General features: G+C 61.2%; 54 protein-coding genes, 1 tRNA gene and 1 riboswitch (1 of these 56 cut by a window edge). Of the genes, 20 read left to right on the top strand and 35 right to left on the bottom strand.

Translation table 11 applies throughout. The annotated features are described in order from the left end of the window. The 5 genes from nadA to DTF_RS0110895 all read left to right on the top strand — a co-directional run. On the top strand, positions 1–85 hold the final stretch of the coding sequence (gene nadA / locus DTF_RS0110880) for a quinolinate synthase NadA (protein WP_027715346.1). 836 nt of this gene lie to the left of the window's left edge; 85 of the gene's 921 nt are visible here — the last part of the coding sequence; the start codon falls outside the window, past its left edge; the stop codon is at positions 83–85. After that, the gene (locus tag DTF_RS26545; protein WP_155890788.1) at positions 85–330 is read left to right on the top strand and encodes a hypothetical protein; all 246 of its coding nucleotides are present in this window, start codon (positions 85–87) and stop codon (positions 328–330) included. Before nadA ends, DTF_RS26545 begins: the two co-directional genes overlap by 1 nt. Before the next feature lie 3 nt (positions 331–333). Beyond that, on the top strand, positions 334–3,837 hold the full coding sequence (gene mfd / locus DTF_RS0110885) for a transcription-repair coupling factor (protein WP_027715347.1): 3,504 nt from the start codon (positions 334–336) through the stop codon (positions 3,835–3,837). A gap of 164 nt (positions 3,838–4,001) precedes the next feature. Further along, positions 4,002–4,844, top strand: coding sequence for a peptidylprolyl isomerase (locus DTF_RS23110; RefSeq protein WP_162148630.1), 843 nt, complete (start codon positions 4,002–4,004; stop codon positions 4,842–4,844). A gap of 30 nt (positions 4,845–4,874) precedes the next feature. Continuing rightward, entirely contained in the window at positions 4,875–5,816 is a 942-nt protein-coding gene (locus DTF_RS0110895; RefSeq protein ID WP_027715348.1) for a SurA N-terminal domain-containing protein, read from the top strand. An 81-nt stretch (positions 5,817–5,897) separates the two neighbouring features. On the opposite strand, the gene DTF_RS0110900 is transcribed toward DTF_RS0110895, so the two are convergent. From DTF_RS0110900 to rpsA, 3 genes are all read right to left on the bottom strand, one after another. Next, positions 5,898–6,962: a cell wall metabolism sensor histidine kinase WalK gene (locus tag DTF_RS0110900; RefSeq protein WP_051361234.1), complete on the bottom strand. Its 1,065-nt coding sequence runs from the start codon at positions 6,960–6,962 to the stop codon at positions 5,898–5,900. A 9-nt stretch (positions 6,963–6,971) separates the two neighbouring features. After that, a complete protein-coding gene (locus tag DTF_RS0110905; RefSeq protein ID WP_155890789.1) occupies positions 6,972–7,670 on the bottom strand; it encodes a response regulator transcription factor in 699 nt (232 codons plus the stop codon). 68 nt (positions 7,671–7,738) lie between these two features. Then, positions 7,739–8,959: a 30S ribosomal protein S1 gene (gene rpsA, locus DTF_RS0110910; RefSeq protein WP_027715351.1), complete on the bottom strand. Its 1,221-nt coding sequence runs from the start codon at positions 8,957–8,959 to the stop codon at positions 7,739–7,741. A gap of 196 nt (positions 8,960–9,155) precedes the next feature. On the opposite strand from rpsA, the gene DTF_RS0110915 reads away from it, so the two are divergent. The 3 genes from DTF_RS0110915 (at position 9,156) to DTF_RS0110925 (ending at position 11,427) form a co-directional block, all read left to right on the top strand. Then, on the top strand, positions 9,156–9,395 hold the full coding sequence (locus DTF_RS0110915; RefSeq protein ID WP_027715352.1) for a hypothetical protein: 240 nt from the start codon (positions 9,156–9,158) through the stop codon (positions 9,393–9,395). 167 nt (positions 9,396–9,562) lie between these two features. Next, positions 9,563–9,639: transfer RNA gene (locus DTF_RS0110920), tRNA-Pro, on the top strand. A gap of 852 nt (positions 9,640–10,491) precedes the next feature. Continuing rightward, positions 10,492–11,427, top strand: a complete 936-nt coding sequence (locus DTF_RS0110925) for an STM4504/CBY_0614 family protein (RefSeq protein WP_027715353.1) — start codon at positions 10,492–10,494, stop codon at positions 11,425–11,427. A 164-nt stretch (positions 11,428–11,591) separates the two neighbouring features. On the opposite strand, the gene DTF_RS27775 is transcribed toward DTF_RS0110925, so the two are convergent. Together DTF_RS27775 and DTF_RS0110935 are read right to left on the bottom strand one after the other, a co-directional pair. Continuing rightward, the gene (locus DTF_RS27775; RefSeq protein WP_027715354.1) at positions 11,592–11,807 is read right to left on the bottom strand and encodes an AlpA family phage regulatory protein; all 216 of its coding nucleotides are present in this window, start codon (positions 11,805–11,807) and stop codon (positions 11,592–11,594) included. A 189-nt stretch (positions 11,808–11,996) separates the two neighbouring features. Further along, on the bottom strand, positions 11,997–13,337 hold the full coding sequence (locus DTF_RS0110935; RefSeq protein WP_027715355.1) for a site-specific integrase: 1,341 nt from the start codon (positions 13,335–13,337) through the stop codon (positions 11,997–11,999). 459 nt (positions 13,338–13,796) lie between these two features. Between DTF_RS0110935 and DTF_RS0110945 the strand changes: the two genes are divergently transcribed. Beyond that, on the top strand, positions 13,797–14,396 hold the full coding sequence (locus DTF_RS0110945; RefSeq protein WP_027715356.1) for a response regulator transcription factor: 600 nt from the start codon (positions 13,797–13,799) through the stop codon (positions 14,394–14,396). Between the two features lie 261 nt (positions 14,397–14,657). Further along, complete coding sequence (locus tag DTF_RS0110950) at positions 14,658–15,464, top strand: hypothetical protein (RefSeq protein ID WP_027715357.1); 807 nt, start codon at positions 14,658–14,660, stop codon at positions 15,462–15,464. 118 nt (positions 15,465–15,582) lie between these two features. On the opposite strand, the gene DTF_RS0110955 is transcribed toward DTF_RS0110950, so the two are convergent. The 6 genes from DTF_RS0110955 to nifV form a co-directional block, all read right to left on the bottom strand. After that, entirely contained in the window at positions 15,583–15,867 is a 285-nt protein-coding gene (locus DTF_RS0110955; protein WP_027715358.1) for a hypothetical protein, read from the bottom strand. Positions 15,868–16,286: 419 nt separating this feature from the next. Beyond that, positions 16,287–16,556: a hypothetical protein gene (locus DTF_RS0110960; RefSeq protein WP_027715359.1), complete on the bottom strand. Its 270-nt coding sequence runs from the start codon at positions 16,554–16,556 to the stop codon at positions 16,287–16,289. 506 nt (positions 16,557–17,062) lie between these two features. After that, a complete protein-coding gene (locus DTF_RS0110965) occupies positions 17,063–17,260 on the bottom strand; it encodes an ArsR family transcriptional regulator (protein WP_027715360.1) in 198 nt (65 codons plus the stop codon). Positions 17,261–17,373: 113 nt separating this feature from the next. Further along, entirely contained in the window at positions 17,374–18,018 is a 645-nt protein-coding gene (locus DTF_RS0110970; protein WP_027715361.1) for a lactate utilization protein, read from the bottom strand. Positions 18,019–18,262: 244 nt separating this feature from the next. Next, a riboswitch (cyclic di-GMP riboswitch) is annotated at positions 18,263–18,337 on the top strand. A 291-nt stretch (positions 18,338–18,628) separates the two neighbouring features. Then, entirely contained in the window at positions 18,629–19,438 is an 810-nt protein-coding gene (locus DTF_RS23115) for a GNAT family N-acetyltransferase (protein ID WP_051361235.1), read from the bottom strand. A gap of 73 nt (positions 19,439–19,511) precedes the next feature. Continuing rightward, the gene (gene nifV, locus DTF_RS0110985) at positions 19,512–20,654 is read right to left on the bottom strand and encodes a homocitrate synthase (RefSeq protein ID WP_027715362.1); all 1,143 of its coding nucleotides are present in this window, start codon (positions 20,652–20,654) and stop codon (positions 19,512–19,514) included. Positions 20,655–21,092: 438 nt separating this feature from the next. Between nifV and nifE the strand changes: the two genes are divergently transcribed. The 3 genes from nifE to DTF_RS0111000 are packed head-to-tail and all read left to right on the top strand — an operon-like array spanning position 21,093 to position 24,750. Then, a complete protein-coding gene (gene nifE, locus DTF_RS0110990; RefSeq protein ID WP_027715363.1) occupies positions 21,093–22,445 on the top strand; it encodes a nitrogenase iron-molybdenum cofactor biosynthesis protein NifE in 1,353 nt (450 codons plus the stop codon). After that, positions 22,433–23,728, top strand: coding sequence for a nitrogenase iron-molybdenum cofactor biosynthesis protein NifN (gene nifN / locus DTF_RS0110995; protein WP_027715364.1), 1,296 nt, complete (start codon positions 22,433–22,435; stop codon positions 23,726–23,728). Before nifE ends, nifN begins: the two co-directional genes overlap by 13 nt. A gap of 11 nt (positions 23,729–23,739) precedes the next feature. After that, positions 23,740–24,750: a nitrogen fixation protein NifQ gene (locus tag DTF_RS0111000; protein WP_027715365.1), complete on the top strand. Its 1,011-nt coding sequence runs from the start codon at positions 23,740–23,742 to the stop codon at positions 24,748–24,750. Positions 24,751–24,817: 67 nt separating this feature from the next. On the opposite strand, the gene DTF_RS0111005 is transcribed toward DTF_RS0111000, so the two are convergent. The 14 genes from DTF_RS0111005 to DTF_RS0111080 form a co-directional block, all read right to left on the bottom strand. Then, positions 24,818–25,687, bottom strand: a complete 870-nt coding sequence (locus DTF_RS0111005) for a radical SAM protein (protein WP_027715366.1) — start codon at positions 25,685–25,687, stop codon at positions 24,818–24,820. 99 nt (positions 25,688–25,786) lie between these two features. After that, the gene (locus DTF_RS0111010) at positions 25,787–26,158 is read right to left on the bottom strand and encodes a NifB/NifX family molybdenum-iron cluster-binding protein (RefSeq protein WP_027715367.1); all 372 of its coding nucleotides are present in this window, start codon (positions 26,156–26,158) and stop codon (positions 25,787–25,789) included. A gap of 43 nt (positions 26,159–26,201) precedes the next feature. After that, complete coding sequence (fdxB, locus tag DTF_RS0111015) at positions 26,202–26,471, bottom strand: ferredoxin III, nif-specific (protein ID WP_027715368.1); 270 nt, start codon at positions 26,469–26,471, stop codon at positions 26,202–26,204. Positions 26,472–26,564: 93 nt separating this feature from the next. Then, positions 26,565–26,939 (bottom strand): nitrogen fixation protein NifX, encoded by a 375-nt coding sequence (nifX, locus tag DTF_RS0111020; RefSeq protein ID WP_027715369.1) that lies wholly within the window; start codon positions 26,937–26,939, stop codon positions 26,565–26,567. 216 nt (positions 26,940–27,155) lie between these two features. Further along, entirely contained in the window at positions 27,156–28,616 is a 1,461-nt protein-coding gene (gene nifK, locus DTF_RS0111030) for a nitrogenase molybdenum-iron protein subunit beta (RefSeq protein WP_027715370.1), read from the bottom strand. Positions 28,617–28,797: 181 nt separating this feature from the next. After that, positions 28,798–30,240, bottom strand: a complete 1,443-nt coding sequence (nifD, locus tag DTF_RS0111035; protein ID WP_027715371.1) for a nitrogenase molybdenum-iron protein alpha chain — start codon at positions 30,238–30,240, stop codon at positions 28,798–28,800. Positions 30,241–30,404: 164 nt separating this feature from the next. Continuing rightward, entirely contained in the window at positions 30,405–31,268 is an 864-nt protein-coding gene (gene nifH / locus DTF_RS0111045) for a nitrogenase iron protein (RefSeq protein ID WP_027715372.1), read from the bottom strand. Positions 31,269–31,746: 478 nt separating this feature from the next. Next, entirely contained in the window at positions 31,747–32,142 is a 396-nt protein-coding gene (locus DTF_RS23120; protein ID WP_304412871.1) for a hypothetical protein, read from the bottom strand. After that, on the bottom strand, positions 32,106–32,333 hold the full coding sequence (locus DTF_RS23125; RefSeq protein WP_155890790.1) for a hypothetical protein: 228 nt from the start codon (positions 32,331–32,333) through the stop codon (positions 32,106–32,108). The genes DTF_RS23120 and DTF_RS23125 overlap by 37 nt, the downstream gene beginning before the upstream one ends. Before the next feature lie 26 nt (positions 32,334–32,359). After that, entirely contained in the window at positions 32,360–33,265 is a 906-nt protein-coding gene (gene draG, locus DTF_RS0111060; protein WP_027715373.1) for an ADP-ribosyl-[dinitrogen reductase] hydrolase, read from the bottom strand. Beyond that, positions 33,262–34,056, bottom strand: coding sequence for an NAD(+)--dinitrogen-reductase ADP-D-ribosyltransferase (locus DTF_RS0111065; RefSeq protein WP_027715374.1), 795 nt, complete (start codon positions 34,054–34,056; stop codon positions 33,262–33,264). The genes draG and DTF_RS0111065 overlap by 4 nt, the downstream gene beginning before the upstream one ends. After that, entirely contained in the window at positions 33,992–34,264 is a 273-nt protein-coding gene (locus tag DTF_RS26550; RefSeq protein ID WP_155890791.1) for a hypothetical protein, read from the bottom strand. Before DTF_RS26550 ends, DTF_RS0111065 begins: the two co-directional genes overlap by 65 nt. 190 nt (positions 34,265–34,454) lie before the next feature. After that, positions 34,455–35,201, bottom strand: a complete 747-nt coding sequence (locus tag DTF_RS0111075) for an SDR family NAD(P)-dependent oxidoreductase (RefSeq protein WP_027715376.1) — start codon at positions 35,199–35,201, stop codon at positions 34,455–34,457. A 123-nt stretch (positions 35,202–35,324) separates the two neighbouring features. After that, positions 35,325–35,948, bottom strand: a complete 624-nt coding sequence (locus DTF_RS0111080) for a peptidoglycan-binding protein (protein WP_081702924.1) — start codon at positions 35,946–35,948, stop codon at positions 35,325–35,327. A 270-nt stretch (positions 35,949–36,218) separates the two neighbouring features. Here DTF_RS0111080 and DTF_RS23130 point away from each other — a divergent pair, with 270 nt between their 5' ends. Further along, positions 36,219–37,403, top strand: a complete 1,185-nt coding sequence (locus tag DTF_RS23130) for a saccharopine dehydrogenase family protein (RefSeq protein ID WP_051361237.1) — start codon at positions 36,219–36,221, stop codon at positions 37,401–37,403. Between the two features lie 185 nt (positions 37,404–37,588). Here DTF_RS23130 and DTF_RS0111090 read toward each other — a convergent pair whose 3' ends face one another. Both DTF_RS0111090 and DTF_RS0111095 read right to left on the bottom strand, forming a co-directional pair. Next, positions 37,589–38,752, bottom strand: coding sequence for an acyl-CoA dehydrogenase family protein (locus DTF_RS0111090; protein ID WP_027715378.1), 1,164 nt, complete (start codon positions 38,750–38,752; stop codon positions 37,589–37,591). A gap of 35 nt (positions 38,753–38,787) precedes the next feature. Then, positions 38,788–39,402 (bottom strand): Spy/CpxP family protein refolding chaperone, encoded by a 615-nt coding sequence (locus tag DTF_RS0111095; RefSeq protein WP_027715379.1) that lies wholly within the window; start codon positions 39,400–39,402, stop codon positions 38,788–38,790. 218 nt (positions 39,403–39,620) lie between these two features. On the opposite strand from DTF_RS0111095, the gene ric reads away from it, so the two are divergent. Both ric and DTF_RS25485 read left to right on the top strand, forming a co-directional pair. Continuing rightward, positions 39,621–40,352, top strand: coding sequence for an iron-sulfur cluster repair di-iron protein (gene ric, locus DTF_RS0111100; protein WP_027715380.1), 732 nt, complete (start codon positions 39,621–39,623; stop codon positions 40,350–40,352). Between the two features lie 276 nt (positions 40,353–40,628). Beyond that, positions 40,629–42,098, top strand: coding sequence for a DUF3300 domain-containing protein (locus tag DTF_RS25485; protein WP_051361238.1), 1,470 nt, complete (start codon positions 40,629–40,631; stop codon positions 42,096–42,098). Positions 42,099–42,134: 36 nt separating this feature from the next. Here DTF_RS25485 and larA read toward each other — a convergent pair whose 3' ends face one another. The 3 genes from larA to DTF_RS0111120 all read right to left on the bottom strand — a co-directional run bounded on the left by larA (position 42,135) and on the right by DTF_RS0111120 (position 44,306). Continuing rightward, positions 42,135–43,409, bottom strand: coding sequence for a nickel-dependent lactate racemase (larA, locus tag DTF_RS0111110; protein WP_027715381.1), 1,275 nt, complete (start codon positions 43,407–43,409; stop codon positions 42,135–42,137). Between the two features lie 173 nt (positions 43,410–43,582). Beyond that, entirely contained in the window at positions 43,583–43,987 is a 405-nt protein-coding gene (locus tag DTF_RS0111115) for a GFA family protein (protein WP_027715382.1), read from the bottom strand. 31 nt (positions 43,988–44,018) lie between these two features. Further along, positions 44,019–44,306 (bottom strand): hypothetical protein, encoded by a 288-nt coding sequence (locus DTF_RS0111120; RefSeq protein WP_027715383.1) that lies wholly within the window; start codon positions 44,304–44,306, stop codon positions 44,019–44,021. A 289-nt stretch (positions 44,307–44,595) separates the two neighbouring features. Between DTF_RS0111120 and DTF_RS25490 the strand changes: the two genes are divergently transcribed. From DTF_RS25490 to DTF_RS0111135, 3 genes are read left to right on the top strand one after another with little or no spacing between them, the layout of a single operon-like run. Next, the gene (locus tag DTF_RS25490; RefSeq protein WP_051361239.1) at positions 44,596–45,897 is read left to right on the top strand and encodes an ATP-binding protein; all 1,302 of its coding nucleotides are present in this window, start codon (positions 44,596–44,598) and stop codon (positions 45,895–45,897) included. 3 nt (positions 45,898–45,900) lie between these two features. Then, positions 45,901–46,347, top strand: a complete 447-nt coding sequence (locus tag DTF_RS0111130; protein ID WP_027715384.1) for a response regulator — start codon at positions 45,901–45,903, stop codon at positions 46,345–46,347. Between the two features lie 57 nt (positions 46,348–46,404). Beyond that, positions 46,405–47,544, top strand: a complete 1,140-nt coding sequence (locus DTF_RS0111135; protein WP_027715385.1) for a PP2C family protein-serine/threonine phosphatase — start codon at positions 46,405–46,407, stop codon at positions 47,542–47,544. A gap of 58 nt (positions 47,545–47,602) precedes the next feature. On the opposite strand, the gene DTF_RS26555 is transcribed toward DTF_RS0111135, so the two are convergent. The 5 genes from DTF_RS26555 to DTF_RS23150 form a co-directional block, all read right to left on the bottom strand. Beyond that, positions 47,603–47,767 (bottom strand): hypothetical protein, encoded by a 165-nt coding sequence (locus DTF_RS26555; RefSeq protein WP_155890792.1) that lies wholly within the window; start codon positions 47,765–47,767, stop codon positions 47,603–47,605. Positions 47,768–47,991: 224 nt separating this feature from the next. Continuing rightward, entirely contained in the window at positions 47,992–48,444 is a 453-nt protein-coding gene (locus DTF_RS0111145) for a hypothetical protein (protein WP_027715386.1), read from the bottom strand. A 76-nt stretch (positions 48,445–48,520) separates the two neighbouring features. Beyond that, on the bottom strand, positions 48,521–50,140 hold the full coding sequence (locus DTF_RS23145; RefSeq protein ID WP_081702925.1) for a TolC family protein: 1,620 nt from the start codon (positions 50,138–50,140) through the stop codon (positions 48,521–48,523). Next, positions 50,137–53,229 (bottom strand): efflux RND transporter permease subunit, encoded by a 3,093-nt coding sequence (locus DTF_RS0111155; RefSeq protein WP_027715387.1) that lies wholly within the window; start codon positions 53,227–53,229, stop codon positions 50,137–50,139. The genes DTF_RS23145 and DTF_RS0111155 overlap by 4 nt, the downstream gene beginning before the upstream one ends. Beyond that, positions 53,226–54,437 carry an efflux RND transporter periplasmic adaptor subunit gene (locus tag DTF_RS23150; RefSeq protein WP_226989289.1) on the bottom strand — a complete coding sequence of 404 codons (1,212 nt, stop codon included), beginning with the start codon at positions 54,435–54,437 and terminating at the stop codon, positions 53,226–53,228. The genes DTF_RS0111155 and DTF_RS23150 overlap by 4 nt, the downstream gene beginning before the upstream one ends. A 339-nt stretch (positions 54,438–54,776) precedes the next feature. Between DTF_RS23150 and DTF_RS23155 the strand changes: the two genes are divergently transcribed. Then, positions 54,777–56,717: inorganic phosphate transporter (locus DTF_RS23155; RefSeq protein WP_155890794.1), on the top strand; the 1,941-nt coding region annotated here is incomplete at its 3' end.

The following is a 56,717-nucleotide window of genomic DNA, read 5'->3' on the forward strand; positions in this document are numbered from 1 at the left end:
GGAGATCACCGTCCCGGCGGATATCCGTGAAAAAGCCAAGGTGACCCTAGACCGGATGCTGGCGGTGCCGCGGGATGCAGGCTGATGAAAAACGCCCATCTGCGGCGTTGCCCTCATCCTTCGTCAACGACGTACCTTCCAGGTACGCCTTATTCCTCAGGACTTCAGGCGCCTTGCATCTGGACATTTTTGATCAGCCTGAAAACCAGGGTTTTTCAACATCCCGCCAGGGGAAATGGAACTCAACGTATTGAAATCAGGAGGCTTAAGAAAAAAAATCAAGATCCTGAACTCTCTATTCTGACTCCTGAATTCCCTGGTTTGAGCTGATCAATGTCCCTTCCAAACGACACCGCCCATCCTGAAATCACCCATGCCACCGTCCGTTCCTTCGTCGAAGGAGTGCACTCCGGGCTCCGGCACGGCGAGGTGCTCGGACTGATCGGCTCCAGCGGCGCCTATTTCCTGGCAAAGCTTCTGGCCGCAAGCGACCGGACCATCCTGGTCCTCGCCGCCGGCCAGAAGGAGGCGGCGCGGTTCGCCGACGATCTTGCCTTCTATCACGGCCGCCCCGGCGAAGTCTTTCTCTTTCCTCATTGGGAGGTGCGCCCCTACGAGGCCCTGAGCCCCCATCCCGAAGTCGAGGCGAGCCGCCTGGCGGCCCTCGCCGCCCTGCATGAAGGCAGAGCCCGGGCCGTGGTCCTGACGGTGCGCGCCCTGATGCAGCGGGTTCTTCCCCGGGAGGCGCTGGCCGGCCTCTGCGAGCGCCTGATCACCGAGGAGGAATATCCCCGCCGGGCCCTGCTCGGCCGCCTGCTCGAACTGGGCTACGCCTCGGTGCCGCTGGTGGAGGACCGGGGAACCTTTTCGGCCCGCGGAGACATCCTGGACATTTTCCCCCCCACCCGCTCCCAGCCGGTGCGCATCGAGTTCTTCGGCGATTACGTGGAACGGATGCGCCCTTTCAACGCGGCCACCCAGCGCTCCCTCGACGATGAGCTGGAAGAGCTGGTGCTGCTCCCCGCCCGGGAGATGGTCCTGGCGGGCGAACACCTGGAGACCTTCGCACGCCGCCTGAAGGAGCGCTGCGATTCGCTGGAGATTTCCCGCCCTCAGCGTGAGGCGATCCTGGAAGAAGCCCGGGAAGGAATCCTGGCTCCCGGACGTTCTTTTCTTCTCCCCCTCAATTACGCCAAACTGGACACCTTCTTCGATTACGCCTCCGGCGGCGACTGGGTGGTTCTCGACCCTCCCGCCGTGGAGGGGGAGGCGGACATCTTTGCCGCCGAGGTTCGCGAGGGGGAAAAGCGCATCGCTTCCCGCGGCGAGGCCTTCGCTCCGGCGGCCGATTTCTTTCTACCTCCCGCGCTTCTGGAGAGCGGGCTTTCCGCCGTCCGCCGCATCGACTTTTCATCCCTGCAGGTGTTCCGCCTGGAGGAAGACCGACAGCTCTACCGGATCAACGCCGAAGGCAACGGCGACATCCGGGCCGAACTGCACCGGGAGGGGGGCGGCATGGCGGAGCTGGCCGACCGCCTGCGGCAGTGGCAGCAGGGCGGATGGAGACTTCTTCTCGTCTGCCATACGCGCGGCCAGGCCGAGCGCCTCCTCGACCTGCTGCAGCCCTACGGCTTGAGCGTCGCCTTCGATCCGTCCGGATCGCCTGACCGTTTCCGCCCCGGAGAGCCCCGGCTCGTCCTGGGGAACCTCACTGCAGGATTCCGCCTCCCCGACGAGAAGCTGGCGGTGGTCACCGAGGAAGAGATTTTCGGCCAGAGGGTGCGCCGCCGCGGAGCCGCCGAGGCCCGGGCCAAGGCCCTGCTCTCCACCCTGGCCGAGCTCAGGGAGGGGGACTACGTCGTCCATGCCGACCACGGCATCGCCCGCTACCGCGGCCTGCTGCACCTGCAGCTCGGAGAGGTGGAGGGGGACTTCCTGCACCTGGAGTATGCCGGCGAGGACAAGCTCTACCTGCCGGTGGACCGCATCGAAAAGGTGCAGAAGTATCTCGGCGGCGAAGGCCACGTCCCGCGCCTCGACAAAATGGGCGGGGCCGGCTGGGAGAAGGCCAAGGTTCGGGCCCGGGCCGCGGTTGAGGAGCTGGCCCGGGAGCTGCTCAAGATCTACGCCCGGCGTGAGATGAACCAGGGATTTCGCTACTCCCCGCCCGACCGGATGTTCCGGGAGTTCGAGGCCGCCTTCCCTTACGAGGAGACCGCCGACCAGCTCGCCGCCATCGGCGACGTTCTTACCGACATGCAGTCGGAGCGGCCGGTGGACCGGCTGATCTGCGGCGACGTCGGCTACGGCAAGACCGAGGTGGCCATCCGCGCCGCCTTCAAGGCCGCCCTCGACGGGAAACAGGTGGCGGTGCTGGTGCCGACCACTGTCCTGGCCCGGCAGCATTTCGAAACCTTCCGCGAGCGTTTCGAGGGTTATCCTGTGGAAGTGGAGATGATCTCTCGCTTCCGGACCGCCGCCGAGCAGAAACGCATTCTCGAGCACGCCGCCGCCGGCCGGATCGACATCCTCATCGGTACTCACAGGCTCCTGCAGCGGGACGTGCGGTTCAAGGATCTCGGGCTGATCATCATCGACGAGGAGCAGCGCTTCGGCGTCACCCATAAGGAACGGCTGAAGAAACTGCGGGCCGAGGTCGACATCCTCACCCTGACCGCCACCCCCATCCCCCGCACCCTGCATATGAGCATGATGGGGCTGCGGGACCTCTCTGTGATCGACACCCCGCCCGTCGACCGGCTGGCGGTGCGCACCTACGTCACCCGCTTCGACGACGACCTCATCCGCGAGGCGATTCTGCGCGAGCTGCGCCGGGGCGGCCAGGTCTTCTTCGTCCACAACCGGGTCCAGTCCATCGAGGCCCAGGCCGATTTCCTCCGCACCCTCGTCCCCGAGGCGAAGATCGTCGTCGGGCACGGGCAGATGGGGGAGCATGCCCTCGAAGAGGTCATGGTGGACTTCGTCGAGGGGCAGAGCAACGTTCTGGTCTGCAGCACCATCATCGAGAGCGGCCTCGACATCCCCCGGGCCAACACCATCATCATCAACCGGGCCGACTGCTTCGGCCTCGCCCAGCTCTACCAGCTGCGCGGCCGGGTGGGACGCTCCCGGCACCGCGCCTATGCCTACCTTCTCATCCCCGGAGAAGGGACCCTCACCCGGGAGGCCCGGGAACGTCTTCGCGTGCTGCAGGAACTCACCGAGCTGGGGGCGGGCTTCCGGGTGGCCAGCCACGACCTGGAGCTGCGCGGCGCCGGGGACCTCCTGGGGGGCCGACAGGCCGGGCAGATCGCCGCCATCGGCTTCGAGATGTATGCCGAACTCCTCGAGGAGACGATTCAGGAGCTCAAGGGACTGGAAAAGGAAGAGCAGATCGACCCCGAGATCCGCCTGGGGCTCTCCGCCTTTCTCCCCGAAAAATACGTCCCCGATCCGAATCAGCGGCTGGTCTTCTACAAGAAGATGGCCGGCGCCGCCGACGAGCTGGACCTCTACGGCACGGCCGACGAGCTGCGGGACCGCTACGGCGAAGTTCCCGGACCGGCCGTTCTCCTCCTGGAGATGATGAAGCTGCGCCTGCTGATGAAGCGCCTCAAGGTGGAAGCCGCCGAATACGACGGCCGCCAACTGGTCTTCGCCTTCCATCCCGCCACCGTGGTTCCGCCGGAGAAAATCCTTGCCCTCCTCGAGGAGCCGACGGGAAAGTACCGCTTTTCCCCCGACTTCCGGCTCTCGATCCGGTTTGGACGCCTTCCTGGGGAAGAGGTTCTGGCGGAGGCTAAAAAAGAATTGCACGGTCTCCTTCAGGCATGCTAGTTTCAATCTTTCAGAGGATCCCGCTTCTCTGCGCAAAAATCGACTTTATCCCATTGAAAGAAAGCCGAAAATAGATGTTCCGTCCGTCCCGTCCTGTTCGTCTGTTTCTTTTCCTCTTTCTCCTCCTGCCGTTTTCAGCCTGTCAGCCGAAGGAGGAGGCCGTCGTGCCGGTACTGATCCATGTCGACGGCCGCTCGGTAACCCTGGAGCAGTTTCAGAAAGATTTCTCCGCCACCCTCCCTCCCGGCCAGAACCTTTCATCCGAGGAGAAGGAAGAACTCAAACGCGCCTTTCTGGTTCAGGTCATCGATCGGGAGCTGGCATTGGCCGAAGCCGAGAATCTCGGCATTACGGTGACTCCGACGGAAGTGGAGGAGGCCTTGCAGGAATACCGCCGGGATTATCCTGCCGGAGCCTTCGAGGAGATGCTCCGGGAGCGGGGGATCACCCTCGATTCCTGGCAGAGGGAACTGACGCAGAACCTGCTGATGGAAAAGGTGGTCCGACAGGCCGCCTACACCGGGGTGACGGTCGAGGAAGAGGAAGTCGCCGCCCACTACCAGGAGCACCGGGAGGATTTCGACCGCCCCGAGCAGGTGCGGGCGCGCCAGATCGTCCTCAGCACTGAGGCCGAGGGGCAGCGTATACTGGGTCTTCTGCGCCAGGGCGAGCCCTTCGCCGAGATGGCCCGCCAGCACTCCCTCTCTCCCGACGGCGAGCAGGGGGGGGATCTCGGTTTCTTCGCACGGGGAGAGATGCCGCCGGAGTTCGATGCCGTCGTCTTTTCCCTCCCCGTCGGCCGCCTGAGCGATCTGGTCAAGAGCGAGTACGGTTATCACATCTTTCTTGTCGAAGAGAGGCGCAAAGCGATGCGCCTGGGGCTGGATTCCGTACAGGACGAGATCCGTGCCGAACTCAGGGCGGAAAAGGAAGATCAGGCCTATCAGGAATGGCTTCGGAAGCTGCGCGTGCAGGCCGCCATCGAAGTCAACTGGTCCCTTATCTAACATCAACTTCTTGCGCGAGGATCGGGAATCATGAAGCGCCATTTTCATACGATTGCGATTTTGCTTCTGCTGCCGGGGCTGGCCATGGCGACGACGGCCGTCAGCCGGATCGCCGCCGTGGTCAACTCTGAAATCATCACTACCCGCCAACTGGACCAGGAAGTGAGCGAACGCGTCAAAGGCGGCAACATTCCGGCTTCACAGGCGTCCGCCCTGCGCCAGCAGGTCCTTTCGGATCTTATCGAAAAGACCCTGCTCATGCAGAAGGCCGATGAGCTGAGAATCAAGGTGGCTGAGGACGAAATCGAGGAGGCCATCAACGAGGTGCAGAAGCAGAACAAACTGACCCGCGAGCAGCTGATCGAGGCCCTGCAGTCCGAGGGAATGGGCTATGAGAAATACCGGGAGAATCTGCGTCAGCAGATCCTGCGTTACAAGCTGGTGGGTAGGGAGGTTCAGGCCAGGGTCGAGGTGACCAACAGGGAAATACGCGACTATTTCCGGGAGAACATCGGAAAGTACCGGGATGAGCCTTTCCTGCGCCTGAGCCGTATAACTTTCCCCATCCCGGCCAAGGCCACGACGGTCCAGATCGAGGCGATTCGCGGCAAAGCGGAGGCTGCGCTGAACCGCCTGAGGCAGGGAGAGGAATTTTATCCGGTGCTGCTGAGTTTAACAGCGGACCAGAGCGCCGAAGGCGGGGATATGGGAACGTTCGCGGAGGGTGAATTGACCTCCGCCTTCGAAAAAGCCGTGCGCAATCTCAAGGAGGGCGAAATCAGCAGCATGGTGGAGACGCCGGCCGGCTTTCACATCCTTCAGGTCAACGAGATCAGTGCCGGCAAGGTCCGCCAGTTCGACTCGGTCAAAGAGGAAATCCGCCGGATTCTCAGGGAGCAGAAAACCGAGGAACGGTTCAAGGAGTGGTCGCAGGGCCTGCGCAAGGAGGCTTATATCGATATCCGCCTGTAGGCGGATGCACCCCTGAATGTGACGAAGCCCCGTCGGCAACTGCCGACGGGGCTTCGTTGTTTGGGCGAGTTAAAGGGCCCTCTACTCCGGCAGGACGAACCAGACCCGCGTCTCCCCTTCCGCGCTTTCGGCGCCGACGCTGCCCCCGTGGGCCTCGATCAGCTCTTTTACGATGGACAGGCCGATGCCGGCGCCGCCGGCGTCGCGGGAACGGGAGCGTTCGGCGCGGTAGAAACGCTCGAAGACGTAGGGGAGGTCCGCAGGGGGTATGCCCGGGCCGCTGTTGGCGAAAACGACCCGGATCTCCCCGGGGAGGCGCTCGGAAGAGACGGTGAAGCGTCCCCCCTCCGGGGTGTACCGGCAGGCGTTCTCAATCAGGTTGCGCACCGCCTGCAGCACCTTGTCCCGGTCGGCGACGATTCGGTCGGCCGCCGGAGCGAAACGGGTCGCGACGGTGATGCTGCGCGCCTCGAAACGGGGGCGGTAGAGGGTCAGCATCTGTCCGATCGTCTCCGAGAGATCGAATTCCTGCCGCTCCAGGTAAGCGCGGGCGGCCTCGGCGCGGGCGAGCTGGCCGAGGTCCTCGACCAGGCGCACCAGCCGCAGGATTTCCGCCTGCAGCATCTCGAACGTCGCTTTCTCCGGCGGGATCACCCCGTCGCTCAGCCCCTCCAGGTAGCCGCGCAGGTTGGTCAGGGGAGTGCGCAGTTCGTGGGCCACGTCGCCGACCATCGTCTTGCGCAGCCGCTCCAGGTTCTCCAGGCTGTCAGCCATGCGGTTGAAGGCGGCTCCGAGGCGTCCGATCTCGTCGGCGGCGCCGACCTCGACCCGGGAGGAGAAGTTGCCTGCGGCCACCTCGCGGGTCGCTTCCGCCATGCGGGAGAGGGGACGCAGCACCCGCCGGGTGAGGAGAAAACTGAGAACGAAGGCGATGAGCAAGGCGGCGAGGCTGGCCCAGAAGAGGGTATAGTGGACGGCGGTGAGAAAGGCCCGGTGGGTTTCCGTCGGCGAGACCATGTACTTTTCCATCAGGACCATGAAGTAATTGGCCGCAAGTTGATCGATGGAGAGCCAGACCACGGCGATGATGACGGCGATGACCGGCAGATTGATCAGGAGCAGTTTCCAGAGCAGGGAGCGTTTCACGATGGCCCCCTACTCTTCCGAACGGTCGGCGAAGCGGTAGCCGAAGCCGCGCACGGTACGGATGAATCGTGGCGCCGCCGGATCGTCGCCGAGCTTCTGCCGCAGATGTCCGATGTGCACGTCGATGACCCGGTCGACCACCGTCTCTCCCCCCTCGTAGATGCGGCCGATCAGGTCGTCCCGGCTGAAGACCCGCCCCGGGGCGCGCATCAGGGCGAGCAGCACCCGGTATTCCGCCGCCGTCAGCTCCACCGGTCTTCCATCCAGGGTCACCCTGTGCTTCTCCGGATCGAGGACGAGGCTTCCGTGGACGAGAGAGGGGTTCGCCCCGGCCGTCGGCCGCGCCCGGCGCAGAATGGCCTTGACCCGTTCGACGAGCTCCCGGGGGCTGAAAGGCTTGACCACGTAGTCGTCCGCCCCCAGGGAGAGGCCGAGCACCCGGTCGATCTCCTCCTCGCGGGCGGTGAGCATGAGGATCGGCACGTCGGAGACCTTGCGCAGCTCGCGGCAGATCTCCCAGCCGTCCGCGCCGGGGAGCATCACGTCCAGGATGACGAAGCCGGGCGGCTTGCGCCGGGCCAGCGCCAGCGCCTCCGCCCCGTCATGGACGGCGATGACGGCGAACCCCTCGCGCTCCAGGTAGGTGGTCACCAGGGCCGCGGTATTGGGATCGTCCTCGACGATCAGGATGGGGCCGGGCAGATCCATTTAAAACTCCAAAGGCGATGACGGATGACAGAGGACAGAAGGTTCATGCCGTCCTCCGCCCTCTGTCTTCATCGTTTCTTTTTCTTCTTACTCTTTTTCTCCATCCCGGCCTTGAGCAGATCGCCCAGGGTGCCCAGCCCCTTGGGCAGCTCGGCCGCCGCCTGGCGCCGGAAATCGTCCATCGTTTTTGCTTCCTCCTCCTTGGCCCGCACCGCCTCGGCCGGGGCGAGAGAGATGCGGCGGGTTTCCCGGTCGAAGCTTTCGACCCTCACCTCGAGGCGTTCCCCCTCCTTGACCACTTCGCGGGGGTGGCTGATGCGCTTACCCCCTCCCAGCTTGGAGATGTGCACCAGGCCGTCCACCCCGGCTTCGAGGGTGACGAAGGCGCCGAAGGGGGCCAGCCTTGCCACGGTGCCGGTGTGAACCGACCCCTCCGGAAAATTCCGCTCCGCCTCGGCCCAGGGGTCGGCAAGGGTTTCCCGAAGGCTGAAGGAGAAGCGGTTCTGGTCCCAGTCGACCGATTTCACCGCTACCTCCACCTCCTGCCCCTCGCTGAGCACCTCGCGGATGTTCTCCACCCTCCCCCAGGCGATCTCGGAAATGGGGATGAGGCCTTCCACCCCGCCGATGTCGACGAAGGCGCCGAAATCGCGGATGGAGGAAATCGTCCCCTTGACCGTCATCCCCTCCTGCAGCGTCTCCCGGAGTGCTTCCCGCTGCCGGGCGCGCTCCTCTTCCAGCAGCGCCCGGTGGGAGACGACGATGTTGCGCCCTCCCTCGCTGTACTGGGTGATCCGGAAGGGGAGATGCTGGCCGATGTGCTGCTCGGGCGCCTCGGTGCGGCGCAGACCCATCTGCGAGAAGGGACAGAAGGCCCGCACGCCGGCCACTTTCACCTCGTAGCCGCCCTTGATCTCCTTCTCCACATGTCCGTCCACCGGGATGCCGCTGCGCCAGGCTTCTTCGAGCTGGGCATTGCCTGCGGAGCCGCCGATGCGGGTGGTGAAGCGCAGTTCGCCTCCGGCCCGGGAGAGAAAATAGGCGGAGATCGTATTCCCCTCGGCAACGCTCAGGTTTCCGTCGGGATCCAGGAGCTCTTTTCTGTCCAGCACACCTTCGCCCTTCTGTCCCACGTCGAGAAAGACCCACTCGGCGCCGATCTTGAGGATGACGGCCTTGACCTTCTGCCCCTGCTCCAGCTTGCCTCCGCCGACGTAGCTCTTTTCGAACATTTCGGCGAAACTCTCCTCGGTGTTTTCGTCTCTTTCCTCGTCTCTATCGTTGTCCATGACCCTGTCCTCTTCCCTGGCTGAAATGGCGTTAAGATCCATTATCCTACCGCATCCTGAACGCTTCGTCATCCCCAACCTGACCGGATTGGAAATCTTTCCCGTCATTTGGTTATAATGAATATATATATGACTAAAACTCTCCGGAATCCTCCAGGTGATCAGATAGGAATCCGGACCCGCGAGGATAATTGTCATGTATGAAAACAGACAGCAATACGAGGCTATCGTGAGGAAAGAGGTTGTGTTTCGGGAATGGGCCGAAGGTCACCGGATTGAGCACGGCGATCCTGGTGAATGCCCCAACTGCGGCATGCCCGGCCAATACGACATCCACGGACTCGGTTTCCCCCCGGATGTCGATAATTCCATTTACTACAGCACCGTGTTTAACGAGTGGCGCTGCCGCATCTGCGACTACCGACGCATCCACTGATCGGATCTCCGCTCCCGAATAGACTTCTCCATCCAAGAGGAGAAGTGAAAAAGCCTCGCATCCATTGCGAGGCTTTTCACTATCCATCTCACCATGGGGAAAAGTCTCTTGCTTTTGCCATTATTTCATGGTATTTCTTTCGGCCTGTTGTTTGGAAGGACCAATGTCGGGGCGTAGCGCAGCCTGGTAGCGCACCTGCTTCGGGAGCAGGGGGTCGGAGGTTCAAATCCTCTCGCCCCGACCAGAATTTTCAAGGGGTTACGGCATGTGCTGTAACTCCTTTTTCTGTTGTGTGGTCTCTGGTGTGGCCTTTTGGCTCTTGTCTCGCTATTGCCTCTTGGCCCCTATGGAGATCGGGGGCCGTGTCTCGTGGGCCAGCCCGCCCCGAGGCGCACTGAATGACCGCCTACGGAGTTTTTGCGGCTCGCCCTGCCTATTTCCCCATCTTGCGCCCCGCAACGGCTTAGGCGTCGATTTGTAGCTCGGCCGACGTGTCGAGCTTCAGTTCGAGGGTTTTCTGTCCGTGTCACTCGCCCTATCCGGCCCATACCCCTCCTGAGCTTTCTAGACAGTCTACCCTGCCCCCTACCTGCCTCTTCTATAACCTGGGCGCTATAGGCGCTCTATCCTTTCTACCTCTTCTATCTCCTCCTCTATGCCCCTGAGCGCTCTATGCGCTCTATCCATACCTATCTCTCCTATCTCCCTCCTGCCCCCTCTATAGCCCGGGACAAATAAAATATTTGTATCTGAGCTACCGCCCAGGGGGGAAGCAAGCAAGCCTGGGAAGTCAAAGCAAGTGAACAAAACGGGCTTAGCTTTATATGGGAGAGTACAGCTAGCAGACAACCAAGACCGCCAAGAGGGCATCGCCCCCTTAAGTAAGACTATTGCATCAGGTGAGGCACAAGGCAAGATGCTAGACAAGCAAGCCCTTGACGCGCGCTATCGCCTGGGCTAGATTGACGACGTCTTATTTAGTCGGATTGCCGTAGTTTCCCTCCAGGAATATCTCGGCTATAAATTTTGTGTTAGAAAACTTTCTAGGCGTGGCAGTTCCCAGTATCGCAAACTGTTGCGTGCAAGGAGTCCTACATTGGCAATCTTTGACTTGTTCTCAAAACGCCAGAAGAAACTTAGGGGCGATGTCCCAGATGTGTACAGCTATGACGACCTGCCTCAAGAACTCAGAACTCAAATAGTCCATATCTGGCTTGACACACTGGGGCACGCCGATAATGACGTCAGCGGGAACGTCAAGAAACTCTATTCGTTCATAGTGAATACCCTTTGCCGAGAGTATGGCGTGTTTACGTTGACTGATACCAAAAAACACGGGGGACGAGACTTCATTGGTGAATTGGTAGATTTCTTTCTTAAAGAGCCGAATATTGAGAGAGCTCTGGATGCGGTTGAACTTTCTTTTAAATTTATAGATAAATTCACGAGACAGTGGGACTACCTAAGACGGCACGATGCTAATAATCGGGCCAACGACGCCATTGAAGAGTTGAATGGACGATTCAAGGAACATGGTGTTGGCTACCAATTTGTTGATGGCGAGATTATTCGTATAGATTCCGAATTGATTCATTCCGAAGTCGTCAAGCCTGCCTTGCGCTTACTCAACCAGCGGAAGTATGCAGGTGCACAGCAAGAGTTTTTAAAAGCCCATGAACATTACCGCCATGGTAATGCGAAGGAAGCGCTTAACGAGTGTTTGAAGTCGCTCGAAAGTTTGATGAAGTCTATCTGCGACAAACGAGGTTGGGCATACGGCGGCAACGCTACAGCTAAAAACCTCATTAAGGCCTGCATTGACAATGAGCTTATCCCTCTGTTTTGGCAACAGAATTTCACCTCTTTACGCAGCCTACTCGAAAGTAGCGTTCCTACCGGTAGAAATAAATTGGGGGGACACGGTCAGGGCACAACGACAATCGCTGTTCCAGACCATATTGTTGCGTATATGCTTCACATGACGGCTTCTGCGCTGGTTTTTCTCGGGGAAGCTGAAGCGGCATTGCCGTAAATACAAGGTCTAGGGGGTCAACCAAATATCCATCGAAGTCATTTATGCCATTTGCTTTGTGTCTGTAGTAAAAAGCAAGAAGGCCCCACCGCCGGGGGAACCGGAAGCAGGGCTCGTCTTGCTGGGTGTTAGAGTTCTGAGGCTATCACACCTGTTTTCTGCCCTTACATCTGAGACAACTCCAGTGCGATAGACTCACCGTGGACACTTGCGCGGCTGTTAACCCATCTTTCCACCTCTGAGTGCAGCCAACCTACACGCCCAGCGGACAGTTGCTTTCTCGCCGGGAACTTACCCGCCTTCTCCATTCGGTACACCGTGGTGTATCCCAGTCCGGTCATCTTCAGGACTTCTGCTCTCTTTAGAAATACTGCTCTCATGCGTCCTCCTTTGTTGGGCTTTTTTTTTATATCTGTAGTCCGGGGTAACTGTCCGCCCACGCGTGGGACAAAACGGGAGCAACGGTTTATGGCGATGAAAACAAGAAGCCCCGGCAGATTGGCCGGGGCGAAATGAAACAGATATTGAGCAGCTTTATCGTGTCGAGGGGGTGGATGGCGACTGTGCACTCACCCCTTTCTGCTCCTGCGTAGCGGGATGACATTTTCAGGTTGGGTTCCGGCAACAATGGCCTTTAGCTTTCTCTCCCATGCTTCAAGGGCAACCCGTTTCTCCTTGTCGTAACGGTACAGGTTATAGACCTTCTTGACTCCCTCTTTGACGTGGTTAAGTACAGCATCAATAACCTCATCCATCTCCCCCGCCTCCGCCATAAAGGTGGCGGCTGTGCGCCGAAGGTCATGCGGGGTAAAGTGGGCCACCCCTAGAGTGTTTTTCTCCTCCACCTCCTTGCCATCTTCCTTGCAGCCATCATTCTCGCAGGATGCACAGTTATTCACGCACCCGGAAGGGCAGTTATTGACAATCGCACGCGACAGTGCATGGCGGAGTATGTGCTGCCCTGTGGCTTTGCGGGGGCTGGGGAATACATACCCCTCGCCTGTGGTGTCGCCTATAAGCTCTAAAGCAAGATCTGTGAGGTAGACACGATGGGCCTTCTTGTTCTTAGCCCTGCCCGTTGGCACTGTCCACCATCGCCCATCTATCTCTGAACCGTTCATCCCTATCACTTCTCCGGGGCGCTGCGCTGTCACCAGTACTAGCTTGAGTGCCCTCCTGACCTCTGGTGACATCGCAAGACTCGGCTCGTCCAGGCGGCTCCAAAGCACTTTGATCTCATCCTCTGACAGCACCCGCTCCCTCTCAACCTTTGGGGAGGGGAGCTTCACACCAAGGGCGGGGGAATACACAAGGATGTCTTTCTCGACCGCATAGTTGAACATCCTGCGGATAATCTTAAAGGTGTTGTTGGCCATAACCGGAGCGCCCCGGTCAATGATTCTGTCAAGAAGGAGATTGATGTCTCGCTTGGTAATGTCTGCGGCTTTGCGCCGCCCCCAAGCCGGGATTACATCGCGCTTCAGTATCCGTTCGTCCTCCTCCCATGACCGCTTTCTCATCTTCGCATAACGGGTCAAATATTCATCTGCCAACTCGGCAACAGTGGGCGCCTTGAGTCGCTCCTCTGCCTTAAGCGCCTTCTCCGCAAATACATCAATGCCCTTGTCGACCTTGGCTTTCGCTTCGGTGTATAGCTTCCTAGCGCCAGAAAGCGACACTCCGCCGCTCCTCGCCTCGTCAAGGCTAATGGCAGTATCATCCCTGCCAGCCCTCTTCGGGTCATAGTGCCCCAAGTTGAGAAATCGTCGAACGCCATCAAATCGGTAGATATAAAAGAACGTCTTCACTCCACTGGGCAGTACGCGAATACCAAACCCGCCCCCCTCTCGCTTGTCCACCATCTTGCCCTCAGGCTTAAGGCTCGCAATGTACTTGTCAGTGAACTTCATAGCGCCTCCGTGTGGTCTGCTGTGTGGTTTATTGCGATCGGATTGCATCGAAACAAAGTGAAACAAATCCACATAGACAATACATGAAGTCGAGCGATAAGACAATGTTTTTATTGGGGTTTATAAAAAAGAATGGCAACTCTTGAAACAAGGTGAATCACCGTTGTCACCTGCTTCGGGAGCAGGGGGTCGGAGGTTCAAATCCTCTCGCCCCGACCATTTCCTTCCCAATGGATTTCGAAAGATTGGCCCCACTTCCTGGCCAGGAGGTGGGGCTTTTCATTTCCCCGCTCCGGTCCGACACCGGTCCGGGTGCGTCTCTCCTTCGCCTCCAAAAAGGAAAGGCCTGCTCCCGGCAGCTTCATTGCCCCTTCCTAATCCCCTTCGACAGCTCGCGAAGGGTTGACACATCCAATTTCAACTTTAGTATGTAGTCATCACTTCCAATGGAGGAGGCCGATGTCTATCCGGGTTCTGATCTGTAACCACATTCACCTCTACACCGAAGGTCTGCGGCGGATCCTGGATGAGGACCAAGGAATCCTGGTGGTTGGTTTAGCGTCCGATGATCGGGATTATGAGGGCCTGGAGGGACTGCACCCTGACGTGATCATCGCCGACGTTGCCTGTTTCCCCAAGCTGGCCGGTCGTGCGAAAAAGATTCTCCTCATCTGGGCCGGCAATGGCCGCCACCCGTTCCCTCCCTTTGGCGATCTGAAGACGATGGTCGACCAGGGACTGGCGGGAATTCTCGATGCCCGGACCGACTCGGGGCTGCTGCGCAAGGCCGTGGCCAAGGTGCACGCCGGCGAACTTTGGGTCGACCACCAGTTCATTTACAGCTCTCTCCGCACTGATGACGCACGCACAAAAGTCCCTCTCAGCCGGCGCGAGACAGAGATCCTGCGTCACATTTGCGAAGGGGATGCCAACAAAGAGATCGCCGTCAAGCTCTGCATCAGTGAGCAAACGGTCAAGACCCACTGCAATCACCTCTACAAGAAATTCGGTGTTTCCAATCGCCTGCAGCTCGCCTTGTCCGTATCATCCGGCGAGTGAGGCCGGCCCCCTTCCGCCGCAAAGACCCCAACTCCTGTCTTCCTTCATTAAACCACCTACTTTAAGTCCAAAAAATCCTCAATCTTTTTTTTTGTAAAATTCAACCTTTTAGGTAATTGCCCTCCCCTGAGCCACACCTAAACTAAAGGACACTAAGGCAGGAAAGGAGGTGGACAGGAGGGTGGAATTTTAGTTTGAAGTAAAGGTCAATCTGGAGCAGGAGGAGGATTGGAACCATTAACTTCATGCAAGGAGGAAAAAATGAAAAAGTTCGTGTTTACCCTGTTGATCGCAGTCCTCGCCACCGGAACCGCCCTTGCCGGCGACCTTCCCAACGCCAAGGGGAGCGCCGCCATCACCGGCGCAACCATCATCGAAAAAACAGACATGACCCACAGCTGGGATCCGGTCCTGTCGACCAAGATTCAGGTCGCCCAGCAGAAGGAGTTGACATTCGATGTGGCCCTGCAATGCGGCCTCTTCACCGACACCCTGGTGCGCAGCAAGGGCGGCACGCGGGATCAGTCCTCGGCCGAGGCCGGCATCGACGTGCGGGTCAAGCTGGAGAGGATCAATAACGACGGTACCCTCGGTGAAGCGTTTTTAGCCTATCCGAATTCCGTCACCTATGCCAAGCGTACTCAGGACCTCATGGCCAAGTTCCAGGGGATCTTCCAGACGTGCGAAGAAGAGGGCCTGGTCCCGGACCTGGTCAACGGCGGGTACCGCTCCGAATGCATCGACTACGGCGAGAACACCTGCCTGGACGTGACCGCGGTGGACAATGAGAACGACGGTGTGATTGACGACTATGTCGTCACCCTCGACGAGGCTTGCCTCGACTATGAAGAAGTTCGGCTGGCTCTGGATACCCTCAATGCCAACGCCTTCAACTTTGTCTCCCCCAACCTCGAACAGGGCGAGTACCAAGTGACCGTCGAGGCGGAAATCACCTCCAATACCAGCACGCAGAACGGCGATGCCGCCGCCAAGGGCATGGTCGGAATGGGCTCCATGGTGGTTGACGAAGTCCGCTTCATCAAAGCTGATACCGGTACCGGAATGTAATTGAAACGAGATGTTGTTGCCTGGCCGGATTCCCTCGGAAGTCCGGCCTTTTTCATTGGTGTTGTGAAGTCTGATCCCGTCCCTTCAGTGCCCGCCTGGCTTTGGTCTCTTAGGGAGGTCACTTGTCCTCCTCGATGGTGATGTTTCGCCTTATCCTGTCCAGCAGGGAGTCCTTAAAACTGAAAACCAACTTCTCCTCCCCGATCTCGTCTATCAAGTCCACGATCTCCTCCCTGCAAAGGCTTACGTCCAATCCGTATTTCGTCAGCAGCTCGAACATCTCCCGCGCTGGCATGGCCGCAAGAGCGTCAAAGGGAACGTACAGGTCGGCTATCAGCACCAGGGTCGCCTGCACACGCCGCAGTTGACGTTCAGTTCCGACCAGGTTGTGTATCTTCTCCATTTCCTGTCCTTTCTCTATGTCATCCCCTGCGATTTTAACATTTTTGAATCCACTTCCTCCTTCGGCTACCTGCTATAGACCGAAAGCGAGTTTCGACCTGGCTGCTTCCCCTCTTCAAGCTCAGGAGTTTCCTCGCCTGTCCCCTGTTGTACGGCCACTGGGGAACAAAAAAAACAGAACGCCTCCGGTGCCTGCAGGGTCCGGAGGCGTTCTGTTTTTTTATTAAAGGCCCGAGCGGCGGGCGCGGGAGGGGGCGGCGCGAAGCCGAGAATACCCGTGCGTAGAAGCAAACGAGAGCAGGGGACCGGAGATTTCTAATTGACTACTACTCCAATAGCCTTTTTATCAGCGACATATAGCTATTTTGGCGGAAGATCTGCGGGACGCCGGACCGAATACAAATCGGTCAGTCTTGTTTTTCAGTATATGAGGTCAACACCTTTCTGTGTAAGCGCCAAACCATTGGTATGATCTTCAACAAGGCCTTCTTTTATTAGTTCCATGGATGCCTCATTTAAAGCAATCCTTTGTTTCGGATTCCAATTAGTTGACATACGGAAAAGATCATTTTGGGTAATCACATGGCCAACTTCACTCTTTGCTTCTCTGAACCATCTTAAAATGGAATATTTTACATCCTTAACGTGAGTCAATTCTTTGATTGGAATAGCTACGTCGAAAGCATTCATTACTATTTCCTCCTTATCTAATAAGAATAGCCAAGGAAGAGTGGCCAGTGATTGCAACACTGGGGATGGTCGCATTTCCCCGTTTCCATGGCTTCCGCATTAATAGAACTTTAGTGCGTCTGAGTCAAACATTTTTTATTCACACTTATGTGCTGAAAAGTCACATGACGCACATTCGATGCAGCAAGTTAATTAGAAGGCAGGGATTGAACGGAAGTTGCGCTTGACGGAAAGGTTGCTTTAAAAAAGATATTGCGGCTCCTGAGGAAAAAACGGATTTATTTGCCGCCAGGCACATCCGGAGATAGTCCGGCGATTAGCCTGAAAAAAGCCCGATCAGTATAAACCGATCGGGCTTTTTTCATAGACCATTCCCGGAGCTAATGTTTTTCCACCCGGTATCCCTGTTCCTTCCACGCCTCGACTCCGCCCTGCAGGGCCTCGACATGGGTGAATCCTTTATTCTCGAACTCTTCCGCCCGACCGGCGGAGGTGGCCTCCTTCGGTCAGGCGCAGTAAAAGATCAGTTCCTTCTCCTTGGGAATCTCGGCAAGCTTCTCCTCAAGTTCCTGCAGGTTCATGGCGCCTTCGAGGTGCATCTGATTGCATTTTTCCTCGTCATCGTAGGCGCACACGAGAAGAGCTTCACCGGATTCGATTTTTTTCCGCGTCTCGCGCGGATCGATCCGTGTCGCCTGTGCCATGATCAGCCTCCTCTGTCGTGATCGGACCCTGACTGGTCCTGATATCTTAAACATAGCGCTAAAAGACCGAACGGCAACCTCTCCTCGGACGACATCCAGGAGTCCACCTTCCATCAATATCCCAGGCTCTCCCCAACCAGTTTCACATGAATGCGCCCCTTGACAGCGTGACCTTCGATGATTCCCCACATGTTGCAGATCCGCTGGGGCGAACTGCAGTCGGCGCAGAGGCCGGTCGCTGCGCAGGGAGTTTTCAGGCCCAGGCGGGCGGCGTTGATCGGCGCCGCCTGGTGCTTGACCCGCGCCTTGGCGGACTCCAGGTCGGGCGCCACCTTGTTCATCCCCACCGCCAGAATGACCTTTTCGGGGCCGAACATCAGGGCGGAGACCCGATTGCCCCGGCCGTCCAGGTTGACCAGCCGGCCATCGAGCGTAACGGCGTTGGTGCTGGCGATCATGACATCCGCCGTCAGTCCCCTGCGACGAGCCGCCAGCCCCTCCTCGGCCGAGAGCCCGGCGCGATAGGGATCGATCACCTCCACTCCAGGAATCCTGGCAAGGGCCGGCCAGAAGCCCAGTTCGATGGTCGACATCGAACCGCCCCGGTACACTCGGACGCCTTCCGGAATCATGGCCACGATCTCCTCCTTCGTCTGCGCAGCTGTTGCGGCATAGCTTCCTTCCATGTTGCGCTTCCGCAGATTGGCAATGATCCTCTCTGCCACCGTTTCATTCCAGGCTGCCTGGTGCTGATCCATCGCTGCTCTCCTTTATGAGATTTCAAGCCCTCATTATTCCGGGGATATAATTTCCGTGCAAGAAATTTTTCATTCAGTGACACTCGGCAATGAATCGGCATGTCGGAATAGTTAACACGGGTAGCGTCGGTCCATCTCAGGCACGAGCCAAAACAAGAGGATTCCCCACAAGGAAATGAGGGTTTTCCCGATAGCAAATCTATTGGTTTTTTGTTATGCTCACAGGCTCTTACAAGATGTTTCTCTCCGACAAGAGCAAACCCGGAGCAATTCGGGGACGCAGAGCCAAGGGTCCCACGTGGATAGCCGAGCCGCCGAAGAGAGTTGAAGATTTCCAATGGCCTAACCGCCTGGGAATCAGACGCCCTTTCTTCGGCAGAAGATGGGCGTTTTGTTTTAGGGGGAGAATTTGTCCGGGAAGGGATTAAGTGTATACATGCTGAGGTACTTGTTTCCTTGCCTCATCTGGGGCTATCTTTTCTATCGCCTTTCTGTCTGGGACGTCATCGGACTAACCTTCGCTGCAGGCTTTCTACTAATCGCCCTCGTCGGCTTCCTCTATCAGGACAAGACCCGTTCTGTCAGGCGGAGGAAAGGTTAGCTTAATCATCTATCCCAGGCTCCCCAGGCTGGCCAGTGCAACCAGCTGCGAGAGTCGAACACCGGAGGGTGGTCCCAGCACCATCAGGTCGGTGCGCCCCCGCGGCGCGAAGCCGACGGCGGCCAGCAGAGCGCCGGCGGGGGAGGATTCGAGGATGTCCGCGGCCAGCTCCGTCCCCGGCGCCGCCGCCGACAGCAGGGTGGTGAGGATCAGCCGGTTTTCCCGAGGGCACGACTCTCTCGACAGCCAGGGCCCGATGACCCGCATCGATTTACCCTCCTGCAGCAGAGCCGTCGTTCCGCCGCTGGCCGCGACGAAACCGCCCCGGGCCAGATGGTGCAGCAGCGGCCGCGACTCGCCCCATACCCGGCAGTCCCCCTGCAGAAGCTCCTCTCCCCCGCCCGGCGGCGAAGAGCCGCCTCCCTCTTCTCCGACGATGAGCGTGTAACGCCGGATCCTGTCCAGCCCCCGAAATCCCAATTTTTCATAGATCGGACGGCCGAGTTCTGAGGCGGTCAGCCAGATCGCTTCGGCGCCGCGGCGCCGCAGGATATCCAGGGCGTGGCGGAGGAGAAGGGCGCCGCAGCCGCGCCCCCGGAGGTCGGCCGGCACGATCAGGTTGCCGACCCAGCCGCTGCGCTCGTGATGGACCGCGGTGACGAAACCGCGCGGCTCCCCCCGCTCCTTGAGGACGAAGGCGCACTCCGCCAGAGGACCCCGGAAGAGGGCCAGCTCGTTCGCCGGCACCCGCCAGCCTTCGCGGTGCGCCCAATCCAGGAAGAACGGCCAGTCTGCATCGGTTGGATGTGAAATCTGCATAAGATTCAGTCCTTTGGCCCTGGTCCCGAGTCCCTGGGAGCTGGGAGCTTGGAACTGGGACTCAGTCCCGCCTTCAAGCCACCCGCCGATACGTCCGGCAGAGGGTGAGCAGTTCCTGATCGTTGACCTGCCGCTTGTTGCGCTGGGAGATACTGCGCACCCGCTCCAGAAGTTCGGCGGCTTCCAGCGGGTCGATCTCGATGCCGAGCAGTTGCAGACGGTGGCGCAGGCCGTGGCTCCCGGAATGCTTGCCCAGGACCAGGTACCGGCCCAGGCCGACCTCGGCGGGATCGAAACCCTCGTAATTGAGAGGGTCCTTCAGCACGCCGTCGGCATGGAGACCGGACTCGTGGGAGAAGACCTTCTCCCCCACCACCGCCTTCCATTCCGGAACCGGACGCCGGCTGGCCCGGCCGACGAACCGGGAGAGCTCCCGAAAGCGGCGCGTGTCGATGCCGGTATGGATGCCGCAGGCATGCTTCAGGGCCATCACCACTTCCTCCAGGGCGGCGTTGCCCGCCCGCTCTCCCAGGCCGTTGACCGTGGTATTGACGAAGGCGGCCCCGGCCCGGATGCCGGCGACGGCGTTGGCGGTCGCCATCCCCAGATCGTCATGGGTGTGAACCTCGATCGGCAGATCGACCCGCTCCCTCAGGGTGCGGATGTTCTCGTAGGTGGAAAAGGGGTCGAGGATCCCGAGGGTATCGCAGTAACGGAAGCGATCGGCGCCCATCGAACGGGCGGTCTCCATCAGCTCGGCCAGGAAATCGAGATCGGCGCGGCTCGAATCCTCGCCGCCCACCGAGACGTATAGGCCGTGCTCCTTGGCGAAGCAGAGCGCGGTTTTCAACTGCTCCCGGACCCAGTGCCGGCTCTTTCGCAGCTTGCGCTCGATGTGGATGTCGGAGACGGAAAGGGAGATGTCCACCGCCTCCACCCCGGCGTCGATGGAGGTGCGGATGTCGGCGATCACCGCCCGGTTCCAGGTAATGAGGCGGGCGTTGAGGCCGAGGTCGACCAGGGCCCGAACGCTTCGCTGCTCCTCTTTCCCCATCGCCGGTATGCCGCACTCGATCTCCCCGACCCCGATCTCGTCGAGCGTCCGGGCGATGCGCTTGCGCTCCTCCAGGGTGAAGGCCACCCCGGCGGTCTGTTCGCCGTCGCGCAGGGTGGTATCGTCGATGACGATTCCCTGTTCAGCTTTTCGATTGTCCATGGTCATCTCCCGATTAAGAAAGCCCCGCGGATCCTTGTGATCCCGGGGCGTCTCTGCCGCATCCATCCGGCCGCGCTGCCGGAGAAGTCTCTGATTCAAACAACAAGCATGACCCGTGCCAGAGGCGGAAGCCGGCTGCCCCGCAGCGGGCATTCCGCTTCCTGTCGAAGAACCCGCCCTGGAAAAGGCGGGTTGCAGGCGCCAGAGTGCCTGAAAAATAGTCAGCACGACCGGATTTTGCCTCGGAAAAGACCCTCCGCAACCTGAGAAAAGGGGCGTTTGCCGCTCCCGCGCAGGTTGGCGAGGCTCTTGCAACGTATGTACATTGAAACATCCTCCTCCTGCCGCCAGAGACGCCGGTGCGGGGAGTCCCTCCCAAAGATGCGAAGGACCTGTTTCCGTTCTGAACGCCACCACTTATTCAGAGAGGATCGGACCTTGGCGACGAAACCGAAAATCAGGGAACTGCTCGACGAGAGCTCCTGCGCGCACAACACCTCGAAAAAGACCTCCTGCAACGCGCCGACCCCTGGAGCGACCACCGGCGGCTGCGCCTTCGAGGGAGCGCAGATATCGCTCTTCCCCTACGCCGACGCCGCCCACCTGGTGCACGGCCCGATCACCTGCCTGGGCGCCTCCTGGGAGACGCGTGCGACCCTCACCAGCCATCAGGGGCGCGATCTGACCCGGATGGGTTTCACCACCGGAATTTCGACCAACGATATCGTTTTCGGCGGCGAGGACAAGCTCTCCGCCTCCATCGACACCATCATGGCGCACTACGCACCGCAGGGCGTCTTCGTCTACGCCACCTGCGTGACGGCCCTGATCGGCGACGATATCGATGCGGTCTGCAAGCAGGCGGCGGAGAAGTACGGAATCCCCGTCGTTCCCGTCCACGCTCCCGGTTTCGTCGGCAGCAAGAACCTGGGGAGCCGCCTGGCGGGCGAGGCCGTCCTGGCGCACCTGATCGGCACCAGGGAACCGGAAGAGACCACCCCCTTCGACATTAACCTGATCGGCGAATACAACGTCACCGGCGACATGTGGCAGTACGCGCCGCTGCTGGAAGAGCTGGGGATCCGCGTCCTCTCCACCCTGAGCGGCGACGGCCGCGTCGATCGCATCCGGACGGCCCACCGCGCCCGGCTCAACGTCCTCGTCTGCGCCAAGTCGCTGGTCTCGCTGACCCGGAAGATGGAGGAGAGATACGGCATCCCCTCGATTTCCCTCTCCTTCTACGGCAGGCGGGACACCAGCGCCGGCCTGCTGGCCATCGCCGAGGCGCTGGGCGATGCGGACCTGGTCGCGCGCACGAAAAGATTGATCGCCCGCGAGGAGGCCAGGCTGGAGCAGAGGCTGGCTCCGTACAAGGCCTTTTTCCGGGGCAGAAAAGCCGTGCTGAATACCGGCGGCAACAAGGTCTGGTCGATCGCCTCGGCCTTGCAGGACCTGGGCCTCGAGGTGGTGGCGACGGCGGTGAAGAAGGCCACCGGAGATGATCGGGAAAAGGCCCGGCGCACCCTTGGAGAGAAGGGGATACTGATGATGAACCCCGGCGCCGAGCAGGCGAGGATCATCGATGAGACGGGCGCCGACCTGCTGCTCGCCGGCGGCCGAAGCCTCTACACGGCCATCAAGAAGGGAATCGCCTTTGCCGATGTCAACCAGGAGAAGAAGAAGAGCTACGGCGGCTACAACGGCCTGCTGAACCTGGCAGAGGACCTCAGAAACGCCCTGGAGAATCCGGTCTTCGGGATCGCCGGCAGGAGGGCGCCATGGGAAAAGTGATGCGCAGATCAACCAAACCGCTGCAGGTCAACCCGATCAGGCTCAGCCAGCCGATGGGGGCGGCGCTGGCCTTCTTCGGCATAAAGGGGTGCATGCCGCTGATGCACGGGGCGATCGGCTGCACCTCCTTCACCAAGGTCTTTCTGACCCGGCACTTCTGCGAACCGATCGCCATCCAGACCACCGCCGTCAGCGACGTGACCGCCATCCTCGACGGCGGGGAATACAATATCGCCGAAGCGGTCAGGAACATCACGGCAAAGGTCACGCCCGAGCTGATCGGCCTCTTCTCCACGGGGCTGACCGAGACCAAGGGGGACGACCTCCGCGGCGTCGCCGGCAGGGTCGATTTTCCGCTGGTGCACGTGAACACCCCCGACTTCGAAGGGGGGCTGGAGAGCGGCTGGGCACTGGCGGTCGGCGCGATGGTCGAGCAGCTGGTCGAGCCGGCCGAGGCCATCGACGACGAGAAAGTGCTGCTGCTCCCCCATGCCAGCCTGACGCCGATCGAAGTGGAGAAGATCCGGGAGTTCGTCGCCGCCTTCGGGTTCGAGGTCCTGGCGCTCCCCGACCTCTCTTCGGCTCTCGACGGCCACCTCGGCGAAAAGCAGAGCGCCCTCTCCGACGGCGGCATCTCCGTCGAGGAGATCCGCACTCTGGCCGATGCCGGACTGGTGCTCAGCGTCGGCGATTCGATGCGCCCCTGCGCCGAGGCGCTGCTCAAGAAGAACTCCTTCATCCGCCACCACCATTTCCCCCACCTGCAGGGGCTGGAGGCCGGCGACGCCCTGGCCGCGCTGCTGCTGAGGGAAAGCGGGCGGGAGAAGCCGCCGCCTGCTATCGAGCGCTGGCGCCGGCGCCTGCAGGACGCCCTGCTCGACAGCCACTTCTCTCTCGGGCAGACCCGCATCCTGGTCGCCGGCGAGCCGGACCAGATCGCCGGGCTCAGTCAGGCCCTCTACGAGGCGGGAGGGAAGGTGAAGGCAGCCGTCGCGACGGTCGATTCGCCGCAGCTCGATATAATCAGAGCGGACAAGGTCCTGGTCGGCGACCTGGAGGATGCGGAGAAGCTGGGCGACGAGTACGATCTGATCGTCACGAATTTTCACGGCGAGGCCCTCGCCCACCGGCTGCACAAGGGGCTGGTGCTGCGCGGCTACCCCAACTGGGAGCAGGTCGGCAACCAGCTGAAGAACGACGTGCTCTACGAGGGGGGTGCGTACTTCCTGTTCGAGTGCGCGAATGCGGCGGAGCAGATGAGGGCCCACAAGGGAAGATCGTGACAGGAGCTTTCATGTCAACCTATACCGACACTATACGCCGCTGGGCCACCGACCTCCGCCGCTCCGGGCCACTTGAAGGCGCCGACGGCACGGGGGAGGTCGGCCTGGGTGCCGGGGAAATCGGCCGGCGTCTTGCGGTGCGCTTCGCCTTGCGCGTCAGGGACGGCAGGGCGGAGAGTGTGCGCTTCCAGGTCTTCGGATGCGGCTTTACCATCGCCGCCTGCGCCGCTGCGGCAGCACTGGCCGAGGGGATTCGGCTGGAGGAGATCCCGGCCGTCACCGCCACAGACGTCGATGCCGTCCTCGATGGTCTCCCCCCGGAGCGCGGCTACTGCGCCGATCTCGCGGTGGCGGCCCTGCAGGCGGCAGTGGCCAGCGCCCGCGGCGATGCGCATGCCGTTCAGGCGGCCGTGAATCCTCGGGAGGAGGATCACGCTCCGCGTATCAGCGCCGACGATCCCCTCTACCGCGCCCTGATGGCCGGCTCGGCCACGGACGTTCCGGAAGCGGACCGCCGTCTCTTCGCCTGCCTCCTTTGCGTCGCCGCGCAGGAGGGGTGCGAAATGGCGGCGGCTCTCGGCCTGACGCCGGAGGACGTCGCCGCCATCCTGGAATCGTGCTTTCCCGGGGCTGATCCGGAGCTTCTCGTCCGCCATGCGACCCCGGAGGCGGGGCCTCCCCCGGAGCACAACAAAACGGTTCTGGGAATCCTGCTTTCTCACGTCCCGCAGGAAAAAGACGGCCGCGACCTCCCCGCCTCCGCCTGGCTGGCCCGCATCATCGCAGCGCGGGCCGCCCATCCGGGTCACCTCTGGAGAGCCATGGGGCTCTTCGATCGCCCGGAGCTCTCCAGAGCCATTCGCCGCCACCTCCCCTCCCTGGCCGCGGCCAACAACAAGGGGATGCGCTGGAAGCGATATCTTTTCAAGCAGGTCTGCGAAATGGGCGGAGGGACGGTGTGCAAGGCGCCCGATTGCGGGGTGTGCAGCGACTATTCCTTGTGTTTCGACACGCAGGAATGATGTTTTCCTCGCCGCCGAGCGCTTGCCTGTCGCGCCTCCCTATTCCCCGTCAATCCATCCACTCGCCTCACCCCGCCTCGAGCATCGCCAGATCGAGATCCTGCCCGACCACTCCGGCGGCGTCGGCGCGGCACTGCTTGCAATGGCGGGCCTGGGAGAGGATCAGCTCGGCCTGATTTCGCACCATATCCATTGTGGCATCCGAAGGCCGCTCGATATCCTTGAACATTCCGACGGGGATCACCGGCATGATGTTCATCATCGACGCCCCCATCTCGCGGACCTTCACCGCCAGGTCCAGGGTTTCGTGATCGTTGACGCCGGGGATGTAGACGTGATTGACCTTCACCAGCATCCCGGCCCCCGCGGCCATCCTGACCCCGTTGAGCTGGCGGTCGAGGAGGATCGCGGCGGCTTCTTCCCCTTCCAGACGCTCCCCGCCGATGCGGATCCATTCGTAGACCCTGGCGCCGGTTTCCGGTGTGAGGGCGTTGATGGTGACGGTCAGGCTGTGGACGTCGTGCTCGCGGATGGCATCGAGTTTCTCCGGCAGCAGCAGGCCGTTGGTCGACAGGCAGAGGGTCATTTCGGGGAACGCCTCGCGCACCAGCCTGAAGGTCTCGAAGGTCTTCGGGTTGGCCAGCGGATCGCCGGGGCCGGCGATCCCGACCACCTTCAGCCTGGCGCCGCCCTCCCGGTCCATGTGCCGCTTGACCAGGCCGACCCGCTCCACCGCCTCCTCGGGCGTCAGAAGCCGGCTGGTCACGCCGGGTCTGCTCTCGTTGGCGCAGTCGAACCGGCGCTCGCAGAAGCCGCACTTGATGTTGCAGCCGGGCGCCACCGGCAGGTGGATGCGCCCCGCCTTGCCGTGATCTCCGCCGAAGCAGGGGTGATCTGTCTGAACCTTGTTGTTCATCATCGGGCAGCCTGTGGCCATGATCCATCTCCTTTTCTCCAGGGAAAAAAGGGGCAGAAGGATTCCCTCAACATCCTTCCGCCCATGCCGAAGGCAATAACAACCCTGGAAGGGCACTTTTTAATCAGAAGAACATTTCTTCGGCCCCTGCCCGCCGCATCCGCAGAGGGCGGAATGGACGAACCGCAGGGCCTCTTCAATGGGACCTTCGGTGGAGACGGCTTCAATCCCGGCCTTCTGCAGCTCCTGTTTCGGCAGCGGGCCGATCATGGCCGTGACGACGGCCCGGCATCCCTCGAGGGCCGCGACGATGGCATCGAACTGGCGGTGGCGGAAGGGGTGTTCCGGATCGAAGGAGCAGTACTTCTCGACCTGCACCTCGTCGACCCGCTCCGCCCTGCCCTGGGCGTACTCGTAGATCAGGAAGCGTTCGGCATGGCCGAAGTGCTGATCGACCGCGGTACCCGATTTTGATGCAACGGCGATGCGCATAAGAACTCCATAGGTCTTATAGGTCCTATAGGACCTATAATTTTTAAACAGTCAGCGGCTTGAAGGAAAAACACTTCTTGGGGCAGGTCACCCCGCACCCCGCGCAGCCGATGCAGTTGCCGTCGTTGGCGATGGTCATGATCATGCGGGTCGAATCCGTCTCCTCGTCGACCAGGTCTTCGGGGCCGAGCACCTTGCGCGAACAGGCCTTGTAACAACGGCCGCAGCCGAGGCACTTCTCGGGGTCGATCGCCTCGACGAAGGTCGGGATCCAGTCTCCTCCCGCCTTGGTTTTTCCGGTCATATAAGCCATTGTGAATCTCCTTCTTTAGGTTTCAGGTTTCAGGTTCCAGGTGTCAGGTTTCAGGCCAGGCTTCTTCTGATACCTGATTCCTGATACCTTTTTTTATCCGGGCCGTTCGCCTTTCAGCATCGCCTTGCGCAGCCAGGGCGGGGGGTTCCCCTTGAGCACCTCCTGCAGCTTGACGATAACGTCCTTGATCGGCTCCTGTTCCTTGCTCTTGATCGGATGAATCTTCTTCTGCACCAGGCGCGCCGCGGCCGGCCCTCCGATCTGGGCGACATAGACGAGCGCGCAGGCCTCTAGACCGGCGCAGCGCGCCTCGATCCTGTCCGCCTCGTCGTCCCCCTCGGTCCTGACCTGAACGAGGCCGGCAAACCCGGCGTCTTCCGGGCCGATCTCCCAGATGCAGAATTCCTCTGCGCGGCCGAAGTGCTCGTCGACATGGATTTTATCGGTACTGGCGAATGCGACTTTCATGGACAATCCTTTCGCGCGGTTGCTGACGATTTCGAAGCTTCTGGTTCGTATCATCAACTTCGCCTTCTTCAAAATCGATTTGGGAATGGGAGCGAGCAATTTTTCGTCAGGTCAAGGAAGTCAAGAAATCATGCGGAGGCCTAGCAGCGCTAGGCCGCACAAATGATTTCGCCGACTGACGCCGAGCTGGCGGAAAAGGGCCGCTCCCAGCCCAAATCAACGCATCATCTCGAACCACTGGTCCGTACACGTCTCATCCTTGATATCGAGGAACTTGTTGGCGATCATGGTCAGCATGTTGACCGCTCCCTGGTAACCGACCACCGGCGTGCGGTGGAGGTTGACGCGGTCGATGATCGGGAAGCCGATGCGGAACAGGGGGATCCTGGCGTCGCGGGCGGCCCACTTGGCGTGGGTGTCGCCGATGATGCCTTCGACCGGATCGGTGACCAGCAGGCTGCGCATGTGCCAGAGGTCCTTGTTGATGTAGACGGCGCATCCCTTGCCGAAGGGCGAGGAGTCGAGCAGCGCCTGCATTTCCTTCTGGAACTTCTTGGTCGCCCGGCTGCAGAGGACATGGTGGGGGATCGCCCCCATCTCCAGCAGGAAGGTGACGATGCCGAAGAGGTAGTCGGGGTCGCCGGCGACGGCGAACTTCTTGCCGTGCAGGTACTGGTGGGCGTCGGTCATGGCGTCCACGGCCCGGCCGCGCTCGGCCTTGAGTTCCTTGGGGATCGGCTTGCCGAAGAGCTCGGAGAGCTTCATCAAAAACTCGTCGGTCTTCTTGATGCCGAAAGGCATCGGCATCACCAGCTTCTGGCCGCTGTACGCTTCCTCGATCCACTTCATGGTGTTGGCGGTGGAGTACTTCTGCAGGGAGATGGTCGCCTTGCCGTTGATCGACTCGGCGGCATCCTCGATCCTGGTGCCGCCGGGGTAGAGGCGGTAGGTGCCGTCGCAGGGCGTATCGAAGACCTCCGAAGTGTCGGCCATCACCGTGTAGGGGATCTCCATGGCCTCGAGGATCCGCTTGTACTCGCGGATGTTGCCAGTGTTCCCGTCGAAGCCGGGGATCAGGTTGAGCTTGCCGGTGCACTTGCCTTCGATCTTCTGCCCTTCGGTGAGATACTGCAGAATGGAATTCAGCATGGCGTCGTAGCCGTGGATGTGGGTGCCGTTGAAGCTCGGGGTATTGGCGTAGGGGATCGGCAGATCCTCAGGCACATGCCCTTTCTGCTTGGCGTTCCTGATGAAGGCGGTCAGGTCGTCGCCGATGACCTCGGGCATGCAGGTGGTGTAGACCGGCATCATCTTCGGCTTGTACAGGGTGTAGGCGTTCTCCAGCCCTTCGAAGAGGTTGTTCTGCCCCCCGAACACCGCGCCGTCCTCGGTCATGGCGTCACAGGTGGCCGCCGCCGGCTCGCGGAAATGACGGGTGAAGGTGCTGCGAAAGTAGGAGGCGCACCCCTGGGAGCCGTGGACGAAGGGGAGGCTCCCTTCGAAGGAAGTGGCCACCATCTGGGCCCCAAGCGGCTGGCAGGCGTGGGCCGGGTTGATCACCAGGGCGGTTCTGGCGAAGTTCTTTTCCTTGTATTCCTCGGTATTGATCCAATCCTTGACCCGCTCCACCTCTTCGGGGGAGTGCGTGGTCACTTTTTTCAACGCGCATTCGCTCATAATGAACTCCTTCGGAACCGTGATCGGTGAACGGTGATCCGTAAAATCTGTGCGGATTACCGTCATGCGTTCACGATTGTCCTTGTCATCTTCGGTTGGATTCCTTCCTCGATCGCCGGTCACGGAGAACAGCATTTAAGGCTTTTCCTCTTCACGGATCACCGATCACGGATCACGGGTTCTAAAACGGCCCTTTAACCAGCTTCCAGGTCGGGCTGTTGATCGCCATGTCGATGTCGCGGGCGAAGATCTTGAACCCTTCGTAGCCGTGGTAGGGGCCGGAGTAGTCCCAGCTGTGCATCTGGCGGAAGGGAATGCCGGACTTCTGGAAGACGTACTTCTCCTTGATGCCGCTGCCGATCAGGTCGGGCTTGAACTCCTCGACGAATTTCTCCAGTTCGAACTCGGAGACGTCGTCGTAGATGATGGTATCCTTGGCCATCTCGGGGGCGGTGCGGTCGTAGTCGTCCTGGTGGGCGAACTCGTAACCGCTGCCGGTGATCTGGATGCCGAGATCCTCGTAGGCGCCGACGGTGTGGCGGGGACGAAGGCCGCCGACGAAGAGCATGGCTGTCTTCCCCTCGAGACGGGGACGGTATTGATCGAGCACCGCCTGCATGACCGGTTTGTACCTGGCGATCACGGCTTCGGCCTTCTCCTGGATCGTCTCGTCGAAGCGGGCGGCGATGGCGCGAAGGCTCTCCTCGATCTTGGTCGGGCCGAAGAAGTTGTACTCGATCCAGGGGATCCCCCACTTCTCTTCCATGACCTTGCACATGTAGTTCATGGAGCGGTAGCAGTGGATCAGGTTGAGCTTGACGGTGTGGGTTGCCGCGATCTTCTCGACCTCGCCGTCGCCGGTCCAGACGCTCTTGACGTTGAGGCCGATCTCTTCGAGGATCGGCTTGGCGGCCCAGACGTCGCCGCCGATATTGTAGTCGCCGATCAGGGCGACATCATAGGGGCCGGCTTCCTCGGCGAACTCGTACTTGCCGATGATGTGGTCGCGGATCGAGTCGTTGGAGATGTGGTGCCCCAGTGACTGGGAGACGCCGCGGAACCCTTCGCAGTTGCAGGGGACGACCAGCTTGTCGAGCTCCTTCTCCATCTTCTTGGCGACGGCGTTGATGTCGTCGCCGATCAGGCCGACGGGGCACTCCGAGAGGATCGAAAGCCCCTTGTTCAGCGGGAAGAGTTCATCAGCCTCGCGCAGCAGGGTTTCGAGCTTCTTGTCGCCGCCGTAGACGATGTCGCGCTCCTGGAAGTCGGAGGTGAAGTCCATGGGAAAGGAGGTGACCCCGGGGGTCCCCTGCATCAAATTGCGCCGGGTCCCCCAGCTGTAGACGCCGCAGCCGATGGGACCATGGGAAACGTGAACCATGTCGCGGATCGGCCCCCAGACCACCCCCTTGGCGCCGGCGTAGGCGCAGCCGCGCTGGCTCATGACGCCGGGGACGACCTTCTTGTTCGACTTGACCGCGCAGGGCGAAACGGTCGGCTCGTTGGCTCCGAGGTGCGGGGCCCGCTTCTTCCGCGCCTTATCCGGCATCGCCGCAAGGGTCTCCTCGATCAGCTTCTCGGTTCTTTCTTTGGTTATGCCCGGGATGGGCTTTCTTTCGGACATTTTTGGTCTCCTCGAAAAATTTTCCTGCTCTTCCGCCCTCAAAAGGCGGACAAGTTCTTTCCGAATCAAGGCGCGCCGGGAGGTCGCGGACGAGGCGTAGCAGCGCTACGTCGAGTGTGCGGCCTCCCGAAGCAACGCCGAGTCGGGAAGAAATCGGCCGCCTCCTAGGCGTTCTCCGCCTTGCCGACGATGCTCTCGTCTTCGGCCTCCATGATTCCGAACTCCATCAGCAGCTCTTCGAGCTCCTCCATCTCCAGCGGGGTGGGGATGACGAACTTCTCGTTCTCGGAGATCTTGCGGGCCAGCTCACGGTACTCCTCGGCCTGCTTGTGCTCCGGGGAGTACTCGATGACCGTCATCCGGCGCAGTTCGGCACGCTGCACCTGGTTGTCGCGGGGAACGAAGTGGATCATCTGGGTGCCGAGCTTCTTGGCCAAGGCCTCGATCAGGTCGGCCTCGCGGTCTGTATTGCGGCTGTTGCAGATCAGTCCGGCCAGACGCACGCTGCCGGAGGCGGCATACTTGACAATCCCCTTGCAGATATTGTTGGCCGCGTACATGGCCATCATCTCGCCGGAGACGACGATGTAGATCTCCTGGGCCTTGTTCTCGCGGATCGGCATGGCGAAGCCGCCGCAGACGACGTCACCCAGGACGTCGTAGAAGACGTAGTCGAGGTCTTCGGTGTAGGCCCCCTCTTCTTCGCAGAAGTTGATGGCGGTGATGACGCCGCGCCCTGCACAGCCGACTCCCGGCTCGGGACCGCCCGATTCTACGCACTTGATGCCGCCGTAGCCGACCCTCAACACGTCATCGAGTTCGAGGTCTTCCACGGTGCCGAGCTCCCGGACCTTGTCCATGACCGTTTCCTGGGCCTTGGCGTGGAGGATCAGGCGGGTGGAATCGGCCTTGGGGTCGCAGCCGATGATCAGCACCTTCTTGCCGAGGGCGGCCAGGCCGGCCACGGTGTTCTGGGTGGTGGTGGACTTGCCGATGCCGCCTTTGCCGTAGATCGCGATCTGACGCATTTTTTTCTCTGCCATGACTCTTTCCTCTCTTTCCGGTTAAGTTCCTGGTGATGGTTATCGCGCTTGTGTGCGACAGGTCCTGCTCCGCGGCGGCATCGCCCTTGATGTGTCCGAAGAAAAATCGATCGCACAAAATGCAAAACGCCCTACCCGGAGGATCCGGATAGGGCGTCAATGCCCGGCGGCGCAACCTTTGGGCCGCATTCGTTTTTCCCTGAAATTTATAGACCCCACCCGGCCGAATCGAGTGGGGCGTCATCGCCCGGGCAGCGCCGCCATGGTGCTGCCGGAAATTGTTTTCTGGAACTAGTGTCCGAATGGTTTGTTGAATTATCTGTTTGCAGTAGCCATGCCAATAAAATAAGTTCTTTTTTTCAGCAAGTTGCGAGTGGTGACATCTTGCTGCGCGTTCAACTTGCACATAAAAGGCGCAGTATCGGGCAAAGGTGGACAGAAAGTATTCAACGGATTCCCACTCTCAACCTTCCGGATCCGCCTCGCCCTCGGCTCCCCGCGGTCCGGCCCCGAGCTTTCCGGGTTCAAATGCCAGCGCATCGCGCATGACATTGACCAGGAAATCGAACACCTCTTCCCGGCTTCGGATGAATTTCGGCATCTCGTCGCCGGCCAGCTCCTCCAGTCGATGCAGCACGTCGGCATCGCGGCAGTCGAGTTCATCCATCACCGCCTCCAGCATCGGGATCACCTCGTAAAGGTCATCGCGGTCGTAGGGATGAGAATCCGGTTTGCCGGTGAATGACGACCCGTTTCGCTGCTCCTTGTTTTTACGGTACCTGTAATAAAGATCCGATGGCTTTATCCTGATGCCCATGGCCGTCACCCGCAGCCGCTGCAGGCGTGTCTCCTGGTGCATACATGACCGGTCTTGCGGTCGGCGGTCTTTTCCAGCAGGGCTTCCAGGCTCCGGCGATCGACCAGCCAGGCGCCATCGGCCTCAATCCCTTTCAGCAGGCCGCGCTTGATGTGCATCAGGGTGTTGAGGGAGGTGGACCCCAACTGCCGTGCGGCTTCTTCGATTCCGATCATCTCTTTTCTCTGCATCATTTTTCTCCTTCTGCGGTTCGAGGAGTTCAGTGTCCTTCGTCGGTTCTCCTGCGCCTCATCCAGGGGGAGAGTTCGACCAGCCGGACCGCCTGGTCCTCGACCTCTTCCCGGACCTTCCCGTTCAACTTCTTCAACCAGCGCGCCGGGACGGCATCGAGGCCGTAGAAGGCTCCGGCGATCATCCCGGCAATCGCCCCGGTGGTATCGGCATCCCCGCCCTGGTTGACCACTCCGATAAGGCACTCTTCGAAACTCCCCGTCGTGAACAGGTAGTGGAAGACAGTCTGCAGGGTATCGACCACGTAGGCCGAAGAATGGCCCCTGTAGTCATTGAAGCGGAAGTTGCCGTGCTCCGCTGCCAGATCCCGGGTGATCGCATGCAGGTCGAAGCGGCTGCATCCCTGGATGGCCTGCTGCACCATGCGTCCGACGGCGATACAGGCGGCATCGGAGAGCGGATGGTTGTGCGTCAGGTGCGCCTGTTCTGCAGCGCATCGGACCAGTTCCGCATCGTCGCCCAGGGTGAACAGGGCCACCGGCGCCATACGCATGGCCGCGCCGTTGCCGGCGTCCCACTCGTTATAGGGGGTCTCCAGCTGCCCCTTGAGCATATAGTCGCGAATCCCCCGCCGGCAGGTCGACCCGAGATCGACCGGCTTGCTCTTCATCCAGGCGAGGAAATTGTCGGCGATCCCGCCCAGATCCCATCCGCCGGTCGTCAGCAGAGCGTGCCCCAGGGCCAGCGACATCTCGGTGTCGTCGGTGACCTGCCCCGGCTTGAGACGCAGCCAGCCGCCGCCGACGATCCTGCGGTGCTCCCTGAACGCGGCCTTGATCTCACCCGGCGTCATGAACTCGGTGGTCGCCCCCAGGGCATCGCCGATCGCCAGGCCGAGATAGGCGGCTCGGGCTCGGTCAATAAAGTGCTTCATCCCCCGATGAGGACCCTGACCTCGAACTCTCCGCCGATCACGATGACTTCCTCTTCCCCCCTCAACAGAGATCTCGGCAGAAGGCCGCCAAGGAAGAAGATCTTGGTCAAGGGCACCTCTGCCTCCAGGACCCGGGTGCCGAATTCCCAGGCCCGCTCGAAATCACGGGTGAAAGAGTTCAGGTTGTTGAGCCTCAGGATATAACGGTCCTTATCCGACTTCTCGATGACGGGGTGCTCGGTGAAATCGCAGATGCCGCGATAGAGGGACAGGTGCTTTTTTCCGGGGAAACGACGCCCCAGTTCATACTGTACGAATCCGTACAGCAGGTCGAGTTGCGGCAGTATGGCGTTGCTGCGGGCCGACCCCTGCATCCGGTCAAAGGTGTATTGAACATAAGCCTTGGAATGAAAATCGTCGATCGGCTCCCGGTGGAAGGTCGGCGGCAAGCCGAGGCGGGATTCCACCCATCCCTTCAGGACTGCACCCTCAATGGAATTGCTGTCGAACTGCCAGCCGCGCAGGAATCGCAGGTAGCTGTTTTTCAGGCTCTTGCGGCTGCTCGGCGTCTCCTCCCGGTGCCATTGGTGCAGCTGAAAGCGCACGTCCATGAAGTCATGGAATAAAGCGCCGCGCACTTCCGGGTCCTCGACCAGGGCCAGCTTCTCGAACAAAGCCCGCTGATCGTGGTGGGCGCCCTGGATCTCCAGGGGCTGGGGAGCCCGGTTATAATGACGCGAGGCAATCACCCAGGGGGGAAGGTTGCAACGGTTCAGGGAGGTGGAGAACATGCCTTATCCTTCCACGTTCGAACGTCCGGGTGTCTGCGTTGACGGTCAGCATCAGAATCGGCAGCGGAACTTTTTTGACTATTTTTTCAGCAGCGCTGAACCTGCCGACCTCACCCGGCATCGACAGATCGATCACGATCAGCAGCGGCTTTTCCACCTCCGCCAGGCTATCGCTGCCGCGAATCAGGGACTCGACATCGGCCATCATGGCGACTCTCATCCGTGCATCTCTCTCTTGGATTGACTGGAAGTTGCACTTAAAGTGCCAACACCAGCCCGACTTCTTCCGCAAGGGGAATCGAGAAGTCAAACCAGCCTGTTGCCGGAGGGGTGGGAAATGAATGGGGGTGCGGTGGGGAGGACGCAATAGATACGGGCTTACCGACGGATTTACTCCGCTATCCCCTTTCGCGGTGAACCGCCAGATGCCCCCACGACTGGTCGATCGACATCACCTCGAGAGTGTTGACGTTCACATGCGGAGGCAAGGTTGCCGCAAAGAAAACCACCTCGGCGATATCGGCGGGGCGCAGCGGTTCGGTCCCCTCATAGACGGCGCCGGCCCGATCGTCGTCTCCCTTGAAACGTACCTTGGAGAACTCGCTCTCGGCCATCCCCGGCTCGATATTGGTGACCCGCACGCGGGTGCCGAGGAGGTCGGCGCGCAGATTGCGGGAGAACTGCTGCACAAAGGCCTTGGTGGCGCCGTAGACGTTGCCGCCCGGATAGGGCCAGCTGCCGGCGATGGAGCCGATATTGACGATATGACCGCGGTTGCGCTTCACCATTCCCGGCAGGATGGCGCGGGTGCAGTACATGACCCCCTTGACGTTGGTATCGACCATCGTCTCCCAGTCCTCCGGATCGACCTCCCAGGCAGGCTCCAGCCCGAGCGCCAGCCCCGCGTTGTTGAGCAGCAGGTCGACGTCGGAGAGGTCCTGCAGTGCGGAGAAGACCGCCTCACGATCACGAACATCCAGGGTGATGACGGCGGTTACCGCCTCGCCGAGATCCCTGCGGAGCTCTTCCAGTCGTTCCGTGCGGCGTCCGGACAGGATCAGTCGCCATCCTTCTTTCGCAAAGCGCCGCGCACAGGCGGCGCCGAAACCTGAGGTGGCCCCGGTGATCAAAGCGGTTTTCGGCATGGTGAAACTCCTTTGTAGTTCATGTTGAATCCTGCGGCGGGCAGGAGCAGCGGCTAACAGAACGCCTCCGGTGCCTGAATGGTCCGGAGGCGTTTTCAGGATAACGAAAAGCGGACTTTTCTCCTATTCGAAAGCGGGGGCCAGCCCCATGAACTCCTCGGCTTCGATATCCAGTGCATTCAGTGTCTGTTGGTTGAGGTTGCCGGAGGCGACCAATCCCTGCTGCTGCTGAAAGACCTGAACGCCCTGCTGGGTGAGCGGACCCATGACGCCATCGACGGGCCCCGGATCGATCCCCTGATCTTTGAGTTGCTGCTGCAGTTTGCGCACCTGGGCGGAGTTCAGCAGGTTGAGGGAAATCTCAAATTGTGGCTCCCCCTGCATCTGTTGCCGGGCCTGCCGTTTTTCCGGCGTGGCCGCTGAGAGCCCCAGGAATTCCCGCGGCTCCAGACCAAGGGCCTCGAGGGTCTGCTCGTTGAGGTCACCGGTGGTCGCCAGTCCCTGCCGCTGCTGGAAAAGCTGTATTCCCTGGCCGACGAGAGGCCCCATCTTTCCATCGATCGGCCCCGGGTCGATCCCTTGATCCTGCAGGGAACGCTGCAGTTCGAGGATCTGTTCGGAGCTGAGTTGATCCGCCGAGACCTGGACCTGCACCTGTTCCTTCGGTTGTTGTTCCGCGAGTGCCGTCCCTGCGAAGAAGAGCCCGGCCAGGAAGGCCATGACGGTTGTCGATGATAAGAGTCTCATGATGTTTCCTTTCCTTGGCTGATGGACAATTTCCTCGAATGCTCAGTGTTTAAAACACAATCTATCACGAGAAGGCAGGAGGACAAGCCGGGCAATCGACAAAAGAACGGGTCGCTTCCAGTCTGCAAATCCGCTGCCGGGTGTGGTGAGCGACAACTGGATCTCAGGATTAACGGAAGAGTTGATATTTCGGCAAGCGGTGTTTAAAAATTCGCCTGCTCCGATATCCTCTTAGAGAATGCCGATCAGCTGGCCAGAGAGGGAGCCGCAATGCGCATACTGATCCTGGGAAGCGGGATGATGGGGCCGGCCGTGGCAGTAAATGCCGTGGCCGACGGGGATGTGGAACGAGTGGTTCTGGGCGACCTCGACCGCGGTTTATTGGACCGGGCACGGAAGAAGCTCGCAAAGTTTCCAGGCGGTGAAAAGGTGGGTACGGCCCTGCTCGACATCCTGGATCAAGGCGCCGGCGTGAGAATGATGCACGATTTCGACGTCGTCGTTTCAGCCCTCCCGCAGCAGCTGAGCGCACCGGCGATCGAAGCCGCCGTCGCCGCCCGGAAGCCGTTGGTCGATCTGACCCTTCCCCTGGAGGCTGAGATCCCGGAGCTGGGCAGGCGGGTGGCGAAGGCGGGCATTGCGGTGGTGACGGGGTGCGGAGTTGATCCGGGCCTGACCGAGATCATGGCCCGCTTCCTTGCGGAGCGCCTGGACAAGGTGGAGGAACTGCACATCTGCTGCGGCGGCATTCCGGAGGAGCCGCGACCGCCCCTCGGTTACAAAATCGTTTTCGGCGGACGGCAGTTGCCCCTGCGGGAGGAGGAGGCGTATGTCGTTGAAAACGGCAAGCTGAAGACGGTGCCCCGTTATTCCGGGACGGAGCTCTTCGCCGTTGCCGGGGTCGGCGAGGTCGAGGCCTATCACGAGGGCTTCATGCCCTGGCTCCTTGAGCTGCCCGCCCTGAAGGGCCTGCGGTCGGGCACGCAGAAAACGTTGCGCTGGCCGGGCTTCGCGGCCCGGGCGACGGTCCTGAGGGAGCTGGGGCTGCTCGGCAGGGAACCGATCACCGTCGACGGGGCCGAGGTGGTGCCGAAACGCTTCCTCGATGCCCTCCTGGCCCCCCATGTCCAGCCTACCGGAAAGGACCGGGATATCGTGGTGTTCCGGGTGGAGGCACGGGGGGTTCAGGGCGGCAAGCCCGGAAGACTCCTGGCCGAGTCGGTGGTCCGCTGCGACCGGAAGACCGGCCTGACCGCCATGGCCCGCATCACCGCCTTTACCGCCGCCATCGTCGCCCGCATGATCGCCCGCGGGGAGATCCCGGAGAAAGGGCTGCTGTCTCCCGAGAAAATCGTGACGGGTCCTCTTTTCGACCGGATGATGAACGAACTGGCCGCCGCGGGCATCCGGTTCGACCTGACAAAGGAAACGACGCAGCCGCTCCGACAAACCTGAAAGCGGCTGCTGCTCACACTACCTGAGATACCAGCAAGATGTTGAAAAAAGGGATTTTCCCCTGGCTGATCAAAAATGTCCAGATGCAAGGCGGATGAAATCCTGAGGAATAAGGCGTACCTGTAAGGTACGTCGTTGACGAAGGATGAGGCCAACGCCGCAGATGGGCGTTTTTCATCAGCCTGCTAGGAAAAAGCGGACAGGCCGGTGATCGCTTCGCCGAGGATCAAGGTGTGCACCTCATGGGTTCCCTCATAGGTGTAGACGCTCTCCAGGTTGCACATGTGGCGGATGACATGGAAGTCGAGGGAGATGCCGTTTCCCCCCAGGATGCCGCGGGCGGCACGGGCGATTTTCAGGGCCTCGGCAACGTTGTTCATCTTGGCCATGGAGATCTGTTCCGGCCGGGCCCGACCCTGGTCCCTGAGACGGGATACCCGCAAGGCCAGCAGCTGCCCCTTGCTGATCTCGGTCAGCATTTTGACCAGCTTCTGCTGGGTCAGTTGAAAGGAAGCGATCGGCCGCTCGAACTGGATCCGCCGCCCGGCATAGTCGACGGCCATCTCGTAACAGGCCATGGCTGCCCCCATGGCCCCCCAGGCGATGCCGAGCCGTCCTTCGTCGAGGCACATCAGGGCCGACCTGAGCCCTGCCGCCTCCGGGAGCCGGTTGCGTTCCGGCACCCGGACGTCGTCGAGGATGAGCGTGGAGGTGACCGATGCCCGCAGAGACATCATCCTCGGAATCTGCCCGGCGGTGAATCCGGGGGTGCCGGTTTCCACCAGGAAGCCCCGGATCCCTTCCTCCGTCCGGGCCCAAACGAGGGTGACATCGGCGATGGAGCCGTAGGAGATCCACCGCTTGACGCCGCTGAGAATCCAGTCTTTCCCGTCTCTTCGGGCAAAGGTCTTCATGTTGCCCGGGTCTGAACCGGCCTCCGGCTCGGTCAGGGCATAGCAGCCGATCTTCTCTCCTCTCGCCAGGGCCGGCAGCCACTCCCTCTTCTGCTCTTCCGAGCCGAAGGTGTGGATGGGGTACATGACGAGGGAGGACATCACCGACATGAGACTGCGCAGCCCGCTGTCGCCCCGCTCAAGCTCCTGGCAGGCCAGTCCATAGGAGACGCTGTTGGCGCCGGCGCAGCCGTACCCCGACAGCTTCATCCCCAGCAGCCCCAGCCCGGCCAGGCGGGGAATGAGCTGCCGGGGAAATTCGCCGCGATCGTAGCAGTCTTCGATGATGGGCAGCACCTCCTGCTCCACCAGCGTCCGGACCCTGGCGCGGACCGCCTTTTCCGGTTCGGCGAGAAGGTCGTCGATGTCCAGGAAATCGGTTGTCGAAGCTGCCATGATGTTGGCTCTTTCTCCAAAAAGGCTCCGGTGATCTACAGGTCATCGTCCTGATCCATCTCCCCCCGGATCTTCTGAAGCTGCTCGGCTGTAAGGACCTGTTCGGCCTGCTTTCTGGCCTTCAGATACTGTACCATGAGATCGGTGCGGGCCGCCTGGATCTGACGGAGCTGCTTTTCCGCTGCATCGACGGTCCAGTCCCCCTCGAATGCGGTACCGAGGTCGATCATGGCAATCTTCAGATCCGCGGAACGCCGGACGGCGTCCTTTTTGAAATCGCGCCGGATGGTGCGGAGCTGCTGAACCTGCTGCGGGCTGAGGCCCAGCTCATCTGTCATGTTCAGATAGAAAGAAGGTCCCCTGCCTTTCGCCATGCCCATGCCGCCCATCATCATTTCATGCATTTCGCCGTGCATGGGTCCCATCATCCTCCCCCTGCCGCCGCCCATTCCCCGGGGACAGTTGGGGCAGTTGGGACACGTCCCCATCATTCCCGTGCCCATCCCCATTCCTCCCCCCTGCTGCATCATCATGCCGCGGGGAGGGGAATCGTCATCCATCCCGCCGCGATACCCCTGTTGCGCCTTGGCGGGAGAGGCCAGCAGCCCGAGAAAGAAAGCCAGCGTGCAGCAAAGAACCAATTTTTTCATCTTCTCCTCCTGTGAAGTGTTGGAAATACTCAATGACCCTATCGCAAAAAACCGCACTTTCAAGAAAGGTGCTGCCTTCGCAAAAACTCAGAATGATTCCATCAAAATGAGGAAAAATTGATCCGCATCAAAGCCGATACGATGCAAAACCTCTAGCCTGTAGCTACTTCACGACATCCCGCAATCAGAAAACCCTAACGCAAGCAGAGGTGACCGTCATGACGGAAACAAAGAAACTGCAAGAAAAGAATAGAGGCGACAAGACGATCGGCGAAATCGTCGCCGAGGATTACCGGACCGCGGCGGTCTTCGAAAGAAACGGAATCGACTTCTGCTGCGGCGGCCAGGTGCTCCTCTCCGCCGCCTGCCGGGAGAAAGGGCTCGATCCTGGAGCCATAGAAGGGGAGATCGAGGCGGCGAAGAGCGCGCCGTCTCTGCGAAGCGAGAACTATGCGGCCTGGGCGCTTCCGTTCCTCGCCGACTACATCGTCAACACGCACCACACATATCTGAACGAGAATACCGCGCAGATCGCCGCCTATGCCCGCAAGATCGGCGAGGTCCACGGCGCCCACCATCCCGAGACGATCGAGATCGCCGGCATTTTCGACAAGATCGCAGCCGACCTGGTAGACCATCTCCGTGAAGAGGAGGAGGTTCTTTTCCCGGCGATCAGACGCCTCAATGCGGCCCGACTGGCCGGGGCGACGCCCGAGGCCGGCGATCGAGCGGCGATCAGGGACTCCCTTGCGAAACTCCATAAGGAGCACGAGGCGATCGGCGACGCGGTCCACGCCATCCGTCATCTCGCCGGGGATTACGAGATACCCGAAGATGTCTGCAACACCTTCGTCGTCACCTACCGCAAACTCAAGGAGTTCGAGGACGACCTGCACAAGCACGTCCATCTCGAAAACAACATTCTTTTTCCGAAAGCGGCACAAATTTAACGGGTGACGGGGGGGCTTCCAAAGGCCTCTCACCGGCACTGAATCCCACCGGCATACGAAAACCGGGCATCAACCAGGCGGACACCTTTTTCAGGATGTCCGCTTTTTTTGTCTCCGGTCGTTCACCTGAGATCCTTTTCCCAACGAGCTATTTCCCTATTTCTTCCATATTTTCTCCCTATTTCTGCGTTATTCCTATAATCAACTATACAGCGGCTTTCCCGCCACCAGTCGCAGGAGAACCGCGCCGCGCCCCGCCGGCACAAGGAGGTAGTCATGAAGACAACGACCATCATGCATCTGGCCATCGTACTGTTCATCGCACCTCTCTTTGTCTCCTGCCTGGTCCTGCCGCCGAAGGAGGTCCGGGGCGAGGATAGCGGCTATCCTGAGCCGTTCGAAGCGTACAGCCGGGAGGAGCTCGCACAGATGCTGGCGCCCGTCGCCCTCTATCCCGATGTGCTCCTGTCCCAGATCCTGATGGCATCGACCTACCCCATTGAAGTGATCGAGGCCGACCGGTGGATCGGCAGGAATCCGGGATTGAAAGACGCTGCCCTTGACGCGGCGCTTCTGGCCGGGGACTGGGACCCCAGTGTCAAGGCGATCTGTCACTATCCGTCCATCCTGGGCCTGATGAGCGAGCGAATCACGGAAACTACCGAGATCGGCAATGCCTTTCTCGCCCAGGAGGCCGAAGTCATGGACATGGTCCAGGAACTGAGGGCCAGGGCTTATGCCCAGGGAAACCTCGCCACCGACTCCAGGCAGAAGGTCGTTGTCCAAAAAGAGACGATCATCATCGAGCCGGCAGCCCCCCGGGTCATCTATGTGCCGTACTATGATCCTTTCGTCATCTACGGGCCCTGGTGGTATCCCGCCTATCCGCCCTGGTACTGGGGACCCCCGGGAGTAAGCGTCGGATTCGGCGTCTCCTACTGGTCCGCCTTCCATTTCAGTTTCACCTACGGCACCTGGAGCTATTTCGATTGGCCCCGCCGCACCATTTTCATCGATGTGCACAAGAGGCCCAGGTTTGTCAGACACGACCGCTGGATCGTCAAGCCCGGCCGCTGGCATCACGCCCCTCTTCACCGGCGGGGTGTCGTCTACCGCGACAGCATCACCGCGCGGAAATACGGACAGGACCCGCACCGGTTCAGGGATTCCCGGCGCGATGTCCGCGGTTTTCCCGATCGGAGGGATCTGCACCGGGACGGGGATCGGCACGTCGACAACCGGAGCAGGATTGACCGGGATAAGCGTGGGGATGATCGCTTGAGACTCGAACGCGACCGTCAGGTACAGCAGCGTGTCATACGGGAACGACAGGCGGGTGAGCAGGCTGAGCGTCAGAAACGTCAAACGATCGATCGAAACAGGCAAATGCGGAAAAATGTCGATCGCGACCGGCCGCAACAGGTAAAACAGAAGCAGGTAAAGCAGGAACAGATTAAACTCGAGAGTGTTCGTAAAGAGGGGGGACGTGACGAGCGTGGCCGGCAGATGCGGCAACAGACCGAGCAGGAAAAGCAGGGGCGGGACCGTGTTGAGCGTGAGCGCGAACAGCAGCAGAAGGTTCGCAGCAATCCCTCCAATCGGGTCGAAGAAGGCGGGAAGGAGCGATCATCCGGCAAACACGGCCAAACCAGCCGGCAGGGCCGGGACGATGACTCCCGCGGCAGGGACTCTTCGGGCGGAGACGACAGAGGGAGTCGGGGTGACCGGGGGCGCGACAGGCGGTGATTTGATCCGGACTTCTCACTCCTCACGGATTCAGGTTCACGTCACCTGCAGGATGAGCATCGGTCCGTCGGGCACGACGGCCCAGCGCGCCTCGTTGCCGAACCGCCACAGCAGCTGTTCGACCGCGTCCTCGATGATCGGAGCCGGGGTGAAATGAAAGCGCCGCAGGGTTTCGACGTCGATGCCGCGGGTGTGGATCCAGACCTCGTTCCTCAGCATCACCTGGTAGGTTTCCTGCGCGCACCACTGATCAGGGATGAAGAACTCCTTGCGCAGCAGCTTGTCGATGAAGGCAGCCGGGGATGTGGCGTGCTCGAAGACCTCCCGGTACTCCTCGCTGCCGAACCCCTCCCAGCACTCGCTGGCGATGAGGATCACCCCGCCTTCGCGGGTGGCCGCCGAGACCCCCGAAAGCCCCTTGGCGGTCTGGTAGAGGTTGCAGTCCAGGGGCGCGCCGCTGTTGGTGGTGACCACGAAATCGAGCGGCGCATCGAGGGTACGGATGCAGTGGCGGGAGAGAAACTCCACCCCCTCCAGGTGGGCTTTGACCGGGTGCCCGGCGAAGACTCCGGTGACCCGTTTGCCGGTGTCGAGAGTGACATTGACGATGAAGTCGGCCCCGGCCTGCTCCATCACCGCCAGACCGGCCTCATGGAAGGGATTTCCCTCCAGCACGCCGTAGCGGGTCCGGGGATGAGCCACCATCTCCGGGCCATGCATGAACTCCAGCGTCTTCACCGACGAGATCCCCGGCAGAATCGCCTTGCGTCCACCGGAAAAACCCGCCCACATGTGCGGCTCGATAAAGCCGGTGAGGATCTTCAGGTCAGCGTCCACATAGTGCCGGTTGACCAGGGCCGGCACACCGCCGCCGACCTCTCCCACCCGCACCATATCCTCATCCTTCTTTGAGAAGTGGTTGAGGATGCGATAGCGTCCGGCGATCTCCGCCCCCACCAGCCGCTCCAGTTCGGCCCCTTCGTTGGGCCGGTGGATTCCGGTGGCGATGAGAATGCTGATCCGCTCCCGGAGGATGCCCGCCTTTTCCAGTTGCGCGGTGATCAGCGGCAGCAGCAGCGAATTGGGAACCGGGCGGGTGCTGTCGCTGATGACGATCACCGCGTCCTTTTTGCCGCGGGCCAGATCGCTCAGCGCCGGCGAGGCGATGGGCCGGAACAGGGCCTGATCGACCGCGGCGGCGGGGTCGGACAGCGCCGGGGCATCCCGAGGGTAGAGGACGCCCTGGAAGTTGGGCGTCTCGGGAAGTTCCAGATCGAGTCCTTCAGTGCCGTACTTGAGGTGAATCCGCATCGCTCCCTCCCTTGATCCCTGCCGCAGGGTGTTGAAATAGTGTTTTTCCCAGGCTGATCAAAAGTGTCCAGATGCAAGGCGGACGAAATCCTTCTGAATAAGGCGTACCTGGAAGGTACGTCTTTGACGAAGGATGAGGACAACGCCGCAGATGGGCGCTTTTCATCAACCGCCTACAGGTGCCGGGTCTCCGCCGGCGGCGATTGCCAGTTGTCGTTGCGACCGTCGACGTACGTGACGGGCGCGGCGGCGAGCTCGGCGGCGTCCGCGTCGTCGAGGCAATTGACGTTGACGGCGTAGACCTTGCCTCCGAGATCCGGGCTATTTCCCCAGCCGAAGGAGTGAATGCCGCAGTGGCCGCAGAACAGGTGGTGGATATTCTTCGCGCCGAATTGATAATCCGTCAGGTCGCCCTCCCCCGAGAGCAGCCGGAAGCCCTCCGGCTTCACCATGCTCAGCCAGTTCCGCGTTTTGGTGCAGATCGAGCAGTTGCACCTGAACGTGCCTTCACTCAGATCGAGATCCGCCTCATAACGGATCGCACCGCAGTGGCAGCCTCCTTCGTAAGTCTTCTTCATGATCTTTTCTCTCCTTCTCTTGAATCGCTGGCTACGACGGTTCCAGCTCCAGCATCCGGCAGGCGGTGGCGAAAGCCTCCTCCAGACGCTCCCGATCGGGGGGACCCTCGGCCTCGCTCAGGGCGATGACATCGGCGATGGCCTTTTCCACCTCCGCCGTCGACTCCTCGGACAGATCCCCGGCGCGCACGAGCATGCGGCTCCATGTGAGAAGTCCCTGCAGATTTTCGATCCCGGCGTAGTAAAGGACGTTCATCAGGGCGGTGACGCGAACTTCCTCCGCATTCGCCGGAGGATACATTTCGAAGTTGTCGGACATGGATGGCCTCTTCCTGATGGTGACAGTCACGCGAACCGTGCCGATCCCGCTGGCGGAATGCTGCAGGGCAAGGGCGAACAGGCAAGTAAAAATATACCAGACGGAACGACGTTGTTAAGGGGTTTCCATGCGATGGCTGGCCTGTGGAAGCCGAATAAATGCCCCGCCTAAGATCCTGTTGCATCAGTTGTTTTCCCCAAGAGAGCTGTCATAATTCATGAAGGCTTCCCGGTCAGCCTTCCTGACCGGAACTGCTCAGGACGAATATCAGTGCCGGTAGGAGACATCGATGCCTGAGGATGATTTCGAGAAACGCCGAGGGGAGGATGAGCAGTTCCAGCGGCAGATCCTGCTGCTCCAGGCGATCATCCGGATCTTCCGGGAGACGCCGGACTGCGAAGATGAGACGGAGGTGGCGCGGCTCGGCCTCAAAATCGCCGAAGAATTGTCAGGCAGCGCCATCAGCTTCCTGGGGGAGTTGAATCCGGAGGGACGTTTCGACACGACGACGCTGAGCGCGAGGGGGTGGAAGGCCTGCCGGGTTCCCCGCCCCGAAGCGGAAGAGATGCTCCGCAACATGCCGGCCCGAGGGATCAACCGGATCGGACTTCAGGAGGGCATTTCCTGGATCGTCAGCGATCCGGACTCCCACCCGGCCGCGGTCGAAAAGCCGCCGGGCCATCCCCCGATCAACTCCTTTCTGGGCGTCCCGTTGAAATTCATGGGAGGGATTACCGGCATGATCGGCCTGGCCAACAAAAAGGGGGGCTACACTCCGGCCGATCAGCAGGAGATGGAAGCGCTTTCCGTGGCCTTTGCCGAGGCGCTCAATCGCCGGCGGGCGGAGAAAAAGATCGAAGAACTGAACCTGGAGCTGCAGTTCCATCTTCGGCAGCTCAAGGACGCCAACAAGGAGCTGGAAGCCTTCAGCTACTCGGTCTCTCATGACCTGCGGGCGCCGCTGCGCCACATCACCGGATTCGTGGAACTGCTGAACAAGCGGGATGCAGAAGTGTTGGACGAGAAGAGTCGGCACTACCTGCAGGTCATCTCGGAATCTGCACAGAAAATGGGAATGCTGATCGACGACCTTCTCTCCTTCTCCCGCATGGGCCGCGCCGAGATGATGAGGACCAGGGTCGATATGAACCGGATCGTCGAGGAGATCATCGCCCAGGTGAAGGCGGAGACGAAGGGACGGCAGATCGCCTGGGAGGTCGCGCCCCTGCCGGCGGTGGAGGGGGATGCTGCGATGCTGCGCCTGGTGATGATGAACTACATCATCAACGCCCTGAAATTTACCGAGCCGATTCCCGAGGCGCACATCGAGATCGGGGCGGTCGCCGACCGTCCGGACGAAACCCTCTTTTACGTCAGGGACAACGGCGTCGGCTTCGATATGAAATACGTGAACAAGCTCTTCGGCCTCTTCCAGCGGCTCCACGGCTCGGATGAGTTCGAGGGGACCGGCGTGGGTCTGGCCAACGTCCGCCGCATCATCCACCGGCACGGCGGCCGGACCTGGGCCGAAGGGGAGGTGGGCGGCGGAGCTGCCTTCTGGTTCTCCCTGCCGAAAAAAGAGGAGAAATAGCCGATGATGATGTTGAGGCGGATCCTGCTGGTGGAGGACAATCCGAATGATGCGGAACTCACTCGCGAAGCGCTGGCCGAGCACAATCTCGCCAACTCCGTCGACTGGGTCAAGGACGGCGAAGAGGCCCTCGACTATCTCTACAGCCGGGGGAAATATGCCGATCGCCCCTCGGGCGACCTGGCCGTTGTCCTCCTCGACCTCAAGCTCCCCAAGGTGGACGGCCTGGAGGTGCTGCGCACTCTCAAGGCCGATGCGAAGCTCAAGTACACTCCCGTGGTGGTCCTCACATCATCCCGCGAAGAGCAGGACATGATCGAGAGCTACCGCCTGGGAGTGAATGCCTACGTGGTCAAGCCGGTCAACTTTCACGATTTCACGGACGCGGTCAGGGAACTCGGCGCCTTCTGGGCGATCGTCAACGAGCCTCCCCCGGCAACGTGTCCGTGACAGGTCAGGTTCAGGTTGGAACAGGGGAAATTCCCCTTCCGAATAAGGTTGAATGAGATGTCCAAGCATCTGCGGATTCTTCACCTTGAGGACGATCCCCGGGATGCGGAACTGGTGGAGGCGACTCTCGAAACCGAAGGGTACGCCTGCAACATCCGGGTGGTCGACAACAGCGATGATTTCATCGCCGCGCTGGCCGAAGACGGATTCGACCTGATCCTGGCCGACTTCGCCCTCCCCGGCTTCGACGGAATGTCCGCGTTGCGGCTGGTTCGGACATTGCAGCCTGAAATCCCCTTCATCTTCGTCTCCGGGCGGATGGGGGAAGAAACCGCCATCGACTCCCTGAAAAACGGCGCAACCGATTACGTTCTGAAGAATCGGCTTTCCCGGCTGCTGCCTGCCGTAAAGCGAGCTCTGCTCGAAGCTTCTGAAAGGGAGGAGCTCAGAAAGGCCGAAGAGGCCTTGCGCGAAAGCGAAATGCATCGCCTCCAGCTCGAGGTGGAACTGCGCTATGCGGCCGAGATTCAGGCGAATCTGCTGCCGCGCCGCCAGCCGCACATCCCTGGATTCGAGATCGCCGCCCGCTGCCTCCCGGCCAAGCAGGTAGGCGGCGATTTCTTCGACTGGCAGGAGGTATGCCCCGGCGTCTGGGGGTTCACCCTGGGGGACGTCATGGGGAAGGGAATGGCGGCGGCCATGCTCATGGCCACGGCCAGGGCCGCCCTTCGTTCCGTGGCCCACAATCGGCCCCAGGAGGCCATGCGTCTGGCCGAGCAGGCCCTGCTGACCGACCTGGAAAACTCCGAAAGCTTCGTCACCCTGTTTCACGGCCAGCTTCATGCGGCCGCCCGCCGTCTCACCTTCGTCGACTGCGGCCACGGTTACGCCTTTCTGAGGCATGCCGACGGAGCGGTCGAAACGCTCTCCCCACACGCTCTTCCCATGGGGGTGCCGGGCCCGAAGATTTACGGGGAAGGAGCAGCCATCCTGGAAAAGGGGGATATCCTGGTACTTTACAGTGACGGTCTGATTGACGCGAACCCGGAACTGGCCCTGGACAATCCGACCCTTGCCAGGCACCTGGAAGGCGCTACCGACGCCCCCGAGATGGTCGATCGCCTGATCGCCCTGCCGGGAGTGAAGGGCTTTCTGCCGGATGACTTGACAGTCCTCGTGGTGTACTGCACAGAATAACGGTACAAAAAAAAGGCGGCATATAGCCGCCCTTCGAAAGATTCTGGCACTGCAATCCTCATGCTCCGGTCGGTGACGGCTCGTTCATGTAGGCGACTTCCATGGGGGTCATTTTACGGCCGCAATGCATATAGTCGGTCTTGTCGGCTTCCATATGCGCGACCTTGCATCGACAAACCTCGCAATAGTACATCTCTTTTTTTTCTGATTTCTTCTCTGTCATGACTTCTCCTTTCGTCTGGGGGAGAACATCACTGGTGCCGAATCCTGAGTTTCAACCCATTATATCTCTCTTGGGTAATTATTTCAAATTTCAAGAACTTATGATCCAATCGGCGCACAGCTTGCGATATCTGGTTGGAAGGGCAGGGATTCTTAAGTGCTTCGACAGCGGGTTGAGCAGCAGCGAGAACTGGGCGACGTTTATAAGACTTCCTATCCGTGAAGCTATTTAAGTACTTCGGAATTGAAGTTGAAATTGTGAACACGAAAAGACTCGCCCTGATCAAGCAATCCAATAGAGATAACGGCTTTACCGTTTTCATATTGAGCGTCTATCTTGTATGTAATTATTTTTTTCTCCTTATAATCATTTGTTCGTACAACATCCACTTGTAAAAATTCCGGCTCTTCCAGTCTTTGAAGATTTCCGAGTTGGGACAGGTAAGTCACAATTTCGACTAATTTATCTTCTGAAGTCCCTTCCAGCGATTGGGCCGTCATGTATCCTTTAATTATTTCAGGATCCCATTTCGAAATTTCAGGAATTACCATTTTCAAATAAGGTACAACGGTTGTCTCATATTGAGCTGCCTTTTGACGTTTAATCATTTCAATGCTGACAAATGCGATGACAAGGAAAGAAACGACAACGCCTGCAATCACGAAATACTTTTTCACGAAACCTCTCTTAGTCGTATGAAGGGAAAAGGGGGACGGATTTCAGGTCCGGAAGTTCAATACCTACGGCTCCGGCTCACAGCACGGAATCGGCGAAGCGGATGCCCCGGCGCTCGAGCAGGCTACCCTCGGCCAGATAGAGCCGGACCAGGGCGATGCGGTAGTTGACGATCGCCTCGACCTCGGCAATTTGGCTGACCAGCAGATCGCGCTGAGCCTGGGCCACCAGCAGGGCGGTGCTGGCGCCGACCTCGAAGCGCTCCAGCTCCGCCTGCACCGTCTCTTCCTGCAGGGCGCGGGTCGCCCGGGAGGCGGCGATCTGCTGCCCGGCCCGGTCGACCTCGTTGGCCGCCAGCCGCACGTCGAGACGGACCAGCTGGCGCAGGTTGCCGACCGCTTCGGCCGCCTGTAGGCGGGATGCGCGCGCGGCCAGATCGCGCCCCTCGGCGCTGCGGTTGCCGAGGAAATGGCTCAGCCGGATGCCGCCGGTGACGTCGTAGGCCGGACCCTCCAGTTCCCGGAAGGAATCGCTGAAGGTGTCGGCGAAGCCGCTGCGGCCGAGGGCGATGAACAGGTCGAGGCGCGGCAGCAGGCCGTTGCGGGTGACCACCGTGGCCAGGCGGTTGCTCGCCAGGCGCAGGCGGGCTTCGTTGAGGTCGGGGCGCAGCTGCTCGGCAAGCTGAAGGCGTTCGGGCAGATCGGTGACCGGCTCGGCTTCGAGGCGCGGATCGCTGACCGCGACCACGGAGCGATCGAGCGAATCGTCCGAGCCGGGGTTGACCAGACGCAACAGGCGCAGGCGCCGCTCCTCGAGCAGGCTCCGTGCGTTGATCAGCGCCTGGCGGCGCAGGGCCACCTCGACGCGGGCCGCCGCCGCCTCGATCGGCGCGAGGATGCCGACCTCGATGCGCAGCTCGATGGCGTCGCGCTGCTGCTCGGCGACGGCCAGGGAGCTTTCGAAGATGGCAATTTCCTCCCGGGCGAGCACATAGTTCCAGAAGGCGATTTCCGCGTCGGCAAGGACCGCCTCGGTGAAGCCGCGCAGCTCGTAGCGGCTGGCGGCGGTATCTAATTCGGCCTGTCTCACCTCGGCCAGGTTCACCGCGGGACCGAAGCCCCGCAGCAGCGCCTGGGTGACGCTGAGGCCCAGGCGGGCGGACTGCTGCTCGGGGGCGCGGTTGGATATGCTTCGCTCCTGGGAGACGGTCGCCTCGAATAAGGTTCCGGTAGGCAACTCCTGGCGGATGCCGGCGACGGCGAAGCGGTCGCTCCCCTCGACGCTGAACTCGGTGCCGGTGGAGCGGGCTGTCTCCTGGGAGCGCTCCTCGCCGTACTCGAATTCGGCGAAGAGTTCGGGATCGAAGCGCCCCCGCTCGATTGGCTCGAAGGCTCCTGCGATCACGGGATCGAGATTGCGCACCCGCAGATCGCTGTTGTTGGCAAGCGCCAGCATGACCGTCTGCTCCACGGAAAGCTCGAGTGGGCCTTCGTCCGGAACGGCCACGCGCTCCTCCGCGGGCGGATCGAGGTGCCAGGGCTCAGGGACCCGGATAGGATCTAAAGGCGCCTTGGCGGCGGCCTCCCGGGGAGCTTCCTCGAACACGCCCCATCGGTCGGGGCGGGCGCAGCCGCTCAGCGGCGCTGACAGCAGCAACAGCACGGCGGTGGCGGCCTTCGACCATCGGGGAAATCTCATGGAGCGCTCTCCTCTTTGGACGAATGGAACAGGGAATAGACCACCGGGATGAGCACAAGGGTGATCAGGGTCGATCCTGTCAGTCCGCCGATCACCGCCCTCGCCAGGGGCGCCTGGGCATCGGCCCCCTCGCCGATGCCGAAAGCCAGCGGCAGCAGGGCGAGAATGGTGGTCAGGGTGGTCATCAGAATCGGCCGCAGCCGCCTACGGCCGGCCTCGGCCACCGCCTCGCGCACCGGCAGACCGCGCCGCAAGAGCTGTCCGGCCTGGTCGACCAGCAGGATGGCGTTGTTGACGACGATGCCGCCGAGCATGATGCAGCCGATGTACGACTGCAGGTTCAGGGTCGTCCCGGTAAGGAAGAGAATGACCAGCACCCCGATGGCGGCCAGGGGGACCGAAGCCATGACCACCACCGGATCGCGGAAGGATTCGTACTGGCAGGCGAGCACCATGTAGACCAGCACCAGGGCGAGGATCAGCGAAACGACCAGTTCGCGGAAAGCCTTCTGCTGCTCCTCGAAGTTGCCGGCCACCCGCAGGTCATAACCGACCGGCCGGGGAATCCGGTCGAGAAGTCCCTGCACCTCGGAAGCGACAGATCCCAGGTCGCGCCCGGCGACGTTCGCCTCCACCCGCACCAGCCGCTGCTGGTCCTTGCGGTCGATGAGGATCGGCCCGCGGCCGCTTTCGGCCGTGACCAGGTTCCGCAGGACCACCCGCTGCCCCGAATCGGTGGTCAGGGTCAGGTCGAGGATCTCCTCGATGGAGCGCTTCTCGGCATCCTTGAGCTGGACGAAGATGCGGTAGGACTCCCCTTCGGCACGGAACTCCCCGACCTTGGTCCCGGCGACGGCGGTCTCCAGCACCCGGGTCACGTCGCGTACGCTGAGGCCGATATCGGCTATTTTCTGCCGGTCTACACGAATCTCCTGCTGCGGGATCCCCGCTTCGCGGGAAGTGTCGACATCGGTGACGCCGGACACCCGGGCAACACCCGCGGCCGCCTGTCGGGACAGGATGTCCAGGGTAGAAAGATCGAAGCCGCGCACCTCGATGGTCACCCCCTCGTCGCCGCCGAGGAGCCGCTCGAGGAGGAACTGACCCTGAGGGGCGCGGGTGCGGATTTCCATCCCCGGAACAGCTTCGGAAAGCTGCCGCCGCAAGTCGGCGGCGATCTCCTCGTTGGAGCGCTCCCGCCGGGCAGCCGGCAGCAGGGAGAGATTGATCTGCCCCTGGGCGGCATCCCCCGGACGCCACCCCGAGGCCCCGACGCTGACCACCGAGGAGACCGCCTCCGGCACCGCGTCGTGGACGATCTTCTCCATGATCCGGGACTGCCGGTCCACCAGTTCCAGGCGGGTGCCGATCTCCATCTTGCCGGTCACCCGCACCTCCCCCTCGTCGCTCGGCGGCAGGAACTCGGTTCCGATGAAGGGGAGCAGGAGCAGGCTTGCGCCGAGCAGCGCCACCGCCGTCAGGATCGTGGCTGCCCGGTGGTCCAGGGCTCTCTTCAGCAGGTCGCGGTAACCGTTGTCGAGACCGCGGAACAGGTTGTCGGCGTGTCCGGCGAGGTATTCCATCCACGGCGCCCGCTTACGCCCACCGGATGTCCCGGAACCGGTGAGCAGCCGCGAGGCGAGCATCGGCACCAGGCTGAGGGCGACGAGCAGGGAGCAGACCAGGGAGAAAACGATCACCAGCGCCAGCTCCTTGAAGAGGATGCCGGCGACACCCCGGACGAAGACCAGCGGCAGGAAGACGACCAGGGTGGTGATGGTGCTGGCGATGATCGCCGTGCCCACCTCGCCGGTCCCCTCCACCGAGGCGGTCTGCAGGTCGTCCCCCTCCTCGGTGCGGCGCCGGAAGATGTTCTCCAGCACCACCACCGAGCTGTCGACCATCATGCCGACGCCGAGGGCCAGACCGCCCAGGGTCATCAGATTGAGGGTGAAGCCGCCGAAGTAGATCAGGGCGAAGGTCGCGATCACCGAAATCGGTATGGCCAGGGAGATGACCACCGTGCTGCGGATATTGCGCAGGAAGAAGAGCAGGACGACGATGGAGAGGCCTCCCCCGTAGAGGATGGATCGGGAGACGTTGGCGATGGAGCGCTCGATGAAGTTCCCCTGATTGACCACGGGCACGACGCGAATCTGGGGGAAGGCCTCGTTGACGGCGTCGATTTCGGCGAGCACCCGGCGGGAGACCTCGACGGTATTGGCGGCGGCCTGTTTGCGGATGGCGACCCGCAGGCCGCGCTCGCCGTTGACGCGGACGATGCGGCTCAGCCTCTCGTAGGTGTCGCGGACCTCGGCAATCTGGCCGAGGGTTACCGCCGCCCCCTCGCGCTTGAAGACCACGGTTTCGCGGACCTGCTGGAGGCTGGTGAATTCGGCCGGCGCCCGCAGGGTCACCTCGTAGCGCCCCTGCTCGATGCGCCCCGCCGGCAGGTCGAGATTGGCGTCGCGGATCGCCTGCAGCACCCGGTCGAGGGGGAGATCGAGGGCCCTGATCCGGTCGGGATCGAGCGCGATCCGCACCTCGCGGTTGAAGCCGCCCCACAGATCGACCTGGGCGACCCCGGGCAGACGGGAGAAACGGTACCGGATCTGATCCTCAACCAGCTGGGTCAGCTCCACGGGGTCGAGGCTGCTGGAGATGCCGAGCAGGACCACGGGATAGCTGGCGATGTCGAACTTGCTGATCCGCGGCCGGACGATGTCGTCGGGCAGCTCGTTGATCTCGTCTTCGAGCTTCGCCTGGACGTCGAGAGCCGCGGTGTCGATGTCGGTCCCCCAGACGAAGCTGACGCGAACGCTGCTGTTCCCCTCCGAAGACTGGGAGGTCATGTCCTCGACACCGGGAACGGTGGCGACGATCTCCTCGATGATCTGGGTGATCAGCCGCTCCATCACCTCCGGGCTGGCGCCCTCGTACTCGGTGCGGATGGTGAGGGTCGGCAGTTCGATGTTCGGCAGCAGGTCGATCTGCAGACGGCTGAGGGAGACGCCGCCGAGGATCACCACGATCAGGGTGACCATGGTGGTGAAGATCGGCCGCCGGACGCTGAAGCCGGGCAGTTTCATCGTCGCTCGGCCTCCTTCCCGCCGGCCGAAGCCGGAGCCCCGGCCTCGGCGGGGATGATAATCGCGGAGCCGTCGTCGACCAGCTGCTGTCCCAGCGTCACCACTCTTCCGCGGAGTCCCTCCCCCTCGACCTGCGTCTTGTCGCCTTCGCGGATCCCTACCCGCACCGGCCGCCAGGCGACCGAACGTCCATCCTCCGCGACCAGGAAAATCCCGGTGACGTCATCGCGCCGGACCAGGGCCTTCTCCGGAACGATGATCGCTTCGGCCAGGCGCTCGAGCACGATCTCGGCGCGGATGAACATTCCCGGCTTGAGCCTCCGGCCCGGATTGTCGATGGTCAGCTCGACCCTCGCCTGCCTCGTCTCCTGCCGGAAAACGGGAGCGATGCGCTCGATCCGGCCGCGGAAGGTTTCGCCGGGATAGGCATCGGTGCTCAGCGCAACCTCCTGGCCAGGATGCAGGCGGGCATAATCGACTTCGGAGACGTAGATCACGCCGTTGATCGGCTGCAGTTCGACAATGAGCAGCAACTCGGTATTGGCGGAGACCGTCTGACCCTCGTCAACATAGCGATCGGCCACCACCCGCTCGTCGTCCCCGCCGGCCCAGTCGGCGGCAATGGTAGTGTAGCCGAGCCGGATGTTGGCCGCCTCCAGAGAGGCCCGGGCCCGGGCGATCCGGGCGCCGGCGGCCTCGAGCTGAACCTTTTTCGCCAGCTGGTCGGCCCTGGCCGCATCGTACTGGACCTCGGATGCCACCCCCCGCTCACGCAGCTTCTCGGCACGGGCCAGATCACGCTCGGCGATCTCCAGGGCGCTCGCCGCCTCGGCGCGATTCGCGCGGGCCACCTCGAGATCGGCCCGGGCCTGGGCGACCGCCTGCACGAACTCCTCGTTGTCGAGTTCGGCCACCACCTGCCCCCGCGTGACGGTATCGGCGATGTTGACCCTCAGGCGCTCGACCCGTCCGGCGACCTTCGGCGCGACGACGAACTGGGCCTGCGGCTCCAGCGCCCCGCTGAAGGTGCGACGCAGCACGATCGGCCCGTGTTCGACCGGCGCCACCTCCACCGGCGCCGCGCGGCCGCCCCCGCCTTTGTCTGCTCCAGGCGTCCTCTCCCGCACCTGGCCGACCAACAGCCAGGCCAGCAACGCCACCCCGGCGAGCCCAACGACTATACCCGTGTTTCGGCCGGCCGGACTCACCTCTGTTTACTCCGATCCATCATCACCAATCCTTGATCCGGGATTTCCTCTTTTATTTACGTAAAAAGGGGAACTGTCATCTTGCCTCAACTCCTTGAGAAAACCATATTTTACGTATCGTGGCAACTGATTTCGGTTTTCTCCGCCGGCGCAAAATCGTCAAAAAAATCAAGTCCTAACACAACCCTAACAAAAAACGAATATACAGGCGCGGCGGCAGGAGTCCGCGTCCATCGATCAAACTAAAAACGGCCTGTATTCTTCGGGTGTTCCTGGTAATGTTGAGAGCAGGTGACCGGAGGCGATACGCCGCAAAACTGGAAAGGACACTTAAGCGACATGAGCACCGAGTTTCTCCTGGTCGGAGTCGGAATCCTCGTCATCATTGCCGTCTTCGACATCATGGTCGGGGTGAGCAACGACGCGGTCAATTTTCTCAATTCATCCATCGGCTCCCGGGTGGCGCCGAGAGCGGTCATCATGGTCATCGCCAGCCTGGGGATCATGGCCGGGGTGACCTTCTCCAGCGGCATGATGGAGGTGGCGCGGAAGGGGATCTTCCATCCCCAGCTCTTCACCATGCCCGAGCTGCTGACCATCTTTCTGGCGGTCATGATCACCGACATCATCCTGCTCGATCTCTTCAACACCTACGGGCTTCCCACCTCCACCACCGTCTCCATCGTCTTCGAGCTGCTCGGCGCCGCCGTCGCCGTATCGCTGCTCAAGATCATCCAGGCCGGAGCTGACCTGACGACTATCGTCGAGTATATCAATTCGGCCAAGGCGATCACCATCATCATGGGGATCCTGCTTTCGGTTGCGATCTCCTTCGTCTGCGGCGCCGCGGTCCAGTTTTTCACCCGTCTCCTGTTCACCTTTGACTACCGGCAGCGGATCAGGCGCTACGGGGCCCTGTGGGGCGGCCTCGCCCTGTCGTCGATTACCTATTTCATCCTGATCAAGGGGGCCAAGGGCGCTTCCTTCATGACCAGCCGCAACGTCGAGTGGATCAACGCCAACACCCTCCTGCTCCTGCTGATCATCTTCACCGCCTCGGCCGTCCTCCTGCAGATTCTGCAGATGATGCACTTCAACATCCTCAAACCGATCGTGCTGATCGGCACATTCGCCCTGGCGATGGCCTTTGCCGCCAACGACCTGGTCAACTTCATCGGCGTGCCCCTGGCTGGACTGCACGCCTATCGGGCGGCCATGGCGACGGCCGATCCGCTCACCGTCACCATGGGAGCGCTCGCCGCGAAGGTTCAGACGGAAACCCTGTACCTGCTGCTGGCCGGCGTCATAATGGTCGTCACCCTGTGGCTGTCCAAGAAGGCCCGGACGGTCACGGAAACGGAGATCGGCCTCAGCCAGCAGGAGGAGGGAAGCGAACGCTTCGAGTCGATCTTCCTCTCCCGCTCCATCGTGCGACTGGTGCTGCACCTCTTCGATACGGTCAGGGTCATCGTCCCGAAGGGTGTGCGTGCCCTGGTCAGCCGCCGCCTCAACCCCGAAGCAGCCCCGGCCCTCATCGATCCAGGGAAGAAGCCATCCTTCGACCTGCTTCGCGCGTCGGTCAACCTGATGGTGGCCAGCGCCGTGGTCTCCTACGCCACCGCCTACAAACTTCCCCTTTCGACCACCTACGTCACCTTCATGGTCGCCATGGGGACCTCCTTCGCCGACCAGGCATGGGGGCGCGAAACCGCCGTCTACCGCATCACCGGGGTGCTGACCGTCATCGGCGGCTGGTTCCTGACGGCGCTCATCGCCTTCACCTTCGCCGGGCTTTTCGCCGCCGTCATCTTCTACGGCGAAGGTTTCGGAGTCCTCCTCCTGCTGGCGCTCGCCGGGGCGCTGATCTGGAATGCCCACCGCAGGCACCGGACCATGGCGGAAGAGACGCTGAAGGAGAAGGTTTTCAATCTCAAATCCGTCGAGGATCCCCTGAAAAGCGTCGAGACCACCTTCGAGCATATGAGCTTCCTGCTGAAGGAGATCCGCGAATCCCTCGACGCCACGCTGGAGGCCCTCTTCAGGCAGAGGATCGACCTCCTCAGGGTGCGGCGCAAGCGGCTGAGCAAGATTCAGCAATGGTCGAACATCATCAGCGCCAACATCTTCAAGACCATGAGGCTGATCGACCAGAAAGGGCTCACCGTCTCCCACCGATACGCCCAGACCATCCGCCGCCTGCAGCCTCAGGGTGCGGCGCAAGCGGCTGAGCAAGATTCAGCAATGGTCGAACATCATCAGCGCCAACATCTTCAAGACCAT

Source organism: Desulfuromonas sp. TF (assembly GCF_000472285.1).
Taxonomy (GTDB): Bacteria; Desulfobacterota; Desulfuromonadia; order Desulfuromonadales; family ATBO01; genus ATBO01.

What these genes read in the sequence shown, in the direction of transcription:
- larA (WP_027715381.1), bottom strand. Translation starts at nt 43,409, where the DNA reads ATGCGGATTCACCTCAAGTACGGCACTGAAGGACTCGATCTGGAACTT.
- DTF_RS23130 (WP_051361237.1), top strand. Translation starts at nt 36,219, where the DNA reads ATGCGCATACTGATCCTGGGAAGCGGGATGATGGGGCCGGCCGTGGCA.
- DTF_RS26550 (WP_155890791.1), bottom strand. Translation starts at nt 34,264, where the DNA reads ATGATGGCCGATGTCGAGTCCCTGATTCGCGGCAGCGATAGCCTGGCG.
- nifV (WP_027715362.1), bottom strand. Translation starts at nt 20,654, where the DNA reads ATGGACAATCGAAAAGCTGAACAGGGAATCGTCATCGACGATACCACC.
- DTF_RS23145 (WP_081702925.1), bottom strand. Translation starts at nt 50,140, where the DNA reads ATGAGATTTCCCCGATGGTCGAAGGCCGCCACCGCCGTGCTGTTGCTG.
- rpsA (WP_027715351.1), bottom strand. Translation starts at nt 8,959, where the DNA reads ATGGACAACGATAGAGACGAGGAAAGAGACGAAAACACCGAGGAGAGT.
- DTF_RS0110895 (WP_027715348.1), top strand. Translation starts at nt 4,875, where the DNA reads ATGAAGCGCCATTTTCATACGATTGCGATTTTGCTTCTGCTGCCGGGG.
- DTF_RS0111005 (WP_027715366.1), bottom strand. Translation starts at nt 25,687, where the DNA reads ATGGCCACAGGCTGCCCGATGATGAACAACAAGGTTCAGACAGATCAC.
- DTF_RS23120 (WP_304412871.1), bottom strand. Translation starts at nt 32,142, where the DNA reads ATGCACCAGGAGACACGCCTGCAGCGGCTGCGGGTGACGGCCATGGGC.
- DTF_RS0111080 (WP_081702924.1), bottom strand. Translation starts at nt 35,948, where the DNA reads ATGAGACTCTTATCATCGACAACCGTCATGGCCTTCCTGGCCGGGCTC.
- DTF_RS26545 (WP_155890788.1), top strand. Translation starts at nt 85, where the DNA reads ATGAAAAACGCCCATCTGCGGCGTTGCCCTCATCCTTCGTCAACGACG.
- draG (WP_027715373.1), bottom strand. Translation starts at nt 33,265, where the DNA reads ATGAAGCACTTTATTGACCGAGCCCGAGCCGCCTATCTCGGCCTGGCG.
- DTF_RS0110950 (WP_027715357.1), top strand. Translation starts at nt 14,658, where the DNA reads ATGAAAAAGTTCGTGTTTACCCTGTTGATCGCAGTCCTCGCCACCGGA.
- mfd (WP_027715347.1), top strand. Translation starts at nt 334, where the DNA reads ATGTCCCTTCCAAACGACACCGCCCATCCTGAAATCACCCATGCCACC.
- DTF_RS26555 (WP_155890792.1), bottom strand. Translation starts at nt 47,767, where the DNA reads ATGACAGAGAAGAAATCAGAAAAAAAAGAGATGTACTATTGCGAGGTT.
- DTF_RS0111130 (WP_027715384.1), top strand. Translation starts at nt 45,901, where the DNA reads ATGATGATGTTGAGGCGGATCCTGCTGGTGGAGGACAATCCGAATGAT.
- DTF_RS0111010 (WP_027715367.1), bottom strand. Translation starts at nt 26,158, where the DNA reads ATGCGCATCGCCGTTGCATCAAAATCGGGTACCGCGGTCGATCAGCAC.
- DTF_RS0111000 (WP_027715365.1), top strand. Translation starts at nt 23,740, where the DNA reads ATGTCAACCTATACCGACACTATACGCCGCTGGGCCACCGACCTCCGC.
- DTF_RS0110955 (WP_027715358.1), bottom strand. Translation starts at nt 15,867, where the DNA reads ATGGAGAAGATACACAACCTGGTCGGAACTGAACGTCAACTGCGGCGT.
- DTF_RS0111135 (WP_027715385.1), top strand. Translation starts at nt 46,405, where the DNA reads ATGTCCAAGCATCTGCGGATTCTTCACCTTGAGGACGATCCCCGGGAT.
- nifX (WP_027715369.1), bottom strand. Translation starts at nt 26,939, where the DNA reads ATGAAAGTCGCATTCGCCAGTACCGATAAAATCCATGTCGACGAGCAC.
- ric (WP_027715380.1), top strand. Translation starts at nt 39,621, where the DNA reads ATGACGGAAACAAAGAAACTGCAAGAAAAGAATAGAGGCGACAAGACG.
- DTF_RS0111075 (WP_027715376.1), bottom strand. Translation starts at nt 35,201, where the DNA reads ATGCCGAAAACCGCTTTGATCACCGGGGCCACCTCAGGTTTCGGCGCC.
- nifD (WP_027715371.1), bottom strand. Translation starts at nt 30,240, where the DNA reads ATGTCCGAAAGAAAGCCCATCCCGGGCATAACCAAAGAAAGAACCGAG.
- DTF_RS0110945 (WP_027715356.1), top strand. Translation starts at nt 13,797, where the DNA reads ATGTCTATCCGGGTTCTGATCTGTAACCACATTCACCTCTACACCGAA.
- nifK (WP_027715370.1), bottom strand. Translation starts at nt 28,616, where the DNA reads ATGAGCGAATGCGCGTTGAAAAAAGTGACCACGCACTCCCCCGAAGAG.
- DTF_RS0111065 (WP_027715374.1), bottom strand. Translation starts at nt 34,056, where the DNA reads ATGTTCTCCACCTCCCTGAACCGTTGCAACCTTCCCCCCTGGGTGATT.
- DTF_RS0111090 (WP_027715378.1), bottom strand. Translation starts at nt 38,752, where the DNA reads ATGGCAGCTTCGACAACCGATTTCCTGGACATCGACGACCTTCTCGCC.
- nifN (WP_027715364.1), top strand. Translation starts at nt 22,433, where the DNA reads ATGGGAAAAGTGATGCGCAGATCAACCAAACCGCTGCAGGTCAACCCG.
- DTF_RS0110965 (WP_027715360.1), bottom strand. Translation starts at nt 17,260, where the DNA reads ATGGCACAGGCGACACGGATCGATCCGCGCGAGACGCGGAAAAAAATC.
- DTF_RS0111155 (WP_027715387.1), bottom strand. Translation starts at nt 53,229, where the DNA reads ATGAAACTGCCCGGCTTCAGCGTCCGGCGGCCGATCTTCACCACCATG.
- DTF_RS0110905 (WP_155890789.1), bottom strand. Translation starts at nt 7,670, where the DNA reads ATGGATCTGCCCGGCCCCATCCTGATCGTCGAGGACGATCCCAATACC.
- DTF_RS0110970 (WP_027715361.1), bottom strand. Translation starts at nt 18,018, where the DNA reads ATGGATCAGCACCAGGCAGCCTGGAATGAAACGGTGGCAGAGAGGATC.
- DTF_RS23115 (WP_051361235.1), bottom strand. Translation starts at nt 19,438, where the DNA reads ATGCAGATTTCACATCCAACCGATGCAGACTGGCCGTTCTTCCTGGAT.
- nifH (WP_027715372.1), bottom strand. Translation starts at nt 31,268, where the DNA reads ATGCGTCAGATCGCGATCTACGGCAAAGGCGGCATCGGCAAGTCCACC.
- DTF_RS0110915 (WP_027715352.1), top strand. Translation starts at nt 9,156, where the DNA reads ATGTATGAAAACAGACAGCAATACGAGGCTATCGTGAGGAAAGAGGTT.
- DTF_RS0111115 (WP_027715382.1), bottom strand. Translation starts at nt 43,987, where the DNA reads ATGAAGAAGACTTACGAAGGAGGCTGCCACTGCGGTGCGATCCGTTAT.
- DTF_RS25490 (WP_051361239.1), top strand. Translation starts at nt 44,596, where the DNA reads ATGCCTGAGGATGATTTCGAGAAACGCCGAGGGGAGGATGAGCAGTTC.
- DTF_RS25485 (WP_051361238.1), top strand. Translation starts at nt 40,629, where the DNA reads ATGAAGACAACGACCATCATGCATCTGGCCATCGTACTGTTCATCGCA.
- DTF_RS0111120 (WP_027715383.1), bottom strand. Translation starts at nt 44,306, where the DNA reads ATGTCCGACAACTTCGAAATGTATCCTCCGGCGAATGCGGAGGAAGTT.
- DTF_RS27775 (WP_027715354.1), bottom strand. Translation starts at nt 11,807, where the DNA reads ATGAGAGCAGTATTTCTAAAGAGAGCAGAAGTCCTGAAGATGACCGGA.
- fdxB (WP_027715368.1), bottom strand. Translation starts at nt 26,471, where the DNA reads ATGGCTTATATGACCGGAAAAACCAAGGCGGGAGGAGACTGGATCCCG.
- DTF_RS23125 (WP_155890790.1), bottom strand. Translation starts at nt 32,333, where the DNA reads ATGATGCAGAGAAAAGAGATGATCGGAATCGAAGAAGCCGCACGGCAG.
- DTF_RS0111095 (WP_027715379.1), bottom strand. Translation starts at nt 39,402, where the DNA reads ATGAAAAAATTGGTTCTTTGCTGCACGCTGGCTTTCTTTCTCGGGCTG.
- DTF_RS0110960 (WP_027715359.1), bottom strand. Translation starts at nt 16,556, where the DNA reads ATGAATGCTTTCGACGTAGCTATTCCAATCAAAGAATTGACTCACGTT.
- DTF_RS0110935 (WP_027715355.1), bottom strand. Translation starts at nt 13,337, where the DNA reads ATGAAGTTCACTGACAAGTACATTGCGAGCCTTAAGCCTGAGGGCAAG.